Origin of the sequence: Janthinobacterium breve, from assembly GCF_051380895.1 — a bacterium.
In the GTDB taxonomy this organism is placed as follows: domain Bacteria; phylum Pseudomonadota; class Gammaproteobacteria; order Burkholderiales; family Burkholderiaceae_D; genus Janthinobacterium.
On the sequence record NZ_JBNYXY010000017.1, the window covers coordinates 1 to 55,646 of the forward strand.

The following is a 55,646-nucleotide window of genomic DNA, read 5'->3' on the forward strand; positions in this document are numbered from 1 at the left end:
CTTGCCCGTGTAGCGGACCGCCTGCTCGACCCACTCGATCGGTAAATGTTGCCCCAGGCGTTCCCAATTAGGCGCCTCTTGGTGTTCTGTCAAAAAATGCATCGCGTCATCAAGCATATATCGCAGGTTAACAGGCTCTTCTGACGTTTACAAGCCGGAAAATAAAAATGCCGTTCAGTCTTAACTGAACGGCATTACCCTCGCGGGCCTTTTTTCATTTTGCAAGCTATTTTGCAACCTTATTTTGCAACCTTACTTGCTCTTGCGGCGGCGCGCCAGGGCGACGAGGCCCAGTCCGGCCAGCAGCATGGCATAGGTTTCCGGTTCCGGCACGGCTGGAATGTCCGGCGTCACGGGGATGATGCTGCCGCCCGTGAAGCCGCCACCCGAGCCGCCGCCGCCGACACCGCTGCCGGTACTGCCCGTGGGCAAGCCATCGCCCAGCGACGACGAGGTGATCAATGGCGCGCTGGTGTCGCCACTACGGCTGTACGAACGGCCCGGGCCGCGGTATCCGGCGGCGTCATCGAAGGGACGGTTTTCTTCGGAGGCGACGAAATCGCGCGTGGCAAAACGATAGTTGCGGTCGCTGCTGGTGAGCGCCTTGCGCGGTTCGCTGGCATCGGCATTGGCCGGCAACTGGCGCGTGGCCAGGCGGTGCGTATTGTCGGCCGACTGGGCGTTGCGGAATTCCTGGTCGGACACGCCGCCGTCAAATTCCGGTGTCTTGTTCGTGCCGTCGTTGGTGCGCGTGCCGGCGCCGATGAAGCCGTTGGCCAGGCGGCAGGCACTGTAGGTGCCGTCCAGATTGGCATCTTTCGCATTGCCATTCGCGGCCTGCGTGCTGGCCTGGCAATTCTTTTCATTCTGCTGTGCCGGCGCGGCCGTTTGTGCCTGGGCGCTTGCGCCGAACAGCATCAGTGCTGCGGCCAGCAGCAAGGGACGGGAAGAAGCGGACGTGAAAATTGGTGTTGGCATGATCGATCTCTCAAAAAGCATGGAAGGGTGCGTCGCTCGACGCGTGTATCCACATGCGATTGTTGCAGATCCCGTCCAGGCTACTGTTGCGAGCAAGGTGGGGAGTGCGTTTCAAGGTCAGGCATGGATAGGGCCTGCACTACTGGGTCTGGTGTTGCCGTTCAAATTCTTATCAGGAACTAAACTTATTTGTTTGAATTATATCATATTGTACTGCCGCGTACGCGCCGAACTTGCTTTGTAAAGCATGGCGTTGCTGAAAGGATACTGTCGACATGCGGCCGCCCGCCAGAATTCCTCTTGAGCACTACGCCGTTCAGCTTAATGAAATGTCATCAACTCGTCATCTGGGCTGTTTAATATGTAAATCATAAGTTCGTCATCATTTTATCAAGGCCAGACTGCCAACGCCCGTCCCGGGCTGGCGCACCCGGGCTTACCTTTAACTGATCAGGAAAACCATGAATTCCCACCTTGCCGCCGTGTCCGTCTCCCCCTTGTCCCTGCGTAAACCGTTGCGCCTGACGGTCATGGCCGCCGTGCTGGCCAGCCTGTCCCTGCCTGCTCTGGCCGCATCCGATGTCGTCATCAGCCAGGTGTATGGCGGTGGCGGTAACACGGGCGCCGTGTACCGCAATGATTTCATCGAGCTGTTCAACCGTGGCGCCAGCGCCGTCAACCTGAGCAACTGGAGCGTGCAATACGCGTCCGCCGCGGGTACGAGCTGGGCTGTGACGGCCTTGCCGGCTATCGATTTGCAAGCGGGCCAGTATTTGCTGATCCAGCAAGCCAAAGGCACGGGCGGCACGCAGGACTTGCCCACGCCGGACGCCACGGGCAGCCTGGCCTTGTCGGGCACGGCGGGCAAGGTGCTCTTGAGCAATAGCAAGACGGCGCAAACGGGCGCCAGCCCCACGGGCGCGGCCGTCATCGACCTGGTCGGTTTTGGCACGGCCAACGGCTTTGAAGGCGCCGTGGCGCCGGCGCCATCGAATACTGTGTCGATTGCGCGCGCGAATGGCGGCTGCGGCGACACGGACGATAACAGCGCCGACTTCGCCACCGGCAGCGTGATACCGCGCAACACGGCCTCGCCGCTGAATGTGTGCAGCGGCCCCGTCGTGCACCAGATCGTCACCAGCTGCCCGGCCAGCCTGGCCCTGGCCGCGGGCAATGGCGGCAGCGCCGTGCTGCGCGCGGCCGACGTGGATGGCGTCGTGAATGCGGCAAGTGTAATTTCGCCGGCCGTGGCCGGCATCAGCGTGGCCAGTTTCAGCGCGGCCGGCGTGGCGGGCGAGAGCGCCATGGTCAGCCTGCTGGTGGCCGCTGGCGTGCCGGTGGGTAATTATCCCGTCATCGTGAATTTCAGCAACGACCAGCAGCAGAGTGCCCGCTGCAAGATTGACGTCGCCGTGCAAGGCCTGGCCGCCATCAGCCACACGATTCCGCAAATCCAGGGCTCGGGCGCGGCCAGTCCCTACGCCAATGCCGTGCAAACGACCGAAGGCGTGGTCACACTGAAGGTGGGGACGGGATTCTTCCTCCAGGATGCGGCCGGCGATGGCGACCCGTCCACCTCGGACGGCATCTTCGTCTACACGGGCACGACCGTTACCAGCGTGCAGCCGGGCGAACTGGTGCGCGTGACGGGCACGGTCTTCGAATACACGCCCACGGGCGCGAAAAATTCCTACACGGAATTGAAGGATGTGACGGCCATCCTCACGCAAAGCGCCGGCCACAGCATCGTGCCCACGAATGTGACCTTGCCGAACGACAAGCTGGCCGCCGTGGAAGGCATGCTGGTGCGCTTCACGCAACCGTTGACCGTGTCGCAAAACGCCTACCTGGGCGCGCGTGGCGAATTGACGCTGTCGGCGGGACGGCGCGAAGTGCCGACCAACCGCCATCCGGCCGGCTCGATGGAGGCGCAAGCCTTGATCGCGGCCAATGCGAACAACCTGATCGTGCTCGATGATGGTATTTTCGTCACGCCGCCCACCATTCCGTACCTTGGACAGGATGGCACCGTGCGCAGCGGCGATACGGTGGCCGACCTGACGGGCGTGGTGGATTTCGGTGCCATCGGCGGTGGCGGCGCCGCGTATAAATTGCAGCCGACGCAGCCGCCGCAGTTCTCGCGCGACAATCCGCGTGGCGGCGCGCCGGAATTGGCCGCAGGTAACGTCAAGGTGGCCAGCGCGAATGTGCTGAACTTCTTTACGACCTTTACGAATGGCAACAATATCTTTGGCCAGACGGGGCAGGGCTGCACCTTGGGCACGTCTAGTAGCAAGAGCAATTGCCGGGGCGCCGACAACCTGGCCGAGTTCGAGCGCCAGCGCGACAAGATCGTGGCCGAGCTGAAAGCCATCGATGCGGACGTGGTGGGTTTGATGGAAATCCAGAACAATGGCGAAATAGCCGTCACTTACCTGGTCGAGCAATTGAACGCGGCCATCGGCGGCGTCACGTATGCCGTGGTGCCGAAACCGGCCGCCACGGGCACGGACGCCATCCGCGTGGCCATGCTCTACAAGCCAGCCAGGCTGGGGCTGGTGGGCGGCGCCTTGTCGGACGCCAACGCCATCAACAACCGTCCACCGATGGCGCAAACCTTCCAGGCCGGCAATGGTGAAAAATTCTCGCTGATCGTCAATCACCTGAAGTCGAAGGGCAGCTGCCCTGCCAGCGGGCCGGATGCGGACCAGAACGATAGCCAGAGCTGCTGGAACGCCACTCGCGTGCAGCAGGCCCAGCGCCTGGTGGGCAGCTTCGTGCCGCAGGTGGCGGCCGCCGCCGGCGACGCCGACGTGCTGGTCATCGGCGACTTGAATTCGTATGGCGCGGAAGACCCGATCCAGCTCATCACGGGCGCCGGCTTCGTCAATGAACTCGAGCGTTTCGTGCGGCCGTCCGGCATGCCGTACTCGTACGTGTTCGGCGGCCTGAGCGGCTACCTCGACCATGCGCTGGCCAGCGCCTCGCTGAGCCCGCAAGTGGCCGGCGTGGCCGAGTGGCATGTGAATGCGGACGAGCCGGAAGTGATCGACTACAACATCGATGCCGCCAAGCCGCAAGACCTGTACAACGCCTTGCCCTACCGCGCCTCGGACCACGATCCCGTCGTCATCAGCCTGGATTTGCAGCCCGCCTACCGCGACATCACGGCCGGCGTGGCACAAGCCAGCTCGGGCCTCACGTACAACCGCGTGACGCAAAAGTACACGGGCACGTTCGCCTTCACCAACACGGGCAGCAGCGCCCTGGCAGGCCCGTTCCAGGTGCTGTTCGGCGGCTTGCCGGCCGGCGTGAGCCTGGCCAATGCCACGGGCAGCCATGCGGGCGCCGCGTATGTCACCGTCAACGGGGCCAGCCTGGCGCCGGGCGCGACGGCCTCGTTTGCCGTCAGTTTCACCAATCCGTCGAAAGTGACGATCCATTATTCCGCCAGCATTTACTCCGGCAACTTTTAAGGACACCATCATGTTGACAACGATATTCCATCCGGCCCTGCGCCGCGCCGTGCTGGCCGCCGTGCTGGCCGCCAGCTCCAGCCTGGCGCTGGCGGACCCGCTCGGCTACCACGTGGAAATTGACACCAGCGCGTTCTCGGGCGCCGGTTTCCTCGATTTCTCCTTTATCGCCGGCAACAGCCCCGCGCCGGGCGCTAGCGCCACCTTGAACAATTTCTCGGGGGCATACGGCGCACTGGCATCGCAGGAAGGCAGCGTCAGCGGCAGCTTGCCCGGCACTTTGACCTTCGGCAATAGCGGTGCCTACAACGACTGGTTTCACAACGTGACCCTGGGCGGCAAGTTCGGCTTCAACATCGTCTTTGGCGGCGACTTCCTGAACACGACCGGCAATGCGGGCACGACGTTTGGCGTGGGCTTGCTCGACTACACCGGCATGGCTTACCTGGGCAATGCGAATGGCAACTTGCTGCAATTCGAGCTGACCCCGCTCAACGGCGGCTTGCCCGCCAGCATTACCGGCAGCGCCTACGCCAGCATCGCGACGATCTCGGCCGTGCCTGAAGCGTCGGAATGGATGATGCTCACGGGTGGCCTGGCGCTGATCGGTTTTGCCCTGCGCCGCCGCCGGACCGTGTGAGCCTTTCGGCACGGCGCACGTCGGTGCGTCATGTCGTTGCGCGGGCTTACGGTTGCGGGGCGGGCCCGGTGGCCCGGTGCGTGCCGCCGTCGTTGACATATTCCTCGGTATCGGGCAAGACCCGCGCGACGAGGGGGCTGGCGCGCAGGCGCTTGACCTCGGCCGGTGTGAGCAGGGCGGCAAAGCCGTCCAGGGCGTTCGTGTAGCGATATTGCACAGTGGCGTCAGGCACCAGCGCCAGCACGGCGCGCTGCCGTTCTGCGCGCCGGGCCGCATCGCCATCCGCCTGCGGCGCTCGCAGTGCGGCTGTCAACTGCACAATGTAGGCGTGGCGCGGGGACGCCGCCGGCGCGGCAGGCAGGATACAGGCGCTGGCCAGGATGGCACAGCTCAGACGGAAGGCCGGCATGGATGCTCCTCGGTGTGTGGTGGCGGCACGGCCGCCCACGTGCCGATTGTACGCGGGCCACGGGGCGGGGCAAGCGGCACGCGACTTGCGTTAGTGCACACTCGATGGTTTCCCCGGATTTTTGTTGTTTTCAGTACAAAGAAAAGATTGTATTAAGCATAAGCGGCATGGTAGCCTGCTATGCATCAGGCAGGCACGCGCCGCCTGTGCGCAGCCACCAGCGGCGCACATGGCGGCAATGTATTGAAGGTAGGCAATAAGGAGTTACCGGATGCATGCAGCTCACAGGCAGAATCTTGCGGCGACACGCCATGCGCGTGGCTTTACATTGCTCGAACTGTTGGTCGTGATCGTGATCATCGGCTTGCTGGCGGCCTATGTCGGCCCCAAGTATTTCGCCCAGCTGGGCAAATCGGAAGTGACGGTGGCCAAGGCGCAGATCGAAGCATTTGAAAAATCGCTCGACACCTACCGCCTCGACGTGGGACGCTATCCCACGACGGAAGAGGGCCTGGCCGCGCTGCTGGTCGCGCCGCCCGCCGCCGGCACGCGCTGGAATGGCCCCTATCTGAAAAAGGCCGTGCCGCTCGACCCGTGGGGCCATGCCTACCAATACCGCGCACCGGGCAGCAAGGGTGAATATGACATCGTCTCGATGGGCAAGGATGGTCAGGCGGGCGGCAGCGGCGAAAATGCCGACATCAGCTCGCAATAAGGCCAGCGCGCCCACTCTTTCGCCACGGACACGCCACCATGCAGTTTGAAGTACGCGCGCTTTCCACGGACCAGGCAGTCGCCACCTTGCACACCTGCGTGATCGATGGCCGCGACGAAGCCGATGCGCGCCGCCAGGCCGAGGCGCGCGGACTGTTCGTCAGCGCCATCCGTCCCCTGCGCGCCACGCCGTTCAGCGCGGCCGGGCGCCAGCGCGCGCGGGCCTTGCCCCTGTTGCTGTTCAGCCAGGAATTGCTGGCGCTGTTGCAAGCGGGCCTGGGCATCGTCGAGGCGCTGGAAGCCTTGCTGGAAAAGGAAGCGTCGTCGGCGACACGCAGCGTGCTCACGCGCCTGCTGGAAGGCTTGCGCGAAGGCATGCGCTTTTCCGCCGCACTGGCGGAGCAGGCCGAACTGTTTCCCCCCTTATACATCGGCATCGTCAAGGCGGCCGAAGGCACCAGCGACTTGCCGCGCGCGCTGTCCCGCTACATCGACTACCAGCAGCGCATCGATACGGTGCGCGGCAAAATCGTCAGCGCCGCCATCTACCCCACCATCCTGCTGGCCGTGGGTGGCGGCGTCAGCGCCTTCCTGATCAGTTATGTGGTGCCCCGTTTCGCCGAGGTCTACCAGGGCGCCGGGCGCAACCTGCCGTGGATGTCGCAAGTGATGCTCAGCTGGGGCCAGTTCGTCACGCAGCACGGCTGGCTGCTGTTGCTCGGGCTGCTTATCATCGGCAGCGTCGTATTTGCCGCCGTGCGGCGCGTGCTGCGCCATGGCGGCGTGGCGCGCCTGCTGGCGAAGTTGCCCGGCATCGGCGAGCGCGTGCGCATCTATGAACTGTCGCGCCTGTACCTGACCCTGGGCATGCTGGCCGAAGGCGGCATCACCATCGTGCAGGCGATTACCACCGTGCAGGCGATGGTTTCGCCGGGCATGCAAGTCTCCCTGCAGGGCGCGCGCGGCGCCATCGAGGCGGGTCAGCCCCTGTCGTCCGCGTTTGAGCAATATCAACTGACTACGCCCATTTCCCTGCGCATGCTGCGCGTGGGCGAGCGCACGGGCGACATGGGCCCCATGCTGACGCAGTCGGCCGCCTTTTACGACGGCGAAATCAGCCGCTGGATCGACCGTTTCACGCGCACCTTCGAACCCTTGCTGATGGCCGCCATTGGCCTGGTCGTGGGCGCTATCGTGATCTTGCTGTACATGCCCATCTTTGACCTTGCCGGCGATATTTCATGATGCAAACCGAATCCGTGCCCACCGTGGCCATCGACGCTGCGCTGCTGCAGCACGCGCGCGCCCTGATCCGGCAATCGAAGCGCAGCCTGGTCGAGGAATTGCAGCAATTGAGTGGCATCGAGGCGCGCGCCGTAGTGCGCGAACTGGCGCGCCCGTTCGGCCTGGAGGTGCTGGAAACGGCCGACATGCTGGCGTTTTCGCCCGCCTTCGACCTGCTGCCCCTGTCGCAGGCGCTGGCGCGCCATAGCGTGCTGCTGCGCGCCGCCGACGGCCGGCTGGCGGGCGTGATCGCCGACCCGTTTGACCTCGACCTGCAAACCTGGCTGGGCGCGCGCGCGGGGCGGGGCGGTTTGAGCATCCGCCTGGCGCTGCAGGCCGACATCGCCGCCTACCTGTCGAAGCAGGAAGAATCGGCGCGCGCCGTCGACAGCCTGCTGCCCGGCACCGCCAGTGATGCACGACGCGATGGCAGGACGGCGGCCGTGCTGTCGTTCGCCAGCGTGTCGGAAGCGGCCAGCCCCGCCGTCAAGCTGGTTAACTCGACTTTATATGACGCGCTGAAGGCGGGCGCCTCGGACATCCACTTGGAAAGCACGGCCGGCGGCCTGGCCGTCAAGTACCGGGTTGACGGCGTGCTCGATCACGCCACGTCCGTCAACGGCATCGAAGTGGCCGAGCACATCATCTCGCGCCTGAAAGTGCTGGCCGAACTCGATATCGCCGAGCGCCGCGTGCCGCAGGATGGCAGCTTCCGCGTGGAGTCGGGCGGGCGCGAAATCGACTTGCGCGTCTCCATCATGCCCAGCATCCATGGCGAGGATGCCGTCATCCGCATCCTCGACAAGCGCGCCATGATCGAGGCGTACGGTGCCCTGACGCTCGAAGCGCTGGGCTTTGACGCTCCATCGCTGGAGGCCTTGCGCGCGCTGGCGCAGGAAGCCTACGGCATGCTGCTCGTCACCGGTCCCACGGGCTCGGGCAAGACGACGACCCTGTACGCGGCGCTGACGGAAATCCACAACGGGCGCGAAAAGATCATCACCATCGAAGACCCCGTCGAATACCAGCTGCCCGGCATTTTGCAAATCCCCGTGAATGAAAAGAAGGGCCTGACCTTTGCCAAGGGCTTGCGCTCGATTTTGCGCCACGACCCCGACAAGATCATGGTGGGCGAGATCCGCGACCGCGAGACGGCGGAAATCGCCGTGCAGTCGGCCCTCACGGGTCATTTGGTGCTCACGACCGTGCATGCGAACAATGTGTTTGACGTGTTTGGCCGCTTCACCCACATGGGCATCGATCCATATGCGTTTGTCTCGGCCCTGAACGGCATCTGGGCGCAGCGGTTGATCCGCACCAACTGCCCTCATTGCGCCACCGACTACACGCCCGGCGATCTGGAGCTGGCCAGCGTGGGCCTGGTGCGCGCCGACGTTGATGCATATCAATTCAAGCAGGGCAAGGGCTGCGGCGATTGCCGCGGCACGGGCTACAAGGGGCGCCGCTCGATTGCGGAGATTCTCGTGCTGACCGATGAAATCCGCGAACTGATCGTCGATAAAAAACCGATCCGCCAGATCAAGGCGGCAGCATATGCGAACGGCACGCGCAGCCTGCGCCTGGCGGCTCTGGAACTGGTCAAACGGGGCGCCACCACCATCACGGAAATCAAGAGGGTCACCCTGCATGCGTAGCGGTTTTGCGAAGTTGAGATTGGGACAGGCACTGCGCCTGGGCGTGGCGGCGGGCACAGTGAGCCTGTGGCGCAGCAGCCGCTGGCGCGCGCCCGCCTGGACCTTGCTGGGCGAAGCCGCGTACGTACCCGATGGCACGCTGCATGGCGATTTTGCCGCCCTGGGACAGGCGCTGGAACAGGTACTGCCGGCGGGGCAATACGCGGGCTGGCCATTGTCCGTGGTGCTCGACGATGGGCTGGCGCGCCTGTGGCAGGTGGATGTGCCGCAAGGCGCCGCGCGCCTGGCCGACATCGAGGCGGCCGCCGCGCTGCGTTTCCAGTCGCTGTATGGCGATGCGCCCGGTTTGTGGCACAGCAGCAGCGCCTGGGATGCACGCGCACCGTTTTTCTGCGCCGTGCCGCGTGCGCTGCTGGCGCAGCTGACCCGCGTGGCAGCCGCACGCAAGCTGGCCCTGATTTTCATCACGCCGCAATTCGCGCGCCACTGGAACCGCTGGCACGGTGCGCTCAACCCGCGCGCCTGGTTTGGCCAGATGCAGGAGCAGACCCTGACCCTGGGCGTGCGGCACGATGGCCGCCTGCGCGCCGTGCGCGCGCTGCCCGTGCCAACGGGCGCGGGCCGGGATTGGCTGCTGCAGGCGCTGGCGCGCGAGGCGCTGCTGCAAGGCGTATCGGCGCCCGCGCTGCTGCAGCTATGCGGCACGGCGCCAGCGGGCTGGCTGGCGCCGGCGGGAGCGTTCCACTGTGAGGTTTTCTCCACGCCAGACGGGGAAGGCGCCTTGTCGCCAGCTGCCCAACTGGCCCACAGCGGAGGCGTGGCATGACGCGCCTCGATATCGATTTTGCGCCTCCCGGCTGGCGCCGCAGCCTGCACCGCGTGCCCGCGTGGACGTGGTGCGTTGGCGCGCTGGGCGTGGCGCTGACCGTCACGGCGGCATGGGCTGGCAGCGCCGCGCTGCAGCGCCAGCAGCTGCGCGAGGGGCAGTTCCAGCGCGCGCAGCAGCGCGTGATGGCCGCCACGCAGGGGCTTGCGCCGACACCGCAAGTGCCCATCGCGCCGGCGCAAGCGGCAGCCGTGAATGCCGCCATCCTGCAATTGAACCTGCCGTGGCGCGACGTGCAGGATGCGCTGGCCAGCGCCACGCCGCCCGGCATCGCGCTGCTGGCGCTGGAACCGGATGCGCGCAAGCGCGTGCTGAAGATCACGGCCGAGACGACGGGCAGCGACGCCATGGTGGCCTACATCGCGCAATTGAAGCAGCAGGAGCTGTTCGGCCCCCGCGTGCAGCTGCTGCGCCATGAAATCAATGCGCTCGATCCGAACAAACCCCTGCGCTTTCAGCTCGAAGCGCGCTGGGGCACGCCATGATGGCCATCGACCTGAATATCTTGCGCCTGCGCGCGCAACTGCTGCTGCGCCGCATGGGCGCGCCCGCCTGCCTGGCCGTGGCCTTGCTCGTGCTGGGCATTGCTTCCTGGGCCTGGACCTGGCAGCAGCGCGCCGTGGCGGCGCAGCTGGAAGCGCGGCCCTTGCCGCAGCCATCGCTGGCCGTGGCGGCCGTGGCACCGCCTGCGACGGCCAGCGAGAACCTGGCGCGCTTTTATGCCACCCTGGGGCAGCAGCGCCACGCCGAGCAGCAGGTCAAGCAGCTGTTCGACCTGGCCGCAAAAAACGGCTTGCTGCTGGCGCAGGGCGAATATAAAAGCGGCTACGACAAGGCCAGCGGAGTCGCCACCTGGCAGGTGACCTTGCCGCTGAAGGGCAGTTATGCGGCTGTGTGGCAATTCGCGCTGCAAGCGCTGCGCGCCGCTCCTTTCGCTTCGCTCGACGAACTGAGTTTTCGCCGCGAGCAGATCGCCGATACGCAACTTGAAGCGCGCTTGCGCCTGACGTTCTATTTGACGGATGGCTTGTCCGGCAATGCGGGAGAGGCGCCATGACGCCGCGCCATTATCTGATGCTGGCCGGCGTGCTGGGCGCGGGCGCCTTGCTGCTGTTCGGCGAGCGTCAGCCCGTGACCGAGGTGGCCGAGGCGGTGGAGCGGGCCGTCGCGCCGGCGCGCCATGCGGCCGTCAAGCAGCCATCCGCGCAGCCGGCCATCCTGGCCCTGCTGCCGCGCAGCGAGGTGGCGGGCGAGGAGGGCGAGACCTTTGGCGGCACCGATGGCGTCTTCCAGAGCCAGAACTGGAATCCGCCGCCGCCGAAAATGGCGCTGACGGCCGCGCCGCCGCCACCTCCGCCGATGGCGCCACCGCTGCCCTTCGTCTACCTGGGCAAGGCGGCCGCCGATGGCGCCTGGGAAGTGTTTTTGTCGCGCGCCGACAAGACGTATATCGTGCGCGCCAATACCGTCATCGATGGCGCCTACAAGGTCGTGACGATCGCGCCGCCCCTCATGACGCTCACTTATCTGCCGTTGAACCAGGTTCAGCAGCTCAACATTGGAGTACTCGATTGATGTCTCGTTCCTTTTCATCGCTGCCGTTGCTGGTACTGCTGGTGGTGCTGGCCGGCTGCGCCGGGCAGCAAGCCTACCGCGACGGGCGCGAGCTGATTGCGCAAGATCACATCCCGGCCGGCCTGCAAAAGCTGCAGGAAGCGCTGCAGCAAGACCCCGGCAATGCGCAATACCGCAGCGCCTGGCTGCAGGCGCGCGAACGGGCGTCCAGCACCCGCTTGCAGCAGGCCGAGCGCCAGGCGCAAACGGGGCAGGGCGAGCTGGCGCGCGCGGGCTTTTTGAGCGTGCTGGAAATCGACGCGCAAAACGAGCGGGCCAACAGCGGCTTGCGCGCGCTCGAACGCGCGCAGCGCCAAGGGAAATTGCTGGCTGATGCACGCACGGCGTTGGAGGCAAAACAATACGACCCGGCGCGCCAGCGCCTGAACGCCATCCTGACGGAGCAGCCGAACCATGCGGACGCGCGCGCGCTGCTGCGCGAGGTCGATGAAAAAACGGCGCCGCCCATCGTCGAATCGGGCCTGGCCAGGTCGTACAAGCAGCCGATCACCATCGAGTTTCGCGACGCGCCCCTGAAACAGGTGTTCGAGCTGATCGCACGCCGCTCGGGCCTCAATTTTGTCTTCGACAAGGACGTCAAGGCCGATGCGAAAACCTCGATCTTCCTGAAGAACAGCACGGTGGAATCGGCCGTCTACTTCCTGCTGGTGACGAACCAGCTGGAGCAGCAGGTGATGGATGCGAACACCATTTTGATCTACCCGAATGTGGCGGCCAAGCTGAAGGAATACCAGGAAGTGCTGGTGAAAACCTTCTTCCTGGCGAATGCGGACGCCAAGCAGGTGGCCAACACGCTCAAGACCATTTTGAAGACGCGCGACGTGGTGGCCGATGAAAAGCTCAACCTCGTCATCGTGCGCGACACGCCCGAGGCGATCCGCCTGGCCGAGCGCCTGATCGCGCTGCAGGACGTGCCCGAGGCGGAAGTGGTGCTGGAGCTGGAAATCCTCGAAGTCAAACGCAGCCGCCTGCTGGAACTGGGCGTGGCCTGGCCAACGAGTCTGACCCTGACGCCGCTTTCCACCTCGGGCGGGATGGGCCTGACCATCAATGACCTGAATAAGCTGAACCAGCGCAGCATCGGCGTGAGCGACCTGTCCGTGACGGCCAACATCAACAAGACGGACGGCGATGCGAACATCCTGGCCAACCCGCGCATCCGCGTGCGCAACCGGGAAAAGGCGAAGTTCGTCATCGGCGACAGGGTGCCGGTGGTGACCACTACCATTTCGCCGGGCACGGGCGGCTTTGCTTCGGAATCCGTCAGCTACCTGGACGTGGGCTTGACGGTGAACGCCGAGCCGACCATCTATTTGAACAATGAAGTGGGCATCCGCATCTCGCTGGAAGTGAGCAACCTGGGCGCGGCCACCACCACCAGGAGCGGCTCGACTCTGTACCAGATCGGCACGCGCCAGGCGTCGACCATGCTGCAATTGAAGGATGGCGAAAACCAGGTGCTGGCGGGCCTGATCAACAATGAGGAGCGCAGCTCGGGCAACAAGGTGCCGGGCCTGGGCGACATTCCCGTGCTGGGACGCCTGTTCGGCAGCAGCAAGGATGACAGCCAGAAGACGGAGATCGTGCTGTCGATCACGCCGCACCTGGTGCGCACGGTGCAGCGTCCGGAAGCGAAGGAATCGGAATTCTCGGCCGGCACGGAAGGCAGCTTCCGCCGCCGGCCCGACATGGCAGCCAAGGCGCCCACGCAAATGCCAGGCACGCTGATCGTGCGTTCCGGACCGTCGGCAGTCGGCATGCAGCCGGCGCCCGCGCAGCCGCTGATGGCGCCTGGCCAGGTGCCGCCGATTTTGCCACAGACATTGCCACAGACATTGCCACAGACATTGCCGCAGAGCGTGCCGGCGCCGGAAGTGGCGCCGTCGCCCGAGCCGGCCGCTTCGCCCCTGCCGATATCGTCCGGCCAGCCCGTGCCGTTGCAGGCGGCTCCCTTGCCGCTGTCGTCAAGCCAGCCGGTGCCGGTCGCCAAATGAGACTGGCGCGCACGCACGGCGGTTTTACACTGATCGAGCTGCTGGTAACGCTGGCCATCCTGGGCGTGCTGGGCACGCTGGTGGTGCCCGTCACGCAGGTGGCCATGCAGCGGCGCCAGGAGCAGGACTTGCGGCGCTCGCTGCGCGAGATCCGCCAGGGGCTCGACGCCTACAAACGGGCCGGCGACGAGGGCCGCATCCTGCGCGCGCCCGATGCCAGCGGCTACCCGAAAAGCCTGGAACTGCTGGTCGAGGGCGTCCCGGACCAGCGCAACCCGAAGCGCAGCAAGCTGTTTTTCCTGCGCCGCGTGCCGCGCGACCCGTTCAACGCAGACGCGGGCCTCAGCGATGCGCAGACCTGGGGCAAGCGCAGCTACGCCAGCGAAGCGGCCGAGCCGCGCGAGGGCGACGATGTGTACGATGTGTATTGCACCTCCGGCAAGACCGGCTTGAACAACGTGCCTTACCGTCTATGGTGAACCATGGCTGCTGAAATCCTTCCTGCCCGCAGGCGCGGCTTTACCCTGATCGAATTGCTGGTGGTGCTAGGCATCGTGGCGCTGCTGCTGACCCTGGCCGTGCCCCGTTACTTTCCCAGCCTCGACAAGGCAAAGGAAACCGTGCTGGCAGACAACTTGCGTAACCTGCGCACGACCATCGACCAGTTCCACGGCGATACGGGACGCTATCCCGATACTTTGGAGCAACTGGTGGAAAAGAAATACCTGCGTGCCATGCCCATCGACCCCATCACGGATAGCGACAGCAGTTGGCTCATCGTGCCGCCGCCCGACGACACGCCGGGCCAGGTGTATGACGTGAAAAGCGGCGCGCCCGGCAAGGACCGCAGCGGCACGCCGTTTGCCGACTGGTAGCGGCGATGCTTCGTTCTGCGCGCCGCCAGCGCGGTTTTACTTACCTGGGGCTGATCATCCTGGTGGCCATCTTGGGCCTGGTGGGCGCGGCTGGCTTGAAGATGGGTTCCTTGCTGCAGCGCCAGGCGGCCGAGCAGGAATTGCTCGACATCGGCGCGCAGTTTGCCGATGCGCTGCAGAGCTACGCGGGCGCCACGCCTGCCGGCCAGCCGCAGCAGCCGCCAAATCTGGCCGCCTTGCTGCGCGACCCCCGTTTCCCGCAGGTGCGCCGCCACCTGCGCAAGCTGTATGTCGACCCCATCACGGGACGCGCCGAGTGGGGCTTGCTGTACCAGCCCGGCAGCCAGGGCATCATCGGCGTGCATAGCCTGTCGCCGTCCGCGCCTTTAAAAGTGGGCAATTTCGAGGCCCGTTTCACCGGCTTCGAAGGCAAGTCGCAGCTGTCCGAGTGGCGGTTTGTCGTCGGCGGCCCCGTGCCGCCGGCGGGGTTGGCACTGGTGCCGGGAGACACAGCCTCGCCGCCCGCCTTGTTTCCTCCTGTCGCGCCAGCACCCGCCGCGCCCAAACCCGCGCCGCCCGAGCTGCTGGAGCCGGAGGAAGAGGCGGGCGCGCAGCAGGAAGCACCGAATCCGCTGTAACCATAAGTTATTAAAAGGCGATTGGGGAGAACTATTTTCATTAGGAAATTCTCCTACGCACGCAACCATTTCGTAGAAGAAATACTTATTTTAAATGAAATTTCAATAAAATAATTGCAAGTAATTTAATGTCTTTATGCTACCATCAAGCTTGGTACTTTCGGTACTAAAACGATGGCTGGCAGCATTTGGCTGTCATAAATTACTTTTAAGGGAAAGCTATGAAATTGAAATTTCTCGCGGCAGGCATTTTGGCTGCAGCATCATTCAGCGCATCGGCGGCCACCTACAATCTGGGTATCCTGGACCCGAGCGGCTTTGATACACGGGCGTCCATTACCACCAATTTCTCTGCCAATTCGGTAGTCGACGATTTGTGGACCTTTAAACTGCTGACGCCATCGTCGACGTCGTTCGGCGCATTGCAAACGTTTTCCGTTGCCGAAGGCGCGATCAGCAACTTCGCCGCAACACTGGTGGGCTATGGCGACCTGACCTTGACGTCGGTGGCCGGCATCCAGAGCCTGAGCTGGGCTGGTTCTTTGGCTGCAGGCAGCTACGAGGTGCGTGTTTCCGGCTTGAGTGGTTTGCAGAACGGCCAATACGTGGGCACGGTGTCCGCCCTGCCCGTGCCGGAACCGGAAACCTACGGCATGCTGCTGGGTGGCCTGGCGCTGGTCGGCATCGCTGCGCGCCGCCGCGCCCGCAAAGCCGTTTGATTTTTTCCCGGCCAGTATGACAAAACCCGCCGAGGCGGGTTTTTTTGTTTCTACAGCATGGCTAGATGCGCGATTGTCACGCGTGGCGCTTGAAATCGCGGAAGCGGAATCCAACCAAAAAGAGGGTGGCAAAGTACGTGACGCCGCACAGGCTCACCAGCAGGGCCAGCGCGCCGGCCCGCAACAGCGGATGGGCTTGCATGGCGATCCAGTCGATGCGCAGGGCGCCGAAGGCAGCCACGCCACCCATCACGATGAGCGCCGGCAGCAGGCGCAGGAAGAACTTGGCCCAGCCCGGTTTCGGCTGGTAGATGCCGCGCTTGCGCAAGCCCCAGTACAGGAAGCTGGCGTTCAGGCAGGCGCCCAGGCCTATCGACAGGGCCAGGCCGGCCACGGCGATGTAGGGCACGAACAGCAAATTCATCAGCTGCGTGGCGATCAGCACGCCAATGGCGATTTTCACGGGCGTGCGGATGTCCTGGCGCGCATAGAACGCGGGCGCCAGGGTTTTTACGAGGATGATGCCGATCAGGCCCAGGCTGTAGGCCACCAGCGGTTCCGTCGACATGGTCACGGATTCGGCCGTAAACTTGCCGTAGTGAAAGAGCGTGGCGATCAGCGGCGTGGCCAGGGTCGCCATGCCGACGGCGGCGGGCAGTGCCAGCAGGAAAGTCAGGCGCAAGCCCCAGTCCAGCAGGGCCGAGTATTCCGTCTTGTCGCCATCCACATTCGCCTTCGACAGGCTGGGCAGCAAGATGGTGCCCAGGGCCACGCCCAGCATGGCGGTAGGGAACTCCATCAGGCGGTCCGCATACGACAGCCAGGAAATGCTGCCTTCGGCCAGGCGCGACGCGATGCTGGTGTTGATCATCAGGCTGATCTGCGCTGCCGAGACGGCGAAGACGGCTGGTCCCATCTTTTTCAGCACGCGGCGCACGCCGCCGTCGGACAGGCCGATGGCGGGATTGAGCGACAGGCGCGGCAGCATGCCGATCTTGATCAGGGCGGGAATCTGGATGGCTACCTGCAGCAAGCCGCCGACGAACACGGCAATGGCCATGGCGTAGATCGGCTGTTTCAAGTGCGGCGCGAGGAACAGCGAGGCGGCGATGAATGCCAAATTGAGCAACACTGGCGTAAACGCGGGAATCTTGAATTCGCGCCAGGTATTCAGAATGCCGCCGGCCAGGGCCACAAAAGACATGCAAGTAATATAAGGGAACATCAGCCGCGTCATCCACACGGCCGCATCAAAAGCGCCCGCATCCTTGGTCAGGCCCGTGGCGATGGCGTACACGAACCACGGCGCACCGACGATGCCGAGGAGGGAAACGAGCAGGGTGGCCCAGACCAGGGTGGTGGCCACATGGTCGGCCAATTGTTTGCTGGCTTCCTGGCCGTGCTGGTTCTTGTATTCCGACAAGATCGGCACGAAGGCTTGCGAGAACGCACCCTCGGCAAACAAACGGCGCAACAGGTTGGGGATGCGGAAGGCAACAATGAAGGCGTCCGTGTAGGCGCCGGCGCCAAAGGCGCGCGCGAACAGGCTTTCGCGCAATAATCCGGTTACACGGGACAGCATGGTCATGCTGGAGATGGCGGCGAGGGTTTTAAGCAAGTTCATGGGGGCAGATTATAGCCGCGCATGGCCCTGGAAAACGCTTAAAATATGGTAACAATCGCTGTTAATTCACCGTTGCCAAGCCCATTTTCAGGTGTTTTTGGCGTCACACACGGTTTTTTGATTTGCCCCCGCTTGAAAATATCGCTATAATCGAAGGCTGTACAGAATTCTGTTACGCAGACACTAATGTTTGACAGGCACTGGTTTGGCACACATGGTTCGGCAGACGCACAGAACGCACCGGTTGGCAAACACTAATGTTTGCAAACGCACTTTGACCCTGTTTTAGGAAATTCCATGGCAAATACCGCACAAGCGCGCAAACGCGCTCGTCAAGCAGTTAAGCAAAACGCACACAATTCGTCCCAACGTTCGACCTTGCGCACGGCTATCAAAGCTGCTCGCAAAGCGATCCAGGGCGGCGACAAGGCAGCAGCTGCTGCAATCTTCCAAGCATCCGTGTCGACCATCGACCGTATCGCTGACAAGAAGATCATCCACAAAAACAAGGCAGCTCGCCATAAGAGCCGTCTGGCAGCTGCTTTGAAAGCACTGTCCGCTTAATATTCGCCAGCAGGCAAGCCACCAAGGTGGCCTTGCCTGTGCCAGTACGCTGGCATTGGTTGAAAAGCAAAAACCCGCAGATTCGTTCTGGCGGGTTTTTTCGCGTGCGCGTGTGTTTTTTATGGTCATCTTCGGCCGCGTTTTCCGGCAGCGGCCCGCTGCCGGCCGTCACCCCTTAGTGCAAGGCGGGCAAGTTGCCGATGTTCATGCCTGGCTTGATGTTCTTTTGCTTGAACCAGCCCAGGTTCATTTCCAGCGCATAGCGCACGGGCACGGTCCTGGTGGAGCAATGGCTGTCGAGTGTATGCGCTTGCATGTCTTCGATGTTGACGATCTTGCCACTGGCGTCGATAAAGGCCACCGACAGGGGCAGCGGCGTATTTTTCATCCACATGCATTGCGTCGACGGGTTGCCAAAGACGAACAGCATGCCCGCATTCGCCGGCATCTTTTCGCGGTACATCAGGCCTTGTTCGCGTTGCTCTTGCGTGGCGGCGACTTCCGCCTGGATCAAGTGCATGCCGGCCGAGAGCTGCAAGCTCTTGCCTTGCGATGTTTGCGCTTGCGCAATGCTGGCGCACGCCATCAGGGCGATGGACAGGCTGAGACGGCGAAGGGAAGTTTTCATGGAGCGGGACGGTGGCTGCGAAGCGGCGATTAAGCCATGCCGGCAGCCGCCCGGTCAAGCTTGCTGCCTGGCCGTGCCGAAAGCGTGGGGTTACAGCAACATGCTTGTTACCGTAACCCCGGGAACTGCACTTATTTCACGGGCTTGCCTGCTTCAGCGGCCGGCTGCTTCGTCTTGTGCGGCTGGGGAATCAGGCGCGGCGCATCGGTTGCGGCCGAGGCCTTGCTTGATGCACCCGAACGCGCCGCATCCGTCGCGGCGGACGCGTTGACGGAAGCCGCTGCCGGCGGCACCGGCTTGATGGCATCGGTGGCGGCCGAGGCATGGCTGGCTGCCGATGCGGGTGGTGGTTTGACGGCATCGGTCGCTGCGGAAGCATGCACTTTGGCACCCGATTGCGCCAATGCGGCGCCGGCAAGCAGGGAGGCGGCCAGTGTCAATATTACTTTTGTCATCATCTTTCCTTTTCCGTCATGTTAAGGTGAGATGATTTTAATGCATTATCTAAAAATAAATAGTGCTTATTGGCAAAATTTTTGTACAGCAGCCACTTTTCTTGTCCTGCTCACGCTTTTCCAATCTTCTCGGCCGGCACTTCACACCATTCGCCAGGCAGCAGAGGGTGGCTGGCCAGCGAGAACGGGCCGATGGCGCTGCGCACCAGGCGCAGGGTGGGCAGGCCGACGGCCGCCGTCATGCGCCGCACTTGCCGGTTTTTCCCTTCTTTCAACGTGATCGCCAGCCACGAGGTCGGCTTGTCGGCGCGCGCGCGGATGGGCGGGTTGCGGGGCCACAGCCAGTCCGGTTCGGCAATGCGCACGGCCTTGCATGGCTTGGTGATGAAGTCGCCCAGGTCCAGCGGCGCCTGCAGGCGCGCCAAGCTGGCCGGGTCGGGCACGCCGTCGACCTGCACCAGGTAGGTTTTCGCTTCCTTGCGGTCGGGGTGGCTGATTTCGTGCTGCAGGCGGCCGTCGTCCGTCAGCAGCAGCAAGCCTTCGCTGTCGGCGTCGAGCCGGCCGGCCGGGTAGATGCCGGGAATGGTCAAATGGTCAGCCAGGGTGAGGCGGCCGTCCTGCGGCGAAAACTGGCACAAGACCTGGAATGGTTTATTGAAGAGAATGAGTGGCATGCTGATAAATGAATTGATGCAAACGATGGTGGCCGCTGGTTGGCGCCGCAAAAGCGTGGCGCCCTGTAAGATACTGGTGCATAATGTGAAACGCTGGTCTTATGTCTTATAGAAGACTCGGTGCCAGCGTGGCGATACGGTGCTTTTGCGCAGCGTTCTGCATTGCGATGCAGATGGCCCGGGTGTTCTTTCCTGCTAAAGTGCGTTGTTGCCGCCATGTTCGGACTTGTTTTTGTAAACTCTGCAACCGCAGAGCGCGTCGCCGGCCCGTGTTGCCTGCCAGCGGTGTGTCCCACTTCGGAGATCACGATGTATCAACATATCACTGTACCTGCTGACGGCCAAAAAATCACCGTCAACGCCGATTTTTCGCTGAATGTACCAGATAATCCCATCGTTCCCTTCATTGAAGGCGATGGCACGGGCATCGATATCAGCCCGGTCATGATCAAGGTGATCGACGCTGCCGTGGCCAAGGCTTACGGTGGCGCGCGCAAGATCAGCTGGATGGAAATCTATGCGGGCGAAAAATCGACGAATGTGTACGGTCCCGATGTGTGGCTGCCGGAAGAAACTTTGGCCGTACTGAAAGATTACGTCGTCTCCATCAAGGGCCCGCTGACCACGCCCGTCGGCGGCGGCATCCGCTCGCTGAATGTGGCGCTGCGCCAGCAGCTGGACCTGTATGTCTGCCTGCGCCCCGTGCGCTACTTCACGGGCGTGCCGTCGCCCGTGAAAGAGCCGGAAAAGACCGACATGGTGATTTTCCGCGAAAATTCGGAAGACATCTATGCCGGCATCGAATACCAGCAAGGCTCGCCCGAAGCCAAGAAATTGATGGATTTCCTGATCAATGAAATGGGCGTGACCAAGATCCGCTTCCCGGCTACCTCGGGCCTGGGCATCAAGCCCGTATCCATCGAAGGCACGGAGCGCCTGGTGCGCAAGGCCATCCAGTACGCGATCGACAATGACAAGCCATCCGTGACGATCGTGCACAAAGGCAACATCATGAAGTACACGGAAGGCGGTTTCCGCGACTGGGCGTATGCGCTGGCGCAAAAGGAATTCGGTGCCGAGCTGATCGATGGCGGTCCATGGTGCAAGTTCAAGAATCCAAAGACGGGCCGCGACATCATCGTCAAGGATTCCATCGCTGACGCGTTCCTGCAACAAATCCTGCTGCGTCCGGCCGAATACAGCGTGATCGCCACCTTGAATTTGAACGGCGATTACATTTCCGACGCGCTGGCGGCGCAAGTGGGCGGCATAGGCATCGCGCCGGGCGCCAACCTGTCCGACTCCGTCGCCATGTTCGAGGCGACGCACGGCACGGCGCCGAAGTATGCGGGCAAGGATTACGTGAATCCCGGTTCCCTGATCCTGTCGGCGGAAATGATGCTGCGCCACATGGGCTGGCTGGAAGCGGCCGACCTGGTCATTTCGTCGATGCAGAAATCGATAGCCTCGAAGCGCGTCACCTACGATTTCGCCCGCCTGATGGAAGGCGCGACGCAAGTGTCGTGCTCCGGTTTCGGCGACGTTATGATCGAGCACATGTAATACGAGGGGCAGGGCAGGGTGCAGCGCACCCTGCGGACGAAAAAAAACCCCGTTTGAAAACGGGGTTTTTCACATCTGAGGGCCGGCGATGCTTAGGCTGCTTGGATGTTGGAAGCTTGCTTGCCTTTAGGGCCTTGCGTGACTTCGAATTGAACTTTTTGACCTTCTTTGAGGGTCTTGAAACCGTTCATGTTGATTGCGGAGAAGTGAGCAAACAAATCTTCGCCGCCGTCATCTGGAGTGATGAAGCCAAAACCTTTGGAATCATTGAACCACTTAACTGTACCTGTTGCCATAAAAAGAACTTTCAAAATTAAAACAAATCACACGAGCCATAAAAGCAAGAAGCTTCTTGCCCCCTCCTCGACGTCTCACTTCTTATCAAGCTGTACATTACTGCAACAGTCGATACAGCATTGTTGGCGGAATAAATAATGAAGTCAAGCGCTTTTCCATCGATATTGACAAATTCTTCACGGCAACCAAAAAAGCAACTCTTGATTTTGACAGCAAGGTCGCCATCTGCGCACTATTAAGAAAACGCGTAAGATTGAAAACAATTGGAAAGGCGTAGATATTGCGCATGACAACCACTGTGAAAGCATTAGAATAAGCGTATGGCAACCAAGCACGACACAGAAACCCTGCTGGAGCGGCAGGTACTGAAGCCGCCACCGCTCTACCAGGTAGCCTTGCTCAATGACGACTACACCCCGATGGAATTTGTGGTGGCCATCATTCAGGAGTATTTCAACAAGGACCGTGAAACGGCGACGCAAATCATGCTCAGTGTTCATCGCTACGGCAAAGGAGTGTGCGGCGTGTTCTCTAAAGATATAGCGTGTACCAAAGTGGAGTTCGTTTTAACGCATGCGCGCAAGGCGGGGCACCCCCTGCAGTGCGTGATGGAGGAAGTATGATTGCGCAGGAATTAGAAGTTAGTTTGCACATGGCGTTTGTCGAAGCTCGGCAGGCACGGCATGAATTCATCACGGTTGAGCATTTACTGCTGGCACTGCTGGACAATCCCTCCGCTGCCGAGGTGTTGCGTGCCTGCGCGGTCAATATTGAAGACCTGCGCAAGACCCTCACCAATTTCATCGGCGATAACACGCCGACCGTGCCTGGCACGGGCGAAGTCGACACCCAGCCGACGCTTGGTTTCCAGCGCGTGATCCAGCGCGCCATCATGCATGTCCAGTCCGCCTCGAATGGCAAGAAGGAAGTCACGGGCGCCAATGTGCTGGTGGCCATCTTCGGCGAAAAGGATTCACATGCTGTTTACTACCTGCACCAGCAGGGCGTAACGCGCCTGGACGTGGTCAATTTCATCTCGCACGGCGTGCGCAAGGACCAGTCGACGGAAAGCGCGAAAGCCTCCGAAGGCGTGGAAGAAGCGCCCGTCGAGGGCCAGCCGAAGGAAAGCCCGCTCGACCAGTTCACGCAAAACCTGAACAAGGCCGCTGCCGAAGGCAAGATCGACCCCTTGATCGGCCGCGAGGAAGAAGTCGACCGCGTGATCCAGATCCTGTGCCGCCGCCGCAAGAACAATCCGCTGCTGGTCGGCGAGGCGGGCGTGGGCAAGACGGCCATCGCCGAAGGCCTCGCTTACCGCATCACGCAAAGCGATGTGCCGGAAATCCTGCAAAATGCCGTCGTGTATTCGCTGGACATGGGCGCCTTGCTGGCCGGAACCAAATACCGCGGTGACTTCGAGCAGCGCCTGAAAGCCGTGCTGAAACAGCTGAAGGACAATCCGAACGGCATCCTGTTCATCGACGAGATCCACACCATCATCGGTGCGGGCTCGGCCTCGGGCGGCACCCTGGATGCATCGAACCTGCTGAAACCGGCACTGGCCAACGGCCAGTTGAAATGCATAGGCGCGACCACGTACACGGAATTCCGCGGCGTGTTTGAGAAAGATCACGCCTTGAGCCGCCGTTTCCAGAAAGTGGACGTCAACGAGCCGACCGTCGAGCAAACCATACAGATTCTGCGCGGCCTGAAATCGCGTTTTGAAGAGCATCATGGCGTGAAATACTCGGCTTCAGCCCTGACGACGGCGGCCGAACTGGCGGCGCGCTTCATCAACGACCGCCATTTGCCCGACAAGGCGATCGACGTCATCGATGAAGCGGGCGCGGCGCAGCGCATTTTGCCGAAGTCGAAGCAAAAGAAAACCATCGGCAAGGCCGAGATCGAGGACATCATCGCCAAGATCGCGCGCATTCCGCCGCAAACGGTCAACCAGGACGACCGCAGCAAGCTGCAAACCATCGACCGCGACTTGCGCAATGTTGTATTCGGCCAAGATCCCGCCATCGATGCGCTGGCCTCGGCCATCAAGATGGCGCGCGCGGGCCTGGGCAAGATGGATAAACCGATCGGGTCCTTCCTGTTCTCCGGCCCGACGGGCGTGGGCAAGACCGAGGTGGCCAAGCAACTGGCCTTCATCCTCGGCATTGAGCTGATCCGTTTTGACATGTCCGAATACATGGAGCGCCACGCGGTCAGCCGTTTGATCGGCGCGCCACCGGGCTACGTTGGTTTCGACCAGGGCGGCTTGCTGACGGAAGCGATCACCAAGAAGCCGCATGCGGTCTTGCTGCTCGATGAAATTGAAAAAGCCCATCCGGACATTTTCAATATCCTGCTGCAAGTGATGGATCACGGTACCTTGACGGACAATAATGGCCGCAAAGCCGATTTCCGCAACGTGATCATCATCATGACCACGAATGCGGGGGCGGAAAGCTTGCAGAAAGCTTCGATCGGTTTCACCAATTCCAAGCAGGCAGGCGACGAGATGGCCGACATCAAGCGCATGTTCACGCCGGAATTCCGCAACCGTATCGACGCGACCATCAGCTTCCGCGCGCTGGACCAGGAAATCATCCTGCGCGTGGTCGACAAGTTCCTGATGCAGCTGGAAGAACAGTTGCACGAGAAAAAGGTCGAAGCCGTGTTTACCGAGAAGCTGCGTGCTTTCCTCGGCAAGAAAGGATTCGATCCGCTGATGGGCGCGCGGCCGATGGCACGCCTGATCCAGGATCTGATCCGCAAGGCCCTGGCCGACGAGCTGCTGTTCGGCCGCCTGGTCACCGGCGGACGGGTCACGGTCGACCTCGACGACAAGGACCAGGTCTTGCTGGAATTCCCGGAACCGCCCGACGCGGCGCCGACGGCTGCACCGGAAACGGTGGAAGTGGAGTAAGAACACCGAACCAAACCTACTGCGCGTCGCGATTTGCGGCCTCTGATGCTCACTGTGCTCTTGCACAGTTCCGCTTCTCGGCCGCAACTCGCTGCCGCTCGCTACGGTTTTGTTCGGCGTTCAGAGCGTTTCTGCTCTTGTCAAAAAACCCGCCCCACGCAAGTGGCGCGGGTTTTTTTACGTTTTTGTGGGCAATAAAGAAGGTTTTCTTTGGTCGTGCTTATGCCAGAATTGCTGTCCGGTATCGACATGATGTCCATGCCACCTCATCGCCCTGACCGCTATCTGGATGCTCACATGAAAATTTCCCACAATCTTACCTTGCTCCTGTTGTCCGCCGGTCTGCTCGGCAACGCTGTCGCTGCCGCCTCTCCCGCCACCAGCTATTTCCGTTTCCCCGCCGTACGCGGCGACACCGTCGTGTTCACGGCCGAAGGCGATTTGTGGAAAAGCAGCGTGCGCGGTGGCGCGGCGCAGCGTTTGACCACGCATCCCGGCTATGAAACGAACGCGGCGATTTCCCGCGACGGCCTGTGGCTGGCGTTTTCCGCCGCCTACGAAGGGGCGCAGGAAGCGTATGTGATGCCGCTGGCCGGTGGCTTGCCGCGCCGTATCTCGTATGACAATGGCGGCGTGCTGGTGCTGGGCTGGACGGCGCAGGGCGAGGTGCTGGTCAGCACGCAAAATACGGATGGCCCCGCCTCGCGCCGCATCGTCGCCGCCATCGATCCCGTGAAGCAGACGCGGCGCGTGTTTCCCGTGGCCGACGCCAACGATGCCGTGCTCGACGACGCAGGCAAGACGCTGTTCTTTACGCGTTTCGGCCTGGCCATGACCAACGACAATGTGCGCAACTACCGGGGCGGCGCGCATGCCACCCTGTGGCGCTACGCGCTCGACGGCAAGGGCGAGGCCGTGCGCATGCACACGGATGCTGCCGTGTTGGCGGGCAACAACAAGCGCCCCATGTGGTGGCAAGGCCGCGTGGTGTACATCAGCGACGAAGGCGGCAGCGACAACCTGTGGAGCATGCTGCCCGACGGCTCTGACCGCCGCGCGCTGACCAGCCACACGCAGTGGGACGTGCGCAATGCCTCCCTGGGCGATGGCAAGGTCGTCTACCAGTTGGGCGCCGATTTGCATGTGCTGGACCTGAATGTCCCTGCAACGGGCGCCTCGCAGCCGCTGGCCATCAGCCTCGTTTCCGACTTCGACCAGCAGCGCGCGCGCCAGATCCGTTCGCCGCTCGATACCTTGAGCAATGTGCAGGTGTCGGGCAAGGATGAGCGCATCATCCTCACCGCTCGCGGGCGCGTCAGCATCGCCGGCACGGGCAGCTTGCGTCGCGTCGATATCGCCATTCCAGAAGGGGCGCGGGCGCGCGATGCCGTCTTTTCCAGCGATGAGAAATCCGTGTTTGCCATCGTCGACACGAGCGGCGAAAATGAAATCTGGAAGTACGCCGCCGATGGCTCGGGTAAGGGCGAGCAGCTGACGACGCAGGGCGACAACCACCGCTGGAAACTGTATCCGTCGCCGGACGGGCGCTGGCTGGCGCACACGGATAAAAAGGGCCGCTTCTGGCTGCTGGATCTGGCGACTCGTGGCAACCAGCTGATCGACGACGCGGGCAAGGCGGGCGTGGACAAGCACGACGAAGTGCAATGGTCGCCCGACAGCCGCAACCTGGCCATCGTGCGCGTGGCCAGCAACGAGCAGCGCGAACAGATCGGCTTGTACAACCTCGCGTCGAAGCAGTTGCAATTCGTCACCAGCGACCGCTATACGTCCGGCTCGCCAGTGTTTTCGCCCGACGGGCGCTGGCTGTACTTCATGTCGGCGCGCAATTTCCAGCTGGCCAATGGGTCGCCGTGGGGCGACCGCAACATGGGACCCGTGTTCGACAAGCGCATCGGCGTGTATGCGCTGGCGCTGCAGCCGGGTAACCGTTTCCCGTTCCAGCCCGATGATGAACTGAGCCGCCCTGGCGTCAAGCCGGCCGAAACGGACGATGAAAAGGCGGCCGAACTGGCGGCGGAAAAAGCCCTGGAGAAAGCCGGCGGCAAGGGCGCAGTGAAAAAGGCGCCGGCCGCCTTGCCGGCCATCGTCAGCCAGGGCCTGGCCGAGCGCTTGTATGAAGTGCCGCTGGCGGCGGGCAACTACAGCGCGCTGGCCATGGATGACAAGCGCCTGTATTTCCTTGAGCGCGATAGCGGCGAGAACAAGTCCAGCCTGAAGACTCTCGCCATTGGCAATACCGGCTCCAAGCCGGAACTGCTGGTGGCCAATGTGCGCGAATTCGACCTGGCGACGGATAAAAAACATCTGTACTACAGGACAGCAGCGGCTACTGGCCCGGGCGAGATGCTGGTGATCGAGGCGGGCGCCAAGCTGCCGGCCGACCTGTCGAAGGCCAAAGTCAAAGTCGATGACTGGACGTTTGTGTCGAACCCGCGCCTGGAATGGAAGCAGATGTTCAATGACGCCTGGCGCTTGCACCGCGATTTCCTGTATGACGCGAAGATGCGCGGCGTGAACTGGAAGGCGGCGCGCGACAAATATGCGCCGCTGGTCGAGCGGGTCACGGACCGGGCCGAGCTCAATGACGTGCTGGGCATGATGGTGGCCGAAGTGGGCGCCCTGCATTCGCAGATACGTCCCGGTGAATTGCGCCGCACGGAGCAGGAAGGCACGCCGGCCGGCCTGGGCGCCGTGCTGGCGCGTACCAGCGACGGCTACCAGGTCGAGCATGTCTACCGCAGCGAAGCGGAATTGCCCTCGGCGCGGGCGCCCCTGTCGCGCCCCGACGTGGATGTGAAGGCGGGCGACGTGATCACGGCTGTCAATGGCAAGGACGTGCTGGCCGCACGCGATATCAGCGACCTGCTGCTGAACCAGGCCGACAAGCAGGTGCTGCTGCAGGTCAAACGGGGGAATGGCAAGGGGAGCGCGCCGCGCGCCGTCATCGTCACGCCCGTCAACATGGCGAAACAGACGGCGCTGCGCTATGGCGACTGGGAATTGAGCCGCGCCGAGCAGGTGGCGGCAGCTTCGCAGGGACGCATCGGCTACCTGCACCTGCGCGCCATGGGCGCGAACGACATCGCCTCGTTCGCGCGCGACTTTTACGCCAACATCAACCGCGAAGGCTTGATCATCGACGTGCGGCGCAATAACGGCGGCAATATCGACAGCTGGATCATCGAAAAACTGCTGCGCAAGGCCTGGGCCTACTGGGCGCCGCCGGGCGTGCAACCGTCGTCGAACATGCAGAACACCTTCCGCGGCCATCTGGTGGTACTGGTCGATGAACTCACGTACTCGGATGGCGAAACCTTTGCCGCCGGCATCAAGGCCCTGGGCCTGGCACCGCTGGTGGGCAAGCGCACGGCCGGCGCCGGCGTCTGGCTCAGCGACAATACGCGCCTGGCCGACAATGGCATGGCGCGCGTGGCGGAAAACGGCCAGTTCGGCATCGATGGCCAGTGGCTGATCGAAGGCGTGGGCGTGGTGCCGGACGTCGAGGTGGAAAATCCGCCGCACGCCACCTTCAATGGCGCCGACCGCCAGCTGGAAGTGGCGCTCGACATGCTGGCGAAAAAGCTCAGGGAGCAGCCGCGCCCCGCGTTCCAGGCGCAGCCCATACCCGCGCTGAAGTAAGGGGGCTACAGGCCGGTGCTGGCCTTGAACTGCTGCGCGCGGCGGCGCGACACCTCGATCACGCTGCCGTCCAGCAGGTGCAGGTCGAGGCCATCGGCGGCATTCGGCGCCACTTGCGCCACCTGCGCCAGGTTGACGATCTGGCGCCGGTTGGCGCGCAAGAACAGAGCGGGGTCCAGTCTTTCTTCCAGCTGGTTCAGGGTGCGCAGCATCAGCGGATGCTGCGTGCCGAAATGCACGCGCGTGTAGTTGCCTTCCGATTCCAGCAGGCGGATGTCGTCAAACGCGACAAACCAGCAGCGTTCCCCATCCTTGATGAAGACCTTGCGCGGCGCCGGTAGCGGCACGGCTTGCGCCCGCGCGCCGGCGCGCGCCAGCGCCGTGGCCAAGCGTGCGGCCTGCACGGGTTTTTGCAGGTAGTCGAGGGCGCTGACCTCGAACGCCTGCAGCGCGTACTGGTCGAAGGCCGTGCAAAAAATGACGTCGGGCGCGGCGTCGAGCGTGGCCAGCAGGTCGAAGCCGGAGCCGCCCGGCATCTGCACGTCGAGCAGCAGAAGGTCGGGCTGCAGTTTGCCGATCTGCGCCACGGCATCGGCCGCGCTGGCCGCTTCGCCCACGATCTCCACGGCGCCCCGCTGCACATGCGGCGCCAGCAGGCGCCGCAGCTCGGCACGCGCCAAGCGCTCGTCATCGACCAGCAGCACCTTGAGCGGCGGCGCGCTCATGGCTGCTCCGGCACGTACATGGTGGCGTACACCGAGCCCGCCTGCTGGCGCAATGCCAGGCTGGCGCGCTCGCCGCAGGCCAGCTGCAAGCGCTGTCGCGCATTGCGCAGGCCGACGCTGGTGGACGTGCCGGGTTCGCGCAAGGCGCCCGTGTTGGCTACCTCGATCTGCAGCATGGCGGGGCCGTCGGCAGGGCTGGCGCGCCGCGCCGCGATGCGGATGTCGGCGCCATCGGCGCTCGCTTCGACGCCATATTTGACGGCGTTTTCCACCAGCGTTTGCAGGGCCATGGGCGGCACGCGCACGTGTTCCAGGTCGGGCGCACTTATCTCGATCGCGAAGCTGACGCGCAGGCGTTCCTCGAAGCGTATCTGTTCGATGGCCAGGTAGGCTCGCACGGCATCCAGTTCGGTCGCCAGCGGCACCGTCGCATGCTGGCCCGATTGCAGCGCGTGACGCATCAGGCCTGCCAGCTGGTCGATCATGTGCGCGGCCGCCTCACGGTCTTCGAAGATCAGCGCGCGCACGCTATTGAGGCTATTGAAGAAAAAATGCGGGTTGACTTGCGCCTGCAGGGCACGCAGTTCCGCTTCCCGTCCGTGCAACTGCAAGCGCAGGGTTTCCGCTTCCAGGTGGGCGGCGCGGCGCAGCGACAGCGCGGTGAAGTAAAACACCGTCCAGGTCAGGAATACCCCGAACCAGAACAGCAGCGCACCGGGCAGCCAGGCCAGGCCGCGCAGGACATCGGGTGGGTACATGACGTGGAAGGCGGTCGTCACGCTGGCCGTCTGGATGGAGGCCAGCAGGGCCAATGATGGCACGATGCGTTTCCAGCGCAAGCCGTTTGCCGCCCAGCCGCGCCGACGCAGGATGCCGTGCCACAGGTGCGACAGCAGCAGCCCGCCCAAGGACCCCCAGCAGGCAATCGTCACGACAATGCGCAGCTGCGAGGAACCGCCATACACGCTGTTGAACAAGGCCAGGGCGCCCCAGCCGGCCAGCTGGAAGGCCCAGTACCAGTTGATCCTGGCCAGCAGCGGCGGACGGGGCAGGGGCGCGTTCATTGTCTAGTCCAGGAACTGTTCGATGCGCGCATACATCCAGTCCGGCTGGTCGTACATGATGAAGTGGCGCGCCGTGTCGGCCAGCGCGATCTGCACGCCGGGCAACTGGCGGTACTGCTGCTGGAAGGTGGCTTCGATGGCGGCGCGCGGCGCATAATCCTTGTAGGCGATCCAGGTGCCCAGCACCAGGGTGGGAGACTGTACTTTCGCCACTTCCTGGCGCAGGTCGCTGGCCATCAAGGTGCCCATGGCGCTGATGACCGTTTCGCGGTCCGAGCGCTGACCCCAACCGATGATGCGTTCCACGTCGGCCGGCGCGCTGACCATGGCCGCGACGGTACGGCGCTGGCTGGCGCTGGCACTGGCTGCATCCTGCGCCCGCATGGCCGATTGCATCTGCGTTGACATGGCTTGCAGCTGTTCCTGCGTGATGGAGGGCAACTGCGTCGCCCCCAGCGCCGGCAGCGAGTCGACGATTACCAGCTTGCCCGTCCGCGCAGGGTGGTCGATGGCCATTTTCAGGGCCAGGAAGCCGCCCAGGCTATGCCCGATGATGGCCGGCTGGCCCAGTTTGTTGGCGCCGATGTAGTCGGCCAGCTGCCGTTCCGCCTGCGCCAGCAAGTCGCCATCGATGGGTGCCACGCCGGCAAAGCCGGCCAGTGTCAGCACGTGGCAGGCACGCCCCGTTTTCGGTCCGCACAGGCGCGTCACCGTGCCCTGCCAGACTTCGCCCGAGGATGCCAGGCCGGGAATCAGGATCAGCGGGCGGCCCTGGCCCGTGACCTCGACCGTGAATGCCGCAGGCGCTGCTGCCTGGCTGGTGCCTGCCAGCAGCACGCTGGTGAGCAAGATCAATGTTTGCAGTGTTCGTTTCATGGGGTACTCCTCCTTGACGACCATGCTAGCGGCGCAGGCGCCCGGCAGCCAGCGCTGCGGGATGAGCGGCGGCATGGCGGGATGAGTGGTTCAGATCCACGCATCCTGATCCTGGCAGTGGTCGGGAAGGTAGGTCAGGTATTGCACCATGCGCGGCGTCGGGCCGCGGTTGGGCGTGGCGCAATGGGGCAGGGCCTGGTGCCAGATGATGAAATCGCCGGCCATGCCGTCGACGGGCACGGGCTGCAGGCTCTGGACGGCCCGTTCGCGCGGGGCAGTACCCGGCGGCAGCTGCTGCAGCCAGTCGGCGATGTGCCTCTGGAAGCCGGGCACGCAGTGAAAGGCGCCGTGCTGCGCCGGACAGTCGCTCAGGTACAGCATGCCTTGCAGCTTGAACGGAATCGGCTGTTGCAGGCTGACGTCCCAGTGCAGGGCGCTGCCAGGGAAACGGTGCTGCGGCGTTTCCGGCGGATTGAAGCTTACCTTGTCGATGCTGGCGTAGATGCCGGTGCCGGCACCGGTGCTTGTGTCGTATAGCTGCTGATAGGCGTGGCGTACGTGCGCGCTGTGGCGGTTTTCCTCGAGTGCCCGATGGTCTGAAAACTGCAGCATCAGGCCCCGCTTGCCCGGGTGCGGCTGGTACCACGATGCCGCATCGTCGGGGCTGGCGCCCAGATAGTCCCAGATGGCAGTCCGGGCAGCGTCGCACTGCGCGCGCGGCACGGCACCGCGCAGCACCAGATAGCCGTGCTCTTCGAAATGACGCAGGTCGGCGGCGGACAGCACGTCCTGGTGCGCGCTGGCGGCGTGCGCCGGGCGCGCTCGCGTGCGCGCGGCGATCCAGTCGGTGTAGGCCGGCAGGGTCGGCCGTTGCTGATACAGGAAGTGCAGCGCGTCTTCCATCGAAATGCCGCGCGCGTACAGGGCTTTGATGTCCTGGTGGTCGCGCGCCAGTCCACTGGCGCCGGCAGCGCCGCCGTGTCCCGTGCAGCGTTGCCATAAATCGTGCAGGTGAGGCCAGTCGTCCATGGTGTGGTGGGTGGTTGGGTGTTAGCCGGCGCGCAGGCGGCGCCACAGGGTGGTGCGGCTGATGCCGAGGTAATGGGCGGCGGCGTCGCGGCGCCCGCCGAAGCGCGCCAGCACGGCGCTGGCGCTTTCGTCTTCCAGGCGCAGCGGCACGGTGGCGGCCGGCGCCGGCAGCAGCGCCGCCGTGCCGGCAGCGTTGGCCAGTTCCGGCGCCACGCCCAGCACGAAGGCGGGCGTCAGCGCCTGCAGCGGTTCGGCGGCCAGGAACAGGGCCAGCCGTTCGGCCAGGTTGCGCAGTTCGCGCACGTTGCCGGGCCAGTCGTAGCGTCGCAGCAGCGGCGCGCAGGCATGGATTTCCGCGTGCAGGTTGGGGTGCGGACGGGCGCCCAGCGCGGCCAGCGCGTTTTTCAGCGACCATTCGGCCAGGCCGGGAATATCGCTGGCGCGTTCGCGCAAGGCGGGTAAATGCAGGCGCAGCACGGCCAGGCGGTAGAACAGGTCGGCGCGGAAGCGTCCTTCGCGGATGCGCTGTTCCAGGTCGCAATGGGTGGCGCTGATGATGCGCACATTGATGGCGATGGGCCGCGTGCCGCCCACGCGCACCACTTCGCGCTCTTCCAGCACGCGCAGCAAGCGCGTTTGCAAGGCCAGCGGCATTTCGCCGATTTCATCGAGGAACAGGGTGCCGTGGTTGGCCGCTTCGAACAGGCCCGCATGGCCGCCCCGGCGCGCGCCCGTAAAAGCACCGTCCTCGTGGCCGAACAGCTCCGATTCGAGCAGGGATTCGGCGATGGCGCCGCAATTGATGGCGATGAAGGGCCGGTTCGCACCCAGGCTGCGCGGGCTTTCGCGGTGGATGGCCTGCGCCACCAGTTCCTTGCCGCTACCCGTCTCGCCCTGGATCAGCACCGTGGCCGGCGAGCGGGCATACAGCACCACCGACTGGCGCAGCGTCTCCATCGCTTCAGATTCGCCGCGCAAATCGTGCAGGCCATGGCGCGCGCGCAGGGTGTCGGCCACCACCGCGCGTCGTCCCCGGGTCGATTCGATCTGGGTCAGGCGCGCCAGTTCCAGCGCGTCGTCGAAGGCGCGCCGGATGGCCGTGGCCGAATACACGAAGACGGCGGCCAGTCCCGCCTCTTCGGCCAGGTCGGTGACGAGGCCCGCGCCGACGACGGCCTTGACGCCGGCCGCCTTCAGTTCGTTGATCTGCGCGCGCGCGTCTTCCTCGGTGGCATAGGTGCGCTGGGCAATCTGGAAGCCGAAGGTGGCGGCGAATTCGGCCAGTTCCGGCATCGGGTCCTGGTAGGTGACGACGCCGATCTGCGGCGAGATGCGCCGCGCGCGCGCCAGCGCTTGCATCACGTCGTAGCCGCTGGCCTTGGCGATGATGACGGGCACCGACAGCCGGCCTTTCAGATAAGCGCCGTTCGAGCCGGCCGCGATGACGGCGTCGCAGCGCTCGGTGGCCATGCGTTCGCGGATGTGGCGCACGGCGTCGTCGAAGCCCAGGTTGATCGGCTCGATCGTCGCCAGGTCGTCGTATTCGAGCGTGATGTCGCGGAACAGGTCGAACAGGCGCGAGACGGAGACGGTCCAGATGATGGGTTTGTCGCGGTGGTCGAGCGGAGGTTGGGGAGGGCGGCGCATGCTTTATTCTAAACGATTTGTTTCATTTTATTGTCATGCAACGGCTGTGCAACGGGCGTGTTGCAAGTGGTCTGTGGTGTTTCAGATATTGCCAATAAGGAATATGAAAAAACCCCCGGAAACTGGTTTATGATCTAGCAGCACCGTGATGCTTGGAAAAATGTTTTGCCCAGGCGCCTGTTTATCTCGTCCTTAACCGTCCCATGGTGTCCATGAACCGCGTACCGACCAGTCCCGATTTCATCGCCGATGCCTTGCAGCTGATCGCCTTGCCCGCCTGCGCCTGCGATGCTTGCGGCATGGTGGTCGCGGTGAATGGCGCCTTGAGCGCCTTGCTGGGCAGGGATGTGTCGGGCCGGCTGCTGGCCGACTGTTTTACGGACGCCTACCGCGCGTCGAGTGCCAGCATGCTGCGTGGCGCGCTGGGTGCGGCCGGGCGCGAACGGCACTGGGACAGCAGCCTGGAGGGAATCGATGCCGCCATCGCCGTGCAGGTATGGGCCAAGCCGCTGCAGGTGGGCGATGGTTTGCCGGGCGCGACTCTGGTGTTTGCCGATATCAGCGTGCAGCAGCGCGACCAGCAAGCCTTGCGCAAGACCTTGCTAGAACAGCAGGCCATCCTGGAAAGCGCTGCCGTCGGCATCATGTTTTCCAAGGGCGGCTTCATCGAGGAGTGCAATATCCGCGCCGCCGAGATGCTCGGCTATGCGCGCCACCAGTTGACGGGCATGCCGGGCGCGGTGCTGTACCGCTCCGCCGAGCATTGCCGCCTCCTGGGGCTGGAGGCGGCGCCACTGCTCTCGAAGGGCAAGCCGTACCGCACCGAACTGGAATTGCGGCGCCAGGACGGCACGCTGTTCTGGAGCCGGCTGCACGGGCGTGCTGTCGATCCCTTGAATACGCATGACGGCACGATATGGATTATCGAAGATATCAGTGATCACCGGCGCGATGAAGACCAGCTGCGCCGCGCCATGCTGGAAATGCAGGCCGTGATGGACAACGCGCCGCTGGCCATCGGTTTTCAGCGCGACAAGGGCGTGCTGCGCTACAACCGCCGCTTTGCCGAATGCTTTGGCTTTGATGGCGACAGCGGCGTGGGCCTGGCCGTCGCCGACCTGTACCCGTCGCGCGCGGCGTATGAGAACGTGGTGCGGCAAGCGTCGCCCCTGCTGCGGCGCGGCCAGCCTTTCCAGGGCGAGATGGAGATGCGCCGCCGCGACGGCTCCACTTTCTGGGCGCTGGCGTATGGTTATGTACTGAACCCCGAGAGCCAGGTCGACCGCGGGCTGCGCGACACGATCTGGATCTTCGACGACCGCAGTGCGCAGAAGGCGGCCGAGGAGGCCACGCGCCAGCTGATGCTGGAGCAGCAGGCCATCCTCGACAATGCGTCCGTCGGCATCCTGTTTTCGCGTTCGCGCCTGGTCTTGCGTTGCAATCCCCGCTTCGCCGAAATGTTCGGCTACGCGCAGGAGGAGATGACGGGCTTGCCCGCCGCCGAGCTGTTTCCCTTGCCCGCTGCCTACGCAGAGTTTGGCGTGCAAGCCACGCCACTGCTGGGGCAGGGCTTGCCGTACGAGCAGGATGAAGTGCTGTTCCGCCGCCGCGATGGCAGCTTGTTCTGGTGTCGCATTCGAGCCAAGGCAGTCGACCAGGCGCACAGCGAGCAGGGCACGATCTGGATACTCGAAGACGTCACGGACAGCCGCCAGGCGCAGATGGAGGTGGCGGCCATCATGACGAATGCCTCGGTGAGCATCTTGTATACCAAGAACCGGCTGATTACGCGCTACAACCTGGGCTTTGCCGCGATGTTCGGCTACAGCGGCGACGAGGCGCTGGGCCTGCCCGGGCGCGCGCTGTACGTGTCGCAGCAGTCCTACGAGTTGCTGGGCGCGGCAGCCTTCCCCTTCCTGTCGGTGGCCAAGCCGTTCCAGACGGAAGTGGAAATGATGCGCCGCGACGGCAGCACCTTGTGGGCGCAGCTGATCGCCTATGTGGTCAATCCTGACGATCCCGGTGCAGGCACCATCTGGATTATCGAGGACCGCACGGAAGCGAAGCGCGCCGAAGAATCCTTGCGCAATGCGCTGCTGGAAAACCAGGCCATCCTCGACAGCGCCGTGCTGGGCATCTCGGTGGTGGAGGGCGGCTACAATTTGCGTGCCAACAGCAAGATGGAAGAGCTTTTCGGCTATGGCCCCGGCGAGATCAACGGCCTGTCGGTGCAGGCGCTGTATCCTGACACAGCGGCGTGGAAAATGGCGCGCGGCGAGACGGCGCGCGATTTCGGCGCGGGCCGCGTGCACATGTCGGAATACCAGCTGGTGCGCAAGGATGGTAGCCGCTTCTGGGCGCGCCTGTCCGGCCGGCCGTTTGACCTGGCGCATGTGCATGGTCGTTCCGTGTGGCTGGTCGACGACGTGACGGCGCGCCGCGAGGCGGCCGAGGCGGTGCGTCGTGCGCGCGACGAACTGGAACTGCGCGTGCACGAACGCACGGCCGAACTGGCCGGCGCCAATCTGCTGCTGCAGGGCGAGATCGCCGAGCGGCGCCAGGCCGAGGCGCGCGTGCATCACATGGCCTACCACGACAACCTGACGGGCTTGCCGAACCGCGCGCTGCTGTCGGACCGCCTGGAACGGGCCATGCTGTCCTCGCAGCGCTCCGGGCGCAAGCTGGCCGTGATGTTCATCGACCTGGACCGCTTCAAGACCATCAACGATTCGCTGGGCCACATGACGGGAGATTTGCTGCTCAAGGAGGTGGCCGGCCGGCTCTGCCGCGCGGTGCGCGCCAGCGATACGGTGGCGCGTTTGGGCGGCGATGAATTCGTTGTGCTGGTGCCCGGCATCCGCGACACCGACGAAGCGTCGCGCGTGGCCGAGAAGATCATCGAGGCGCTGACGCCCGCCTTTCCGCTCGATGGCCATGTGCTGCACGTCACGCCGTCGATCGGCATCTGCGTGTATCCGGACGATGGCGGCGATGTCGACACCCTGATGCGCCATGCCGATGCTGCCATGTACCACGCCAAAGGCAGTGGCCGCAATAATTATCAGTTCTTCACGCAGACGATGAACCAGGCGGCGGCCCTGCACTTCGACCTGGAAAGCAGCTTGCGCACGGCGCTGGCGCTGCAGCAGTTTGAACTGTTTTACCAGCCCATCATCGATATCGCCACGCGCCGCCTGCATGGCATGGAAGTGCTGCTGCGCTGGCGCCGTCCCGGCCATGGCCTGGTGCTGCCTGACCGCTTCATTCCCATCATGGAGGAAAACGGCTTGATCGTACCGGTGGGCGAATGGGTCATGCGCCAGGCGTGCGAGCAAAGCATGGCCTGGCAGCGCCAGGGCTTGCAGCCCGTGCCCCTGGCAGTGAACCTGTCGCCGCGCCAGTTCATGCACAAGGGCCTGGTGGCGGCGATCGGCGCCGTGGTGCGTGAAACGGGCATCGACCCGGCGCTGCTGGAATTCGAGATCACCGAGACGGCGCTGATGCAGCACGGCGAGCATACCCTGGAGATTCTGCGGCAGATCAATGGCATGGGCCTGCGCCTGTCGATCGACGATTTCGGCACCGGCTATTCCAGCCTGGCCTACCTGAAGCGCTTCCCCGTGAAAAAGGTCAAGATCGACCGTGCCTTCATCAAGGACCTGGAACACAGCGCGGAAGACCGCGCCATCGTGGCCGCGATCATCGCGCTGGCCGACAGCCTGCAATTGTCGACCGTGGCCGAGGGGGTGGAGACGGAAGAACAGTTCGCCCTGCTGCAGGCGAACGGCTGCCGCTATGCGCAGGGTTATCTGTTCTCGGCGCCCGTGCCGGCGGCGAATGCGCAATCGCTGCTGGAACGCGTGACATAAGCTGCTGCGCGTCGGTATAGGTAGCCCGCGATGCTCACCGTGCGCGAGCACGGCTGCGCTTCTTGGTCACCTCTCCCTTCCGCTCGCGACGCTTCTGTCAGGCGTTCTGGAATGATTAGCCGATGGTGGCGATGACGGGCGCATGATCGGACGGCTGTTCCCACTTGCAGTGGTCCACCTTCGATGATGCCCGCATCGCTTAATCGATGGTTGCCACAACCGGCGCATGGTCGGACGGCTGTTCCCACTTGCGGGGCACGCGGTCGATCACGCAGGCCGTGCAGCGTGCCGCCAAGGCTGGCGAGAGCAGGATATGGTCGATGCGCAGGCCCTTGTTCAGGCGGAAGCCCAGTTGGCGGTAATCCCACCAGCTGAATGATTTTTCCGCCTGCTCGAACAGGCGGAAGGCGTCCGTCAGGCCGATGTCGAACAGGCGCTGCAGGGCGGCGCGTTCCTTGTCCGAGACCAGCACCTGGCCGGCCCAGGCGACGGGGTCGTGCACGTCGCGGTCGTCGGGCGCGATATTGTAGTCACCCACGACGGCCAGCTGCGGGTGCTGCAGCGCCTCTTCGGCCAGCCAGTCGTGCAGGGCGGACAGCCAGCCCAGCTTGTATTCGTACTTGTCCGAATCGACGCTCTGGCCGTTCGGCACGTAGGCGCAGACGACGCGCACGCCGCCTATGGTGGCGGCCAGGATGCGCTGCTGCGCATCTTCATAGCGCGGGTTGTTCTTCACCACATCGGTGATCGGCAGCTTCGACAGGATGGCCACGCCGTTGTAGGTCTTCTGGCCGCTGAAGACCACCTGGTAGCCGGCCGCCTCGATCTCGGCGACGGGGAACTTGTCATCCGTGAGCTTGGTCTCTTGCAAGCAGAGTATGTCGACCGGGTTGTCTGTCAGCCACTGCAGCACTTGCGGCAGGCGCACTTTGAGCGAGTTGACGTTCCATGTGGCGAGTTTCATGGGAAAAATCCTTGCGTGAATAGGTATCGATAGGCGCGAATCTTACCGCATGCGTGTCGCCGGCGTCCTGCTCCCCGCTTGCCGAGCGTATGCTTTATTTGCTTACAGGGAAAAAGAATGTTAATAAAGTATTTATATTTAACCAATCGTGGCGCATGAATATTATGTTTTTGTGTATCATTGATCAACCCCTATGTTTGATTTGGCATAAGTGGCTGGCGTGACAGGCTGCGTCTCGCCATTTAACGCGACAAAGGTGTAAAGTTTCTCGCTAAAACGCGATAAAAACTACTAAAATGGCACAATGTAACAACTGTGTCACACGGCTTTGTTACAGCCAAGTTTAGAACCGAACAGGAAGCAGTTGTAATTAGTTGTAATTGCTATTCCGATTACATGACCACTGTGCCCGGGGCGGAGCGTCAATTCCGTTCTTGGCGCCGCCAGACTTGTTATATAAATTGCAGTACTATATCTATGAGACTGTTTTGCGACATCAATAGATGGTACTATTTTGAAATGTTGCAGTTTTAATAGTGAGACTTGCGCGTAGCATTTGCAAAGGAAGAAAATGCGAACTGCATTTGAAGCGTGGGCGCAGCGTGACGGCCACATTGTGCGGCGAAGAGAAGATAAACCGGATGAGTACCTGATTTTCGAGACCCAGCGTCGCTGGGTTATCTGGCAGGCAGCTCTGACGCATGGCAAGACGGCGGCCAAGCCGCGCGTGAGCGCGGCCGAAAAGGCGGCGAAAGCCCAGCGCGCGCTGGAAATGTCCTCCGATGAAGCGATCGTGCGCAACAAGGTGCTCAATGAGGTGCTCGACGCCTTCGGCGGCGCCGATGGCGCTGCCGGCATGGAAGGCATACTGAAAGTGATCCAGGGCCTGAAGATGAAGCAGAAGGCACTGGCCGACGACAAGAGCGAAGATTCTACGGCTTGAGGGGACGGCGATGCGTTATCGGCACTACAAGGGCGGCATTTATGAACTAGTGTGCGAAGCCACGCTGGAAGCAGATCTGACGCCGATGATCGTGTATCGCGCCGCGGACGGTTCCATCTGGACCCGGCCGAAAGACGTGTTCTTTCAACTGATCGAAGTCGAAGGCGTCATGGTCCAGCGTTTCGCTCCCATCAACTGATGGCCGCCTGCGTGCGTGCCCGGGATTATTTCATGCGTCAATTGCTGCCTGCCGCTTTGGTGCTGGGCTTTGCCTGCACCGCGGCGCATGCCGAAACCATCGGTTCGGTCGACACGGTGTTCAAACTGATCGGCCCTGACCACAAGATCGTCGTCGAAGCCTACGACGATCCGCGCGTCGCTGGCGTCAGCTGCTACCTGTCGCGCGCCAAGACCGGCGGCATCAAGGGCGCCGTCGGCCTGGCCGAAGACAAGGCCGATGCTGCCGTGGCCTGCCGCCAGGTGGGGCCGCTGCAATTCAAAGGCAAGCTGCCGCGCCAGGAAGAAGTGTTTACCGAGCGTGCCTCGATCTTCTTCAAGCATGTGCGCGTGGTGCGCATGGTCGACAGCAAGCGCAATGCACTGGTCTACCTTGTGTATTCCGACCGCCTGATCGAGGGCAGTCCGAAAAACAGCGTTACCGCCGTCGCCGTGCCCGGCGACCAGCCGATTCCCGTCCGTTAAGCGAGCCAGCCATGCGTGTCCCATCGTCTGCCGCCCTTGCCGCCAGGACGCTGCTGCTGTTTGGCCTGGGCGGCTGCGCCACGTTGACTGGCAACACCGAGCAGATGGTGCTGGTGCAGACCATCCAGGACAACCGCGAGCTGAACGGTGCCGGCTGCATCCTCAGCAACGACGTGGGCAAGTGGTTTGTCACCACGCCGGGGCGCATTACCATCCGCAAGAGCCAGGAGCCTTTGACAGTCGACTGCCGGAAGCACGGTTCGCCCGCCATCGCCACGGACGACCATATCGATCCCAAGCTCAATGGCAGCATCTGGGGCAATGTCATCCTTACCCTGGGCGTTGGCTATTTCGTCGACCGCAACACGGGTGCGGGCTTTGACTATCCATCGATTTTGACCATCGTCATGCAGGACCCGGCCCGTTTGCCGCCACCGCCCGCGCCGGTTTCCGCGCCGCCGCCAGCGGCCGCCGTGCCAGAAACGGTGGTGCAGCCGAAGGTGGCGCCATCGCCTTTGCCCAATCCCGTCGTCTACTGATTCATCCGCCACACATGAAAAAACCGCCAGGTCTTGCGACCATGGCGGTTTTTTTTTGTTTCGCGACGCCGATAGCGCAGGCGCTACCGGCAAGGCGTCAACTTACACGCGGTTGATCAGGAACGTCGTCAGCAGGGGTACTGGGCGACCGGTCGCGCCTTTTGCGCCACCCGATTTCCATGCCGTGCCGGCGATGTCCAGATGTGCCCAGGTGTACTTCTTGGTGAAGTTTTCCAGGAAGGCCGCTGCCGTGACCGAACCGCCGCCTGGCGTGCCGATGTTGGCCAGATCGGCGAAGTTCGACTTCAGCTGCTCGTTGTACGCCTCTTCGATCGGCATGCGCCATGCCGTGTCGCTGGACTGTTTGCCGGCTGCCAGCAGTTCATTGGCCAGCTGGTCATGCGCCGCATCGCTGCGCGTAAACAGGCCGCTGTTGTGGTGGCCCAGGGCGACGACGCAAGCGCCCGTCAGGGTGGCGATATCAATCACGGCTGCCGGCTTGAAGCGTTCGGCGTAGGTGAGTGCGTCGCACAGCACCAGACGGCCTTCGGCGTCGGTGTTCAACACTTCGATGGTCAGGCCGTTCATCGAGGTGACGATGTCGCCCGGCTTGGTGGCGCGGCCCGACGGCATGTTTTCGCACGCGGCGATGACGCCGATGACGTTCAGCTTCAGATTCATTTCGCCGATGGCGCGGAAGGTGCCCAGTACCGAGGCGGCGCCGCACATGTCGTACTTCATTTCATCCATGCCAGGACCGGCCTTGATCGAAATGCCGCCCGTGTCGAAGGTGATGCCCTTGCCGACCAGGACCACCGGCGCATCCTTGGCCTTGCCGCCCATGTGTTTCAGGACGATGAATTTCGGCGGTTGCTCGCTGCCGTTGGTGACGGACAGGAAGCTGCCCATTTTCAGCGCTTCGAGCTGTTTGCGGTCCAGGATTTCGACTTCGAACTTGTAATCCTTGGCCAGCTGCTTGGCCGTGTTGGCCAGGTAGGTCGGATTGGCGATGTTCGCCGGCAGGTCGCCCAGGTTGCGCGTCAGGTCGGAGCCATTGGCAATGGCGATGGCTTGCGCCAGCGCGCCACGCGTGGCGGCCGTTGCCGGAGCCGCCAGGACGATCTTGCGCACGCCTGCTGGCGCCGGATCTTTTTTGCTTTTTTGCGAGTCACAGCGGTATTCGCCGTCATGTGCGGCTTGCACCACGCAACGGATTGCCCAATTTACGTCGCGCTCTTTCACTTCCGTCAGCGGTAATGCGATAATGGCGTCCGCAGCGCCCAGCGAACCGAAAGCCTTGAGGGCCGCTTGTACACCGGTAGCGAAGCTTTTTTCGCTGACAGTTTCATCGCTGCCCATGCCTACCAGCAGAACACGTTCGGCGGCGACGCCATCGACTGCGCGCAGCAGCAAGGTGCTGCCAGGCTTGCCGCTGATGTCGCCGGACTTCAGCGCAGCCGAAATCGCACTCTTGCTGTCCAGCGATTTTGCCGCTGGCGACAGTTTTTTGTTTTCGAATACCGCAACCGCGATGCATCCGCTTTTGGCCGTGCCGAGGGTGCTCTTGGTATCGAATGCTTTTATGCTAAAGTCCATTTGGTTCTCCGTTTTCATTTACTAGTAACGTGTTACTCAACTAACTGACCCGAATTATAAACTCCGAATGATCTTTCAACGCGCCCTTCGACGTGAATTGGCTAGTGCCGCCGGGGCCACCTTCACTGTTTTGTTCAGCATCCTGCTCACCTGGATGCTGATCGGCATTCTCGGCAAGGCGGCGGGCGGCAAGATCGCGTCGGCCGACGTCATGTCGCTGATGGTTTTTTCCGCCCTGATGCAACTGCCCACCATCATCATCCTCACCGGATTCATTTCGGTGCTGATGGTCGTTACCCGCAGCTACAAGGAATCGGAGATGGTGGTGTGGTTCGCTTCCGGCCTGAGCCTGTCGCGCTGGATCTGGCCGGTCCTGAGCTTCGGCCTGCCGCTGGTGCTGGCCACCGGCGTCCTGAGCCTGTACGCCACGCCGTGGGCGCAAAAGAACAGCGATGAATACGTGGCGCGCTTTGAAAAGCGCGAAGACCTGCAGAAAGTCACGCCGGGCCAGTTCCGCGAATCGGCCGGCAGCAACCGCATCTTCTTCGTCGAGGGTGCCAGTGGCGAGAAGAACGTGGTGCAGAACGTCTTCGTCAATACCGTCGATGAGAAAGGCAGCGCCGTCGTCGTCGTCGCCAGGGAAGGCGTGATCAATACCGACGCCAAGGGCGAACGCTTCCTGGTGCTCAAGAGCGGCCGCCGCTACCAGGGCGTGCCGACGCAAGCGGACTTCCAGACCATGGAATTCGAGCAGTACATCATGCGCATCGAGAGCAAGCAGCAGGAACTGGGCGCGGAACTGGGCGTGCGCGCCATGAGCACCATGGCGCTCGTCGCCGATCCGAATCCCTACACCATGGCCGAACTGCTGTGGCGCGTCAGTGCGCCCCTGATCGGCCTGATGCTGATCCTGCTGGCCATTCCGCTGGGCTTCGTCAACCCGCGTGCCGGCAGTTCGGCCAACCTGATCGTGGCTTTGCTGATTTTCTTTACGTATAGCAACCTTATCAAGGTTGTCGAAGCGAGCGTGAAACAGGGGCGCATGACATTTGGCCTGGCCTGGTGGCCGCTGCACCTGCTGGCGGCACTGGCCGTGGTGGCGCTGTTTGCATGGCGCCTGAATGTGAATCACCGCTATCATCCGCTGGTCCTGCTGGCGTCCTTCAAGCGCGCGCGCCGCGCCGGCAAACCAAGTAAAGCGGCATCGAAATGAAGATTTTACAGCGCTATTTTGCAGTCTCGATATTCCAGGCGGTGCTGTTCGTGCTGCTGGCCTTCCTGGCGCTGCAAGCCTTCATCGACCTGACGGGCGAGTTGCCCAAGGTGGGCCGTAACGGCTACACCATCGAATATGCCTTCCTGTATGTGCTGGTGCTGGTGCCGGGCCATGTGTACGAGGTGATGCCGATCGCGGCGCTGATCGGCACGATCTACACGATGGCGCAATTTGCGGCCAGTTCCGAATTTACCATCATGCGCGCCTCGAGCATGTCGACGGCGATGGCGGCCGGTTTCCTGTTCCGCATCGGTATCGTCTTCGTGGTCATCACCTTCATCTTCGGTGAGTTGATCACGCCGCGCACCGAGCCGCTGGCCGAACGCCTCAAGCTGACGTCGCGCGGCGCGGCCGTGTCGAGCGAATTTCGCTCCGGCCTGTGGACCAAGGATATGGTCAAGAGCGACGGCCTGACGGGCACAGTCACCGGTTCGCGCTTTTTCAATGTCGGCGAAGCGCGTCCGGACGGCCAGCTGAAAAACGTTAAGCTGTATGAATTTGACACCGATATGCGTTTGCGCACCTTGACCGTGGCCAAGGGGGCAACATATCAGGGCAATAATATCTGGCGCCTGACCGATGTGACGGAAACCTCGTTCTCGAACAGCGCGGCGACCTCGCCCGGCTTCGAGCCTAAGCTGGCGAACTACTATGGGCAGGAAACGAGCCTGGTGCGCACGGTGCAGAGCGCCAGCAAGGACATGACGTCGGAAGTGACGCCGAAGATCCTGACGGTGTCGGCTTCCGATCCCGAGCGCATGTCGGCCAGCGAACTGGCCGTGTACACGCGCCACCTGGCCGAGAACAAGCAGGAAACCGAGCGTTTCCGTATCGCCTTCTGGAAAAAGCTGATCGATCCGCTGGCCATTTTCGTGCTGATGGCGCTGGCGCTGCCGTTCGCCTACATGCACACGCGTAGCGGCGGCATCAGCCTGAAGATCTTCATCGGCATCATGATCGGCGTGAGCTTCATGCTGGTCAACACCCTGTTTTCGCATCTTGGGTTGCTCAGCACCTGGCCGGCCTTCCTGACGGCGGTGGCGCCGAGCACCCTGTATCTGCTGCTGGCGCTGGGCGCCCTGTGGTGGGTGGAGCGGCACTGATGGAGGCGAACGTGAAACAGGCACTGATCTTGTTTGCTCATGGCGCGCGCGCCGCATCGTGGGCCGCGCCCTTCGAGCGCCTGCGTGATCTGACCCAGGCGCGCATGCCCGGCACCAGCGTGCACCTGGCCTTCCTGGAGCTGATGACGCCGCGCCTGCCCGAACTGGTAGCGACCTTGCTGGCCGAGCTGCCCGCCGGCACCACCCTGGACGTCACGGTGGTCCCGGTGTTCCTGGGGCAGGGCGGGCATGTGCTGCGCGACTTGCCGCTCCTGTTGGAAGAGCTGCGTCAGCAGCATCCGTCATTGCGCCTGAAGGTGGTCGAGGCGGTGGGCGAGAACGCCAGCGTGCTCGCCGCCATCGCCGATTACTGCGTGGCGGCACCAGGCTCCAGCCCTCGCCCTTGAGCGGCGCCGCCAGCGCGATGCCTGCGGCGCGCATCGACATCGTCTACCTGTGGGTCGATGGCGCCGACCCGGCGTGGCAGGCGCGCCGGCAGCAGGCGTATGCCGCCTGGGAGCAGGCGCATCCCGGCCAGCTGGCCCTGCACGGCAACGTGGCGGGGCGCTACCGCGACAACGGCGAACTGCGCTACAACCTGCGCGCGCTGGAGCGCTTCTTCCCAAGCCACGGCCATGTCTATCTGCTGACGGACCGCCAGGTGCCTGCCTGGCTGTGCGCTTCACCGCGCCTGACGGTGATCGACCACGCCAGCCTGATGCCCGGCGCATCGCTGCCCGTGTTCGATTCTGGCCATATCGAATCGTATCTGCACCATATTCCCGGCTTGTCCGAACGCTTCCTGTATCTGAACGACGACGTATTTTTTGGCGCGCCGTTCGAGCCCACGTTCTGGTTTGGCGGGGAAGTGGACCGGCGTTTGAGCGTGTTTACGGAGAGCGCGCTGCAGCCCGATTTGCAGGGTTTGCGCGCCGACGTGGCGGCGCCCGTCAATTGCGCCACCCTGTCACGGCTATGGCTGTCGGCGCAGTACGCCGATTACCGGCATGAACCGCGCCTGTATGCGCATGCGCCGCGGCCCATGCTGAAAAGCGCGCTGCATGAACTGGAAGGGCTGGCGCCGGCCATGTTTGCCGGCGTGCGCGCGACAGTGTTTCGCTCCTGGCAGGTGCCGGCATTGCTGCCCGACCTGGTGCCGCGCTGGATGGTGCATCAGGGAATGGCGCGGGCACGCATGCTCGACCCGCTGCACATCGCCAGCGGCGATGCGCAGGCGCCGTACCAGCTTGATGAGCTGGCGGCGCGTCTCGGCAGCTTGCCGTTTTTCTGCATCAATGACACCTGCGACGAGGCCGACGATGACGATCCGCGCCTGCTGCGCGTGGCTGCTACCTTGCAGCGGCTGCTGCCGCTGCCTTCTTCATTTGAAGGTGCTTAGACCTGTTTCTGCCGGGGCGCCAGGTTGATGCGGGCGGCGGCCGTGCTGTCGGACAGCGACGCGAGGAACAGCAGCAAATAGGCGCCCAGTTCCAGCACTTCTTCGCCCAGCAGCGCGTAAGCGTCCGGCATGCCGTGAAAGACCTTCTTGTCGAAAGGCCAGCCAGCGACCATCAGCAAGCCGCCGATGGCCGTCAGGATGGTGATGCGCATGCTGAAAATCTGCGGCGCATGGGCAAACACCTTGCGGGCGCGTGGCGCGAAAAAGATCAGCAGGCGTATCAGGATCAGCAACTCCACCACGCGCAAGGCTTTTTCAGCCTGAGCCCAGGCGGGCGCCGTGCCGAATTGGTCGATATCGAGTTCGCGCAGCAGGAAGCCGAACAGCAGGGCCGACAAGCCGGCATGCATGAGGAAACGCAAGGACTGGCGATTGGACTCTTGCCATGCGCGCACGCCGTGCACCGTGCAGGCCAGGGCCAGGAACAGCGCCTGCAGCCATTCCAATAAATGGTTTTCATCGTCGATATTCGGGAACACCGTCCACAGGGCGACGGAGGCGAGCATGCTTGACAGCACGGCACCGGCGACGCCGACATTGCTGCTGCTGAGCGAAGTCAGGGCTTCGCGCATGGAAGTGAAATTCATGGTTGGATCGTGACGGCTAAAGTTGCGCGGCGCGGTATTGCAGCCTGCGGGCGCAGCTTTTTTCGGGGAGATTACCAGGGTGGACTCCCGTCAGCCGGAGGACCGCGCGGCAAGCGCTATGGCGGGGTGTAACATGATTTTATTACTATCACGCAACAACTTCTCGAGAAAAGATGCGTGAGCATCGTATCATGTTTCTTCTGAAGACGTCAGTTACTGACTTTAAAGTCGGTAAAATACGGTGTATTTATTCAGGCAAGGCGCGCCAGAATGGCCGCCGTTTCGTCGATGGCCTGGTGCGTGCGCGCGGCCATGGCGTCGCCCAGCATCACCAGCACGGGGCCGTGGGTGTCGCCCAGGCCATGCGCCAGGGCGCTCAGCGTCAGGCGCACGATGCGCTGGTACGGGCGGCTGCAGTTTTCAATCACCACGACTGGTGTGTCGACGCGCCGGCCCTGGGCTAGCAGGCGCTGTGCCGTGGCTATGGCTTCGCGCCCGCCCATGTATTGCACCAAGGTATCGCAGTCGGGAATGCGCGTCTGGTCCGGTTCGCCCGGCGCCGTGCTGGAGGTAAAGAAAGCCACGCTGCGCGACACGCCCCGTTTGGTCAGCGGTTGCTGTGTGGCCGCCGCAGCAGCCAGCGCCGTGGTAATGCCGGGCACCACTTCGACGACGATGTCCGCTTCTTCCAGCGCCCGCAGCTCCTCGTCGGCACGGCCAAACAGCATGGGGTCGCCCCCTTTCAGGCGCACCACGATGGCGTGCTTGCGCGCATTGTCGACCAATTGCTTGTTGATGAAAGCTTGCGCCGTAGACAACTGGCCGCAGCGCTTGCCTACAAGAATCTTTTGCGCCTGGGGGCACAGCTCCAGCATCTCTTCGGTGACCAGCGCGTCGTGCAGCACGACGTCAGCTTGCGCCAGCAGGCGCGCGCCGCGCAAGGTCATCAGGTCTTGCGCGCCGGGGCCGGCGCCGATCAGGTAAACCTTGCCGGGGAGAGATGGGGAGTTGTTCATGGAGCTTGCCTTCCTCAGCCGAGACGGATCATTCCCGCCGCGACGGTCTGGTGGGTGACTTCATCGATCAGGATAAACGCACCCGTGGCGCGGATATCCGCATACGCGTCGGCCGCCAGCGCCTGCTGCACGTTCAGGCTGATGCGGGCGATATCGTTGAGCTTCAAGCCTTCGGCCGGATGGCGCTGCTGCGTATTGATATCGAGGATCGATTCAATCGCCGTCACCTTTGCCGCCGTCTGCCTGGTGCCGTGCTTGATCCAGTACTTGCGGCGCAGGTCCAGCGCGTCTTCCGACAGCCAGCAGACGTCGGCCACCACTTGTTTCAGCAGGGTGGCAGGGCGATCAACGCTGGCCAGCAAGTCGCCGCGCGAGATATCGAGGTATTCATTGAGCAGCAGGGTCACGGACTGGCCTACCACCGCCGTTGGCAACGAACCGTCCAGCGTGACGATATCTTTCACTGTCGCCGTCTGGCCCGACGGCTGCACTACCAGGGTGTCGCCGATGCTGACCTTGCCCGCCTCGATGCGGCCCATGTAGCCGCGGAAGTCGTTCGCTTCGTGGCCGTTGTGGCGTGCCACCAGCTGCACCGGGAAGCGGAAGGGCGTGTCGTGCGATTCGTCGTAGACGGACAAGGACTCAAGCAGTTCGATCAGTGTCGGGCCCGTATACCAGCCCAGCTTGTCGCCGCGTTCGACAACGTTGTCGCCCGTCAAGGCGGACAGCGGAATCGGCGTGATGTCCTTCAAGCCCAGCGACTGGGCGAATTCGCGATAGGCGGCGACGATGCGCTTATATACCGTCTCATCGTAGTCGACCAGGTCCATCTTGTTGACGGCGACGACCACGTGTTCGATCTGCAGCAAATGGGCAATCGTCGAATGGCGTTTGGTCTGGATCAACAGTTCTACGCTGCCGTCGTCACCGAGTTTGACTTTCGACACGTCGATCAGGATGATGACGGCATCGGCGGTGGACGCGCCCGTGACCATGTTGCGCGTGTACTGCTCGTGGCCCGGCGTGTCGGCGATGATGAATTTGCGTTTCGGCGTGGCAAAGTAACGGTAGGCCACGTCGATGGTGATGCCTTGCTCGCGTTCCGCTTCCAGGCCGTCCGTCAGCAAGGACAGGTCGACCGTGTCGCCCACCGTGCGCTTGTGCTTGGAGCGCGACATGGCGTCAAGCTGGTCGGCGAAGATGCCCTTGCTGTCGAACAGCAAACGCCCGATCAGCGTGCTCTTGCCATCATCGACGGAACCGGCCGTGATAAAGCGCAACATGCCGCGTTCGACACTGTTGGTGAGAGTGGTGTTGGAGATTGCTGCGTTCATTAGAAGTATCCTGCTTTCTTGCGTTTTTCCATCGAGGCTTCGGAAGTCTGGTCATCCATGCGGGTGGCGCCCCGTTCCGTGATTTGCGTGATTGCCGTCTCGGCGATGATGGCGTCCACCGTCGCCGCATCCGATGACACGGGGCAGGTGCACGAGATATCGCCCACGGTACGGAAGCGCACGACTTGTGTTTCCACCGTTTCGCCTTCGCGCGGCGGCGTCAGATCCGTCAGCGGCACCAGCAAGCCATTGCGCGGGATCACCTGGCGCTCGTGCGCGAAGTAGATCGGCGGCAATTCCAATTGTTCGCGGGCGATGTATTGCCACACGTCCAGTTCGGTCCAGTTCGAGATCGGGAAGACGCGCATGTTTTCACCGGGATGCACGCGGGTGTTATACAGGTCCCACAGCTCGGGACGCTGGGCTTTCGGGTCCCACGCGCCGAATTCGTCGCGGAAGGAAAAGATGCGTTCCTTGGCGCGGGCCTTTTCTTCATCGCGGCGGGCGCCGCCGATGCAGGCGTCGAATTTGTATTCAGCAATGGTTTCCAGCAAGGTCACGGCTTGCGCCGCATTGCGCGAATCCGTGGCCGGGTTGCGCAGGCGCACCGTGCCGCGCTGGATCGAGTCTTCCACGGAGCCGATGATTAGGCGCTCGCCCAGCTCGGCCACTTTCTTGTCACGGAAAGTGATGACTTCCGGGAAGTTGTGGCCCGTGTCGATATGCACGAGGGGAAATGGAAACTTGCCTGGGCGGAAAGCCTTCTCGGCCAGGCGCAGCAGGACAACGGAATCCTTGCCGCCGGAAAACAGCAGCGCAGGATTGGCCGATTCGGCCGCCACTTCGCGCATGATGTGGATGGCTTCCGATTCAAGGCTGTCGAGGTGACGCTGGTTCAAAATATTGCTCATATGGGGTGCTTTCTTGTTCTGCTGAGTCTGTTGTGTCTGTTCAGGCTGCCACGGATTTGATGCGTATCAACTTACCATCCACCATGTGCAGGCCGCATTCCTTGGAATCCGGGTTTTCCCACCACCAGCGTCCGGCACGTACATCTTCGCCTGGCTGGACGGCCCGCGTGCAAGGTTCGCAGCCGATGGACGGGTAGCCCTGGTCGTGCAGCGCGTTGTAGGGCACGTCGTTGGCACGGATATAGTCCCACACATCCTGCTCGGACCAGTCGGCCAGCGGATTAAATTTCGTCATCGCGTGCGCCGCGTCGTCCTCCTGTACGTGCAACTCGGCGCGCGTGGTGGACTGGGCGCGGCGCTGGCCCGTGATCCAGGCCTTGTTGCCGGCCAGGGCGCGGCCCAGCGGTTCGACCTTGCGGATGCGGCAGCATTCGCGGCGCATCTCGACGCTGTTGTAGAACGCGTTGATGCCATTCTGCTCGACATAGGCGGCCACCGCTTCCGGCTGCGGGCGGTACAGGGTGATGTCGTGGTCGTAGCGGGCCTTGACCTTGTCGAGCACGGCAAGGGTTTCCTGGTGCAGCCGGCCTGTTTCCAGAGAAAAGATGCCGATTGGCAGCTTTGCTTTGAGAATCATGTCGGTCAGCACCATGTCTTCGGCTGCCAGGCTGGACGCGAACACGGCCGGCGAAAAGTCCGCGGCGATGCGTATCAGCGTTTGCTCGGTGGCGTCAATTAAAGTAGTCAAATCGCTCATGACGGTTCCTCAGATGCCGGCCGCGTTGTCGAGGTCAGGATTCTGGCCTTCGCGCTGGTGGCGGCGGAACAGCGGCGATTTTTGATCCCACGAGGCCTGGTAGGTTTCCGAAAAAACAGACAAACCTTTCAGGGCGTCATGGATGCTGCGGTCGGGCCGGGTCGCATACGCATCGAAGCCCACGCGATGCATGGAAAACAGCTGGTCGCGCAGCACGTCGCCAATGGCGCGCAATTCACCCTGGAAACCCAGGCGGGCGCGCAGGTTGAAGGCGATGGAGTAGCCGCGGCCATCCGTGAATTTCGGGAAATCCACGCCAATGATAGGCAGCTGCGCCACGTCGGCCGCCAGGTCTTCCGGGCGCTCGTCGCTGGCCAGCCAGACGCCGATGTCGGGCAAGCGGGCGGCCAGGGTGTCGCGCTGGGCTTGCCACACGGGCAGGGGCACGATGACCTTGCCGGCGGGCACGACCACCGTTTCCGGCGTGTCGTTTTCATCGAGGCGCAGCAAGCCCCAGGTATTTGGCACCACGGCGGCGTTCTTGATGATTTCTTCGCGGACTTCAAACATATTCGTCTTCTCCCACCAGGTTGCCGACCGTGATCGGCGTTGCATAGACATGTTCCTTGAACGGCGCAAGGCCCAGGCGCTGGGCCGTATCGACAAAGCGCTCGCCTTCATGGCGGTCGCGCACGTAGACGTGCAGCAGGCGACCGATGACTTCAGGCATCTGCAGGGAAGAGAACGATGGTCCGATGATCTTGCCGATGGCGGCGTTGTTGCCCTGCGCGCCGCCGATCGACACTTGATACCATTCGCTGCCATCCTTGTCGACGCCGAGGATGCCGATGCTGCCCACGTGATGGTGGCCGCAGGCATTGATGCAGCCGGAAATATTCAGCTCGATCTCGCCGATGTCGTGCTGGAAGTCGATGCTGTCGAAGCGTTCCGCAATGGCGGCGGCGATCGGCAGCGACTTGGCGTTCGCCAGCGAGCAGAAATCGCCGCCCGGGCAGCAGATCATGTCGGTCAACAAACCGATATTTGGCGTGGCCAGGCCGTGCGCCTTGGCTTCCTGCCAGAGCTTGAACAGTTTCGATTGCTCGACGTCGGCCAGCACCAGGTTTTGCTCATGCGTCACGCGCAATTCGCCAAAGCTGTAGCGGTCGGCCAGGTCGGCCACGAAGTCGATCTGCTCGGCCGTCGCGTCGCCGGGCGGCACGCCCGTTTTCTTCAGCGACAGCACCACCGCCACGTAGCCGGGGCGCTGGTGCGGCTTGACGTTGCGCGCCAGCCAGTTCACATACGCCTTGTTGTCCGCGTGCTCGGCCTTGTAGTCGAGTTCCGGCAGGGCAAGATAGGCGGGTGGATTGAAAAAGTCCGCCACGCGCTGCATTTCCTCGGCGCTCAATGTTTCCGGACCGTCCTTCAAGTCGACCCACTCTGCCTCCACCTGGCGCGTGAATTCTTCCACGCCGATGGCTTTGAGCAAGATCTTGATGCGTGCCTTGTATTTGTTGTCGCGGCGGCCGTGCAGGTTGTACACGCGCATGATGGCCTGGATGTATGTCAGCAAGTGTTGCCACGGTAAAAAGTCACGCACCACGCTGCCCAGAATCGGCGTGCGGCCCATGCCGCCGCCCGCCATCACCTTGAAGCCCACTTCGCCAGCCTCGTTGCGCACGGCCGTCAAACCGATATCGTGCACGGCGATGGCGGCGCGGTCTTGCTCGGCGCCATTGATGGCGACCTTGAATTTACGCGGCAGGGCGATGAATTCCGGGTGGAAGGTGCTCCACTGGCGCAATACTTCCGCATACGGGCGCGGATCGATGATTTCATCGGCGGCGACCCCGGCGTACGGGTCCGATGTTGTATTACGGATACAGTTGCCGGACGTCTGGATTGCGTGCATTTCCACGGACGCCAGGTCCGTCAGGATATCGGGAGTCTGTTCCAGCTCGATCCAGTTGAACTGGATGTTCTGGCGCGTGGTGAAGTGGCCATAGCCGCGGTCATATTTGCGCGCGATGTGCGCGAACATGCGCATCTGCTTGGCCGACAGCAAGCCGTACGGCACGGCGATGCGCAGCATGTAGGCGTGGCGTTGCATGTACAGGCCATTTTGCAGGCGCAGCGGAATGAATTCCTCTTCCGTCAGTTCATTGGCGATACGGCGCGCAACCTGGTCTCGGTACTGGGCGATGCGCTCTTTGATGATGAGGTGGTCGTACTGATCGTAATGGTACATATCAATTCCTAAAAAAGCCGGGGTGCTGGAAGACTGCCTGGGATGATGTTCTTGATACTGCTCTTGTCTTTAATAGATTAGCTTCACTGCCACGCCGGTCAAGGTCATCGCCAGCAGCACGCGTAAAAACTTTTCCGGCACGGAGCGGGCCACCCAGGAACCGAGCGTGATGCCGGGCAGGGAGCCGACCAGCAGCGAGGCCAGCAATTCCCAGTGAATGGAACCGAGCCACCAGTGGCCCAGGGCGGCAATGGCCGTCAGGGGCACGGCGTAGGCGATGTCGGTGCCCGCCACTTCGGCCGAGCTCATGCGTGGATACAGCATCACCAGCAAGGTGGCGCCGATGGCGCCGGCGCCGATCGACGAGACCGTCACCAACACGCCCAGCACGGCGCCGGCAATGATGGTCGCGGCGGTAAGCTTGTTGCCTTGTAATTGTTTCTCAGGGTGTGCATTAATCCAAGCCAACATGCGGCCCTTGAAGATCAGCGCCACGACGGTCAGCAGCACGGAGGCGGCGATCGAGTAACGGATGATCTGGCCGATTTCCGGCGACAGGGTACCGAACGATTTCAGCGCCAGGGTCGCGACGATGGCGGCGGGCAGGGCGCCGATGCACAAGCGCTTGACGATATCCCAGCGGATAGTGCCGCGCAGGCGGTGTGTGAGGGTGCCGGCGCTCTTGGTGATCGAGGCGAACGCCAGGTCGGTGCCCACCGCTACGGAAGGCGGCACGCCAAACAGCAGGGTTAACAGCGGCGTCATCAGCGAGCCGCCGCCCACGCCGGTCATTCCTACGAGTAATCCTACGGCAAATCCTGAGACTATATAAGACAAAGTCATGCTTGCACCCCCAAAGTACCCGCAATAGTAATAAACTTAGTGTTTATTCCAAACTACTAAGTACGCATTTGCTTATATGCGATATGCGTATATGCATGAACGCAAAATCATGGGTGGGGCGGAAACTCGGCAAATCACGGCAATCTAGGGCAAACCAGCAATGAATCTCCATCAACTGCGCTTCGTGCGCGAAGCGGTCCGGCAGAACTATAACCTGACGGACGCCGCCAAGGCCTTGTTTACCTCGCAACCTGGCGTGTCGAAAGCCATCATCGAACTGGAGGAAGAGCTGGGCGTGGATATTTTTACACGCCACGGCAAGCGCATCCGCGGCTTGACGGAGCCGGGCCGCCTGGTGCTGGAATCGGTCGAGCTGATCATGCAGGAAATCGACAGCATGAAACGCATCGGCAAGGAATTCGCGGCGCAGGACAGCGGCAGCTTTACCATTGCCACCACGCATACGCAGGCGCGCTACACCTTGCCCAAGGTCGTGCAAGCGTTCATGCTGAAGTTCCCCAAGGTCAGATTGTCATTGCTGCAAGGCAACCCGCGCCAGATCGCCGAGATGGTGCAGCGCGACCAGGCCGATCTCGCTATTGCCACGGAGTCGATCGCCGCCATCGATGGCTTGATTACCTTGCCCTGCTATCAATGGGAGCACGTGGTGGTGGTGCCGGTCGACCATCCGCTGCTCAAGTCGAAGTCCGTGACCCTGGAAGAAATCGCCGCTTTCCCCCTGATTACCTATGACAGTGCGTTTGCCGGACGCAACAAGATCGACCATGCTTTCGTGCTGCGCGGCCTGAAACCGGACATCTTGCTGGAAGCCATCGATGCCGACGTCATCAAGACTTATGTCGAGTTGGGCATGGGAATTGGTATCATAGCGGGTATGGCTTTCGATGCCGAGCGCGACAAAGGCTTGCGTTCCATCCCTGTCGGTCATTTGTTCGGCATGAATGTGTCGCGCGTGGCCGTCAAGCAGGGCGCGTATTTGCGCAGCTATATATATACCTTTATCGAATTGCTGACGCCGACCTTGAACCGCAAGCTCATCGAGCAGGCGATGAGCGGTGATAAAGAGAACTACGAACTATAACAATGCAGGACACGGCCTGGCGATGTGCCTGGCCAAGATTATTTAAGAAGAGAAGAAACAATGATTACCGATCAGCTTGCCAAATATTACGCCACCATTGCGCAGCAGTACGAGCGCGTTTATGACAAGCCCGAACGCCAGGAAGACCTGGAAGTGTTGCGCGACAAGGTCGCCGACGTGCTGGAAGGCCACACCGTGCTGGAACTGGCCTGTGGTACCGGTTACTGGACGGACGTGGTCGCCGAGTCGGCCGAGTCCGTGCTGGCCACCGATATCAACGATGAAATGCTGACGCTGGCCCAGGCACGCGGCTTGCCCGACAACGTTAGCTTCGCCAAGCTCGATGCGTTCAATTTGCCCGATGACTTGCTGGGCAAGTTCACGGCCGTGTTCGCCGGTTTCTGGTGGTCGCATGTCAAGCGCGAAGATCAGGGCAAATACCTGAAGCAATTGCGCAGCAAGCTGGGCAAGGACATCCTGCTGGTGCTGATCGACAATTCCTATGTCGATGGCAGCAGCACCGTCATCGCGCGCACTGATCTGGAAGGCAATACCCACCAGTTCCGCACGACGGATGGGGGCGAGCGCTATGAAGTGCTGAAGAATTTCCCGTCGGATAGCCATCTGCGCAAGAAATTTGCCCACTCGGCCCGCGAAATCCGTATGAAGCGCCTGGAGTACTACTGGCTGCTGAGCTGCCGCCTGAAGTAAGGCCGGAACGGCAACATCAACCGCCCTCGGGCGGTTTTTTTTCGCCTGTTGTTT

Annotated in this window: 52 protein-coding genes; 30 read left to right on the plus strand and 22 right to left on the minus strand. The window is 62.7% G+C overall.

The annotated features are described in order from the left end of the window. Positions 1-252: 252 nt before the first annotated feature. The gene (locus ACQ4W0_RS28110; RefSeq protein WP_436579729.1) at positions 253-978 is read right to left on the minus strand and encodes a PEP-CTERM sorting domain-containing protein; all 726 of its coding nucleotides are present in this window, start codon (positions 976-978) and stop codon (positions 253-255) included. Between the two features lie 461 nt (positions 979-1,439). Between ACQ4W0_RS28110 and ACQ4W0_RS28115 the strand changes: the two genes are divergently transcribed. Both ACQ4W0_RS28115 and ACQ4W0_RS28120 read left to right on the plus strand, forming a co-directional pair. Next, positions 1,440-4,454, plus strand: coding sequence for an ExeM/NucH family extracellular endonuclease (locus tag ACQ4W0_RS28115; protein ID WP_436579730.1), 3,015 nt, complete (start codon positions 1,440-1,442; stop codon positions 4,452-4,454). A gap of 10 nt (positions 4,455-4,464) precedes the next feature. Next, positions 4,465-5,094: an NF038129 family PEP-CTERM protein gene (locus ACQ4W0_RS28120; protein ID WP_436579731.1), complete on the plus strand. Its 630-nt coding sequence runs from the start codon at positions 4,465-4,467 to the stop codon at positions 5,092-5,094. A gap of 46 nt (positions 5,095-5,140) precedes the next feature. Here ACQ4W0_RS28120 and ACQ4W0_RS28125 read toward each other — a convergent pair whose 3' ends face one another. After that, positions 5,141-5,503: a protease inhibitor I9 family protein gene (locus ACQ4W0_RS28125; protein WP_436579732.1), complete on the minus strand. Its 363-nt coding sequence runs from the start codon at positions 5,501-5,503 to the stop codon at positions 5,141-5,143. 271 nt (positions 5,504-5,774) lie between these two features. Here ACQ4W0_RS28125 and gspG point away from each other — a divergent pair, with 271 nt between their 5' ends. The 12 genes from gspG to ACQ4W0_RS28185 all read left to right on the plus strand — a co-directional run bounded on the left by gspG (position 5,775) and on the right by ACQ4W0_RS28185 (position 15,903). Then, positions 5,775-6,218, plus strand: a complete 444-nt coding sequence (gene gspG, locus ACQ4W0_RS28130; protein WP_166447530.1) for a type II secretion system major pseudopilin GspG — start codon at positions 5,775-5,777, stop codon at positions 6,216-6,218. A 38-nt stretch (positions 6,219-6,256) separates the two neighbouring features. Next, positions 6,257-7,462 (plus strand): type II secretion system F family protein, encoded by a 1,206-nt coding sequence (locus ACQ4W0_RS28135; protein ID WP_436579733.1) that lies wholly within the window; start codon positions 6,257-6,259, stop codon positions 7,460-7,462. Next, entirely contained in the window at positions 7,462-9,156 is a 1,695-nt protein-coding gene (locus ACQ4W0_RS28140) for a GspE/PulE family protein (protein ID WP_436579776.1), read from the plus strand. Before ACQ4W0_RS28135 ends, ACQ4W0_RS28140 begins: the two co-directional genes overlap by 1 nt. Beyond that, complete coding sequence (locus tag ACQ4W0_RS28145) at positions 9,149-9,982, plus strand: hypothetical protein (RefSeq protein ID WP_436579734.1); 834 nt, start codon at positions 9,149-9,151, stop codon at positions 9,980-9,982. Before ACQ4W0_RS28140 ends, ACQ4W0_RS28145 begins: the two co-directional genes overlap by 8 nt. Continuing rightward, the gene (locus ACQ4W0_RS28150) at positions 9,979-10,527 is read left to right on the plus strand and encodes a ubiquitin family protein (RefSeq protein ID WP_436579735.1); all 549 of its coding nucleotides are present in this window, start codon (positions 9,979-9,981) and stop codon (positions 10,525-10,527) included. The genes ACQ4W0_RS28145 and ACQ4W0_RS28150 overlap by 4 nt, the downstream gene beginning before the upstream one ends. Beyond that, on the plus strand, positions 10,524-11,099 hold the full coding sequence (locus tag ACQ4W0_RS28155; RefSeq protein ID WP_436579736.1) for a hypothetical protein: 576 nt from the start codon (positions 10,524-10,526) through the stop codon (positions 11,097-11,099). Before ACQ4W0_RS28150 ends, ACQ4W0_RS28155 begins: the two co-directional genes overlap by 4 nt. Continuing rightward, a complete protein-coding gene (locus tag ACQ4W0_RS28160) occupies positions 11,096-11,617 on the plus strand; it encodes a hypothetical protein (protein WP_436579737.1) in 522 nt (173 codons plus the stop codon). Before ACQ4W0_RS28155 ends, ACQ4W0_RS28160 begins: the two co-directional genes overlap by 4 nt. After that, positions 11,617-13,671: a secretin GspD/PilQ domain-containing protein gene (locus ACQ4W0_RS28165; protein WP_436579738.1), complete on the plus strand. Its 2,055-nt coding sequence runs from the start codon at positions 11,617-11,619 to the stop codon at positions 13,669-13,671. The genes ACQ4W0_RS28160 and ACQ4W0_RS28165 overlap by 1 nt, the downstream gene beginning before the upstream one ends. Then, complete coding sequence (locus tag ACQ4W0_RS28170) at positions 13,668-14,150, plus strand: type II secretion system protein (RefSeq protein WP_436579739.1); 483 nt, start codon at positions 13,668-13,670, stop codon at positions 14,148-14,150. The genes ACQ4W0_RS28165 and ACQ4W0_RS28170 overlap by 4 nt, the downstream gene beginning before the upstream one ends. 3 nt (positions 14,151-14,153) lie before the next feature. Continuing rightward, positions 14,154-14,546: a type II secretion system protein gene (locus ACQ4W0_RS28175; RefSeq protein ID WP_436579740.1), complete on the plus strand. Its 393-nt coding sequence runs from the start codon at positions 14,154-14,156 to the stop codon at positions 14,544-14,546. A gap of 5 nt (positions 14,547-14,551) precedes the next feature. After that, positions 14,552-15,184: a type II secretion system protein gene (locus ACQ4W0_RS28180; protein ID WP_436579741.1), complete on the plus strand. Its 633-nt coding sequence runs from the start codon at positions 14,552-14,554 to the stop codon at positions 15,182-15,184. Positions 15,185-15,405: 221 nt separating this feature from the next. Further along, positions 15,406-15,903: an FxDxF family PEP-CTERM protein gene (locus ACQ4W0_RS28185; RefSeq protein WP_436579742.1), complete on the plus strand. Its 498-nt coding sequence runs from the start codon at positions 15,406-15,408 to the stop codon at positions 15,901-15,903. Between the two features lie 76 nt (positions 15,904-15,979). On the opposite strand, the gene murJ is transcribed toward ACQ4W0_RS28185, so the two are convergent. Continuing rightward, complete coding sequence (gene murJ / locus ACQ4W0_RS28190; protein WP_436579743.1) at positions 15,980-17,527, minus strand: murein biosynthesis integral membrane protein MurJ; 1,548 nt, start codon at positions 17,525-17,527, stop codon at positions 15,980-15,982. A gap of 297 nt (positions 17,528-17,824) precedes the next feature. Between murJ and rpsT the strand changes: the two genes are divergently transcribed. Continuing rightward, on the plus strand, positions 17,825-18,091 hold the full coding sequence (rpsT, locus tag ACQ4W0_RS28195; protein WP_010395935.1) for a 30S ribosomal protein S20: 267 nt from the start codon (positions 17,825-17,827) through the stop codon (positions 18,089-18,091). Positions 18,092-18,266: 175 nt separating this feature from the next. On the opposite strand, the gene ACQ4W0_RS28200 is transcribed toward rpsT, so the two are convergent. The 3 genes from ACQ4W0_RS28200 to ACQ4W0_RS28210 all read right to left on the minus strand — a co-directional run bounded on the left by ACQ4W0_RS28200 (position 18,267) and on the right by ACQ4W0_RS28210 (position 19,848). Beyond that, positions 18,267-18,719 carry a DUF192 domain-containing protein gene (locus ACQ4W0_RS28200; protein WP_436579744.1) on the minus strand — a complete coding sequence of 151 codons (453 nt, stop codon included), beginning with the start codon at positions 18,717-18,719 and terminating at the stop codon, positions 18,267-18,269. A gap of 131 nt (positions 18,720-18,850) precedes the next feature. Further along, the gene (locus ACQ4W0_RS28205) at positions 18,851-19,177 is read right to left on the minus strand and encodes a hypothetical protein (RefSeq protein WP_436579745.1); all 327 of its coding nucleotides are present in this window, start codon (positions 19,175-19,177) and stop codon (positions 18,851-18,853) included. A 107-nt stretch (positions 19,178-19,284) separates the two neighbouring features. Further along, positions 19,285-19,848, minus strand: a complete 564-nt coding sequence (locus tag ACQ4W0_RS28210; protein ID WP_436579746.1) for a pseudouridine synthase — start codon at positions 19,846-19,848, stop codon at positions 19,285-19,287. A 309-nt stretch (positions 19,849-20,157) separates the two neighbouring features. Here ACQ4W0_RS28210 and icd point away from each other — a divergent pair, with 309 nt between their 5' ends. After that, a complete protein-coding gene (gene icd / locus ACQ4W0_RS28215; RefSeq protein WP_436579747.1) occupies positions 20,158-21,411 on the plus strand; it encodes an NADP-dependent isocitrate dehydrogenase in 1,254 nt (417 codons plus the stop codon). A gap of 92 nt (positions 21,412-21,503) precedes the next feature. Here icd and cspE read toward each other — a convergent pair whose 3' ends face one another. Then, positions 21,504-21,707: a transcription antiterminator/RNA stability regulator CspE gene (gene cspE / locus ACQ4W0_RS28220; protein WP_010395943.1), complete on the minus strand. Its 204-nt coding sequence runs from the start codon at positions 21,705-21,707 to the stop codon at positions 21,504-21,506. A gap of 321 nt (positions 21,708-22,028) precedes the next feature. On the opposite strand from cspE, the gene clpS reads away from it, so the two are divergent. The 3 genes from clpS (at position 22,029) to ACQ4W0_RS28235 (ending at position 28,288) form a co-directional block, all read left to right on the plus strand. Next, positions 22,029-22,331 carry an ATP-dependent Clp protease adapter ClpS gene (gene clpS, locus ACQ4W0_RS28225; RefSeq protein WP_034751577.1) on the plus strand — a complete coding sequence of 101 codons (303 nt, stop codon included), beginning with the start codon at positions 22,029-22,031 and terminating at the stop codon, positions 22,329-22,331. After that, positions 22,328-24,628 (plus strand): ATP-dependent Clp protease ATP-binding subunit ClpA, encoded by a 2,301-nt coding sequence (clpA, locus tag ACQ4W0_RS28230; RefSeq protein ID WP_436579748.1) that lies wholly within the window; start codon positions 22,328-22,330, stop codon positions 24,626-24,628. Before clpS ends, clpA begins: the two co-directional genes overlap by 4 nt. A 297-nt stretch (positions 24,629-24,925) precedes the next feature. Next, the gene (locus ACQ4W0_RS28235; protein WP_436579749.1) at positions 24,926-28,288 is read left to right on the plus strand and encodes a S41 family peptidase; all 3,363 of its coding nucleotides are present in this window, start codon (positions 24,926-24,928) and stop codon (positions 28,286-28,288) included. 5 nt (positions 28,289-28,293) lie between these two features. On the opposite strand, the gene ACQ4W0_RS28240 is transcribed toward ACQ4W0_RS28235, so the two are convergent. The 5 genes from ACQ4W0_RS28240 to prpR form a co-directional block, all read right to left on the minus strand. Further along, positions 28,294-29,013, minus strand: coding sequence for a LytR/AlgR family response regulator transcription factor (locus ACQ4W0_RS28240; protein WP_436579750.1), 720 nt, complete (start codon positions 29,011-29,013; stop codon positions 28,294-28,296). Beyond that, positions 29,010-30,077, minus strand: a complete 1,068-nt coding sequence (locus ACQ4W0_RS28245) for a sensor histidine kinase (protein ID WP_436579751.1) — start codon at positions 30,075-30,077, stop codon at positions 29,010-29,012. The genes ACQ4W0_RS28240 and ACQ4W0_RS28245 overlap by 4 nt, the downstream gene beginning before the upstream one ends. Before the next feature lie 3 nt (positions 30,078-30,080). Further along, positions 30,081-30,953 (minus strand): alpha/beta fold hydrolase, encoded by an 873-nt coding sequence (locus ACQ4W0_RS28250; RefSeq protein WP_436579752.1) that lies wholly within the window; start codon positions 30,951-30,953, stop codon positions 30,081-30,083. Between the two features lie 90 nt (positions 30,954-31,043). Continuing rightward, positions 31,044-31,982, minus strand: a complete 939-nt coding sequence (locus ACQ4W0_RS28255) for a phytanoyl-CoA dioxygenase family protein (RefSeq protein WP_436579753.1) — start codon at positions 31,980-31,982, stop codon at positions 31,044-31,046. Positions 31,983-32,003: 21 nt separating this feature from the next. Beyond that, on the minus strand, positions 32,004-33,629 hold the full coding sequence (prpR, locus tag ACQ4W0_RS28260) for a propionate catabolism operon regulatory protein PrpR (protein WP_436579754.1): 1,626 nt from the start codon (positions 33,627-33,629) through the stop codon (positions 32,004-32,006). Between the two features lie 212 nt (positions 33,630-33,841). Here prpR and ACQ4W0_RS28265 point away from each other — a divergent pair, with 212 nt between their 5' ends. Next, positions 33,842-37,498, plus strand: coding sequence for a sensor domain-containing protein (locus ACQ4W0_RS28265; protein WP_436579755.1), 3,657 nt, complete (start codon positions 33,842-33,844; stop codon positions 37,496-37,498). 199 nt (positions 37,499-37,697) lie between these two features. Here the strand turns inward: ACQ4W0_RS28265 and xth are convergent, their stop codons facing one another. Next, entirely contained in the window at positions 37,698-38,462 is a 765-nt protein-coding gene (xth, locus tag ACQ4W0_RS28270) for an exodeoxyribonuclease III (RefSeq protein ID WP_436579756.1), read from the minus strand. Positions 38,463-39,033: 571 nt separating this feature from the next. Here xth and ACQ4W0_RS28275 point away from each other — a divergent pair. From ACQ4W0_RS28275 to ACQ4W0_RS28290, 4 genes are read left to right on the plus strand one after another with little or no spacing between them, the layout of a single operon-like run. Beyond that, positions 39,034-39,405 carry a phiTE_015 family protein gene (locus ACQ4W0_RS28275; RefSeq protein ID WP_436579757.1) on the plus strand — a complete coding sequence of 124 codons (372 nt, stop codon included), beginning with the start codon at positions 39,034-39,036 and terminating at the stop codon, positions 39,403-39,405. Positions 39,406-39,415: 10 nt separating this feature from the next. Next, on the plus strand, positions 39,416-39,604 hold the full coding sequence (locus ACQ4W0_RS28280; RefSeq protein ID WP_034782199.1) for a DUF1653 domain-containing protein: 189 nt from the start codon (positions 39,416-39,418) through the stop codon (positions 39,602-39,604). A 32-nt stretch (positions 39,605-39,636) separates the two neighbouring features. After that, a complete protein-coding gene (locus tag ACQ4W0_RS28285; protein WP_436525879.1) occupies positions 39,637-40,107 on the plus strand; it encodes a CreA family protein in 471 nt (156 codons plus the stop codon). Positions 40,108-40,118: 11 nt separating this feature from the next. Continuing rightward, positions 40,119-40,646 (plus strand): hypothetical protein, encoded by a 528-nt coding sequence (locus ACQ4W0_RS28290; protein WP_436579758.1) that lies wholly within the window; start codon positions 40,119-40,121, stop codon positions 40,644-40,646. 102 nt (positions 40,647-40,748) lie between these two features. On the opposite strand, the gene ACQ4W0_RS28295 is transcribed toward ACQ4W0_RS28290, so the two are convergent. After that, positions 40,749-42,242: a leucyl aminopeptidase gene (locus ACQ4W0_RS28295; protein ID WP_436579759.1), complete on the minus strand. Its 1,494-nt coding sequence runs from the start codon at positions 42,240-42,242 to the stop codon at positions 40,749-40,751. Between the two features lie 67 nt (positions 42,243-42,309). Here ACQ4W0_RS28295 and lptF point away from each other — a divergent pair, with 67 nt between their 5' ends. From lptF to ACQ4W0_RS28315, 4 genes are read left to right on the plus strand one after another with little or no spacing between them, the layout of a single operon-like run. Continuing rightward, positions 42,310-43,455: an LPS export ABC transporter permease LptF gene (gene lptF, locus ACQ4W0_RS28300; protein ID WP_436579760.1), complete on the plus strand. Its 1,146-nt coding sequence runs from the start codon at positions 42,310-42,312 to the stop codon at positions 43,453-43,455. Then, a complete protein-coding gene (lptG, locus tag ACQ4W0_RS28305; protein ID WP_436579761.1) occupies positions 43,452-44,621 on the plus strand; it encodes an LPS export ABC transporter permease LptG in 1,170 nt (389 codons plus the stop codon). Before lptF ends, lptG begins: the two co-directional genes overlap by 4 nt. Next, the gene (locus ACQ4W0_RS28310; RefSeq protein WP_436579762.1) at positions 44,621-45,028 is read left to right on the plus strand and encodes a sirohydrochlorin chelatase; all 408 of its coding nucleotides are present in this window, start codon (positions 44,621-44,623) and stop codon (positions 45,026-45,028) included. The genes lptG and ACQ4W0_RS28310 overlap by 1 nt, the downstream gene beginning before the upstream one ends. Next, positions 45,025-46,020 (plus strand): stealth family protein, encoded by a 996-nt coding sequence (locus ACQ4W0_RS28315; RefSeq protein ID WP_436579763.1) that lies wholly within the window; start codon positions 45,025-45,027, stop codon positions 46,018-46,020. Before ACQ4W0_RS28310 ends, ACQ4W0_RS28315 begins: the two co-directional genes overlap by 4 nt. On the opposite strand, the gene ACQ4W0_RS28320 is transcribed toward ACQ4W0_RS28315, so the two are convergent. The 8 genes from ACQ4W0_RS28320 to ACQ4W0_RS28355 all read right to left on the minus strand — a co-directional run bounded on the left by ACQ4W0_RS28320 (position 46,017) and on the right by ACQ4W0_RS28355 (position 53,779). Next, entirely contained in the window at positions 46,017-46,667 is a 651-nt protein-coding gene (locus ACQ4W0_RS28320) for a hypothetical protein (protein WP_436579764.1), read from the minus strand. The genes ACQ4W0_RS28315 and ACQ4W0_RS28320 overlap by 4 nt on opposite strands. Before the next feature lie 251 nt (positions 46,668-46,918). Beyond that, positions 46,919-47,683 (minus strand): uroporphyrinogen-III C-methyltransferase, encoded by a 765-nt coding sequence (gene cobA, locus ACQ4W0_RS28325; protein ID WP_436579765.1) that lies wholly within the window; start codon positions 47,681-47,683, stop codon positions 46,919-46,921. Positions 47,684-47,697: 14 nt separating this feature from the next. Further along, complete coding sequence (locus tag ACQ4W0_RS28330) at positions 47,698-49,017, minus strand: sulfate adenylyltransferase subunit 1 (protein ID WP_436579766.1); 1,320 nt, start codon at positions 49,015-49,017, stop codon at positions 47,698-47,700. Then, positions 49,017-49,928 carry a sulfate adenylyltransferase subunit CysD gene (gene cysD / locus ACQ4W0_RS28335; RefSeq protein WP_436579767.1) on the minus strand — a complete coding sequence of 304 codons (912 nt, stop codon included), beginning with the start codon at positions 49,926-49,928 and terminating at the stop codon, positions 49,017-49,019. The genes ACQ4W0_RS28330 and cysD overlap by 1 nt, the downstream gene beginning before the upstream one ends. A 40-nt stretch (positions 49,929-49,968) precedes the next feature. Further along, on the minus strand, positions 49,969-50,685 hold the full coding sequence (locus ACQ4W0_RS28340) for a phosphoadenylyl-sulfate reductase (protein WP_436579768.1): 717 nt from the start codon (positions 50,683-50,685) through the stop codon (positions 49,969-49,971). 9 nt (positions 50,686-50,694) lie between these two features. After that, positions 50,695-51,255, minus strand: coding sequence for a DUF934 domain-containing protein (locus ACQ4W0_RS28345; RefSeq protein WP_436579769.1), 561 nt, complete (start codon positions 51,253-51,255; stop codon positions 50,695-50,697). Continuing rightward, positions 51,248-52,936, minus strand: coding sequence for a nitrite/sulfite reductase (locus ACQ4W0_RS28350; RefSeq protein WP_436579770.1), 1,689 nt, complete (start codon positions 52,934-52,936; stop codon positions 51,248-51,250). The genes ACQ4W0_RS28345 and ACQ4W0_RS28350 overlap by 8 nt, the downstream gene beginning before the upstream one ends. A gap of 69 nt (positions 52,937-53,005) precedes the next feature. After that, a complete protein-coding gene (locus ACQ4W0_RS28355) occupies positions 53,006-53,779 on the minus strand; it encodes a sulfite exporter TauE/SafE family protein (protein ID WP_436579771.1) in 774 nt (257 codons plus the stop codon). Between the two features lie 160 nt (positions 53,780-53,939). Here ACQ4W0_RS28355 and ACQ4W0_RS28360 point away from each other — a divergent pair, with 160 nt between their 5' ends. Continuing rightward, on the plus strand, positions 53,940-54,881 hold the full coding sequence (locus ACQ4W0_RS28360; RefSeq protein WP_436525909.1) for a CysB family HTH-type transcriptional regulator: 942 nt from the start codon (positions 53,940-53,942) through the stop codon (positions 54,879-54,881). A 60-nt stretch (positions 54,882-54,941) separates the two neighbouring features. Beyond that, positions 54,942-55,592, plus strand: a complete 651-nt coding sequence (locus ACQ4W0_RS28365) for a class I SAM-dependent methyltransferase (RefSeq protein ID WP_436579772.1) — start codon at positions 54,942-54,944, stop codon at positions 55,590-55,592. Positions 55,593-55,646 lie beyond the last annotated feature (54 nt).

Excerpts from the sequence above, each read along its gene's own strand:
- ACQ4W0_RS28110 (WP_436579729.1), bottom strand. The coding sequence starts at position 978 with ATGCCAACACCAATTTTCACGTCCGCTTCTTCCCGTCCCTTGCTGCTG.
- ACQ4W0_RS28115 (WP_436579730.1), top strand. The coding sequence starts at position 1,440 with ATGAATTCCCACCTTGCCGCCGTGTCCGTCTCCCCCTTGTCCCTGCGT.
- ACQ4W0_RS28120 (WP_436579731.1), top strand. The coding sequence starts at position 4,465 with ATGTTGACAACGATATTCCATCCGGCCCTGCGCCGCGCCGTGCTGGCC.
- ACQ4W0_RS28125 (WP_436579732.1), bottom strand. The coding sequence starts at position 5,503 with ATGCCGGCCTTCCGTCTGAGCTGTGCCATCCTGGCCAGCGCCTGTATC.
- gspG (WP_166447530.1), top strand. The coding sequence starts at position 5,775 with ATGCATGCAGCTCACAGGCAGAATCTTGCGGCGACACGCCATGCGCGT.
- ACQ4W0_RS28135 (WP_436579733.1), top strand. The coding sequence starts at position 6,257 with ATGCAGTTTGAAGTACGCGCGCTTTCCACGGACCAGGCAGTCGCCACC.
- ACQ4W0_RS28140 (WP_436579776.1), top strand. The coding sequence starts at position 7,462 with ATGCAAACCGAATCCGTGCCCACCGTGGCCATCGACGCTGCGCTGCTG.
- ACQ4W0_RS28145 (WP_436579734.1), top strand. The coding sequence starts at position 9,149 with ATGCGTAGCGGTTTTGCGAAGTTGAGATTGGGACAGGCACTGCGCCTG.
- ACQ4W0_RS28150 (WP_436579735.1), top strand. The coding sequence starts at position 9,979 with ATGACGCGCCTCGATATCGATTTTGCGCCTCCCGGCTGGCGCCGCAGC.
- ACQ4W0_RS28155 (WP_436579736.1), top strand. The coding sequence starts at position 10,524 with ATGATGGCCATCGACCTGAATATCTTGCGCCTGCGCGCGCAACTGCTG.
- ACQ4W0_RS28160 (WP_436579737.1), top strand. The coding sequence starts at position 11,096 with ATGACGCCGCGCCATTATCTGATGCTGGCCGGCGTGCTGGGCGCGGGC.
- ACQ4W0_RS28165 (WP_436579738.1), top strand. The coding sequence starts at position 11,617 with ATGTCTCGTTCCTTTTCATCGCTGCCGTTGCTGGTACTGCTGGTGGTG.
- ACQ4W0_RS28170 (WP_436579739.1), top strand. The coding sequence starts at position 13,668 with ATGAGACTGGCGCGCACGCACGGCGGTTTTACACTGATCGAGCTGCTG.
- ACQ4W0_RS28175 (WP_436579740.1), top strand. The coding sequence starts at position 14,154 with ATGGCTGCTGAAATCCTTCCTGCCCGCAGGCGCGGCTTTACCCTGATC.
- ACQ4W0_RS28180 (WP_436579741.1), top strand. The coding sequence starts at position 14,552 with ATGCTTCGTTCTGCGCGCCGCCAGCGCGGTTTTACTTACCTGGGGCTG.
- ACQ4W0_RS28185 (WP_436579742.1), top strand. The coding sequence starts at position 15,406 with ATGAAATTGAAATTTCTCGCGGCAGGCATTTTGGCTGCAGCATCATTC.
- murJ (WP_436579743.1), bottom strand. The coding sequence starts at position 17,527 with ATGAACTTGCTTAAAACCCTCGCCGCCATCTCCAGCATGACCATGCTG.
- rpsT (WP_010395935.1), top strand. The coding sequence starts at position 17,825 with ATGGCAAATACCGCACAAGCGCGCAAACGCGCTCGTCAAGCAGTTAAG.
- ACQ4W0_RS28200 (WP_436579744.1), bottom strand. The coding sequence starts at position 18,719 with ATGAAAACTTCCCTTCGCCGTCTCAGCCTGTCCATCGCCCTGATGGCG.
- ACQ4W0_RS28205 (WP_436579745.1), bottom strand. The coding sequence starts at position 19,177 with ATGATGACAAAAGTAATATTGACACTGGCCGCCTCCCTGCTTGCCGGC.
- ACQ4W0_RS28210 (WP_436579746.1), bottom strand. The coding sequence starts at position 19,848 with ATGCCACTCATTCTCTTCAATAAACCATTCCAGGTCTTGTGCCAGTTT.
- icd (WP_436579747.1), top strand. The coding sequence starts at position 20,158 with ATGTATCAACATATCACTGTACCTGCTGACGGCCAAAAAATCACCGTC.
- cspE (WP_010395943.1), bottom strand. The coding sequence starts at position 21,707 with ATGGCAACAGGTACAGTTAAGTGGTTCAATGATTCCAAAGGTTTTGGC.
- clpS (WP_034751577.1), top strand. The coding sequence starts at position 22,029 with ATGGCAACCAAGCACGACACAGAAACCCTGCTGGAGCGGCAGGTACTG.
- clpA (WP_436579748.1), top strand. The coding sequence starts at position 22,328 with ATGATTGCGCAGGAATTAGAAGTTAGTTTGCACATGGCGTTTGTCGAA.
- ACQ4W0_RS28235 (WP_436579749.1), top strand. The coding sequence starts at position 24,926 with ATGAAAATTTCCCACAATCTTACCTTGCTCCTGTTGTCCGCCGGTCTG.
- ACQ4W0_RS28240 (WP_436579750.1), bottom strand. The coding sequence starts at position 29,013 with ATGAGCGCGCCGCCGCTCAAGGTGCTGCTGGTCGATGACGAGCGCTTG.
- ACQ4W0_RS28245 (WP_436579751.1), bottom strand. The coding sequence starts at position 30,077 with ATGAACGCGCCCCTGCCCCGTCCGCCGCTGCTGGCCAGGATCAACTGG.
- ACQ4W0_RS28250 (WP_436579752.1), bottom strand. The coding sequence starts at position 30,953 with ATGAAACGAACACTGCAAACATTGATCTTGCTCACCAGCGTGCTGCTG.
- ACQ4W0_RS28255 (WP_436579753.1), bottom strand. The coding sequence starts at position 31,982 with ATGGACGACTGGCCTCACCTGCACGATTTATGGCAACGCTGCACGGGA.
- prpR (WP_436579754.1), bottom strand. The coding sequence starts at position 33,629 with ATGCGCCGCCCTCCCCAACCTCCGCTCGACCACCGCGACAAACCCATC.
- ACQ4W0_RS28265 (WP_436579755.1), top strand. The coding sequence starts at position 33,842 with ATGAACCGCGTACCGACCAGTCCCGATTTCATCGCCGATGCCTTGCAG.
- xth (WP_436579756.1), bottom strand. The coding sequence starts at position 38,462 with ATGAAACTCGCCACATGGAACGTCAACTCGCTCAAAGTGCGCCTGCCG.
- ACQ4W0_RS28275 (WP_436579757.1), top strand. The coding sequence starts at position 39,034 with ATGCGAACTGCATTTGAAGCGTGGGCGCAGCGTGACGGCCACATTGTG.
- ACQ4W0_RS28280 (WP_034782199.1), top strand. The coding sequence starts at position 39,416 with ATGCGTTATCGGCACTACAAGGGCGGCATTTATGAACTAGTGTGCGAA.
- ACQ4W0_RS28285 (WP_436525879.1), top strand. The coding sequence starts at position 39,637 with ATGCGTCAATTGCTGCCTGCCGCTTTGGTGCTGGGCTTTGCCTGCACC.
- ACQ4W0_RS28290 (WP_436579758.1), top strand. The coding sequence starts at position 40,119 with ATGCGTGTCCCATCGTCTGCCGCCCTTGCCGCCAGGACGCTGCTGCTG.
- ACQ4W0_RS28295 (WP_436579759.1), bottom strand. The coding sequence starts at position 42,242 with ATGGACTTTAGCATAAAAGCATTCGATACCAAGAGCACCCTCGGCACG.
- lptF (WP_436579760.1), top strand. The coding sequence starts at position 42,310 with ATGATCTTTCAACGCGCCCTTCGACGTGAATTGGCTAGTGCCGCCGGG.
- lptG (WP_436579761.1), top strand. The coding sequence starts at position 43,452 with ATGAAGATTTTACAGCGCTATTTTGCAGTCTCGATATTCCAGGCGGTG.
- ACQ4W0_RS28310 (WP_436579762.1), top strand. The coding sequence starts at position 44,621 with ATGGAGGCGAACGTGAAACAGGCACTGATCTTGTTTGCTCATGGCGCG.
- ACQ4W0_RS28320 (WP_436579764.1), bottom strand. The coding sequence starts at position 46,667 with ATGAATTTCACTTCCATGCGCGAAGCCCTGACTTCGCTCAGCAGCAGC.
- cobA (WP_436579765.1), bottom strand. The coding sequence starts at position 47,683 with ATGAACAACTCCCCATCTCTCCCCGGCAAGGTTTACCTGATCGGCGCC.
- ACQ4W0_RS28330 (WP_436579766.1), bottom strand. The coding sequence starts at position 49,017 with ATGAACGCAGCAATCTCCAACACCACTCTCACCAACAGTGTCGAACGC.
- cysD (WP_436579767.1), bottom strand. The coding sequence starts at position 49,928 with ATGAGCAATATTTTGAACCAGCGTCACCTCGACAGCCTTGAATCGGAA.
- ACQ4W0_RS28340 (WP_436579768.1), bottom strand. The coding sequence starts at position 50,685 with ATGAGCGATTTGACTACTTTAATTGACGCCACCGAGCAAACGCTGATA.
- ACQ4W0_RS28345 (WP_436579769.1), bottom strand. The coding sequence starts at position 51,255 with ATGTTTGAAGTCCGCGAAGAAATCATCAAGAACGCCGCCGTGGTGCCA.
- ACQ4W0_RS28350 (WP_436579770.1), bottom strand. The coding sequence starts at position 52,936 with ATGTACCATTACGATCAGTACGACCACCTCATCATCAAAGAGCGCATC.
- ACQ4W0_RS28355 (WP_436579771.1), bottom strand. The coding sequence starts at position 53,779 with ATGACTTTGTCTTATATAGTCTCAGGATTTGCCGTAGGATTACTCGTA.
- ACQ4W0_RS28360 (WP_436525909.1), top strand. The coding sequence starts at position 53,940 with ATGAATCTCCATCAACTGCGCTTCGTGCGCGAAGCGGTCCGGCAGAAC.
- ACQ4W0_RS28365 (WP_436579772.1), top strand. The coding sequence starts at position 54,942 with ATGATTACCGATCAGCTTGCCAAATATTACGCCACCATTGCGCAGCAG.